Source organism: Levilactobacillus humaensis, assembly GCF_024345185.1.
Lineage (GTDB): Bacteria > Bacillota > Bacilli > Lactobacillales > Lactobacillaceae > Levilactobacillus > Levilactobacillus humaensis.
The window spans coordinates 57,672-115,342 of record NZ_BROB01000002.1 but is presented as its reverse complement, the minus strand read 5'-3'; the positions used below and the strand labels follow the sequence as shown (position 1 = coordinate 115,342).

Annotated in this window: 54 protein-coding genes, 1 tRNA gene and 1 riboswitch (2 of these 56 cut by a window edge); of the genes, 43 read left to right on the top strand and 12 right to left on the bottom strand. The window is 50.9% G+C overall.

Annotated elements, in window-relative coordinates:
* Nucleotides 1-467: the 3' end of a glycoside hydrolase family 65 protein gene (locus OCU14_RS01100; protein WP_261809404.1), read on the top strand. It extends 1,738 nt beyond the left edge of the window; 467 of the gene's 2,205 nt are visible here — the last part of the coding sequence; its start codon lies off the left edge, out of view; the stop codon is at nucleotides 465-467.
* 58 nt (nucleotides 468-525) lie between these two features.
* Here OCU14_RS01100 and OCU14_RS01095 read toward each other — a convergent pair whose 3' ends face one another.
* Together OCU14_RS01095 and OCU14_RS01090 are read right to left on the bottom strand one after the other, a co-directional pair.
* A complete protein-coding gene (locus OCU14_RS01095; RefSeq protein ID WP_261809417.1) occupies nucleotides 526-840 on the bottom strand; it encodes a DMT family transporter in 315 nt (104 codons plus the stop codon).
* A 1-nt stretch (nucleotide 841) separates the two neighbouring features.
* Nucleotides 842-1,168 carry a DMT family transporter gene (locus OCU14_RS01090; RefSeq protein ID WP_261809403.1) on the bottom strand — a complete coding sequence of 109 codons (327 nt, stop codon included), beginning with the start codon at nucleotides 1,166-1,168 and terminating at the stop codon, nucleotides 842-844.
* A gap of 54 nt (nucleotides 1,169-1,222) precedes the next feature.
* A riboswitch (guanidine-I (ykkC/yxkD leader) is annotated at nucleotides 1,223-1,320 on the bottom strand.
* Nucleotides 1,321-1,637: 317 nt separating this feature from the next.
* On the opposite strand from OCU14_RS01090, the gene scrK reads away from it, so the two are divergent.
* The 4 genes from scrK to OCU14_RS01070 all read left to right on the top strand — a co-directional run bounded on the left by scrK (nucleotide 1,638) and on the right by OCU14_RS01070 (nucleotide 4,890).
* Nucleotides 1,638-2,513 (top strand): fructokinase ScrK, encoded by an 876-nt coding sequence (scrK, locus tag OCU14_RS01085; RefSeq protein WP_261809402.1) that lies wholly within the window; start codon nucleotides 1,638-1,640, stop codon nucleotides 2,511-2,513.
* 28 nt (nucleotides 2,514-2,541) lie between these two features.
* Entirely contained in the window at nucleotides 2,542-3,543 is a 1,002-nt protein-coding gene (locus OCU14_RS01080) for a zinc-dependent alcohol dehydrogenase family protein (protein ID WP_261809401.1), read from the top strand.
* Between the two features lie 93 nt (nucleotides 3,544-3,636).
* The gene (locus OCU14_RS01075; RefSeq protein ID WP_261809416.1) at nucleotides 3,637-4,335 is read left to right on the top strand and encodes a DUF6198 family protein; all 699 of its coding nucleotides are present in this window, start codon (nucleotides 3,637-3,639) and stop codon (nucleotides 4,333-4,335) included.
* A 162-nt stretch (nucleotides 4,336-4,497) separates the two neighbouring features.
* Nucleotides 4,498-4,890 (top strand): VOC family protein, encoded by a 393-nt coding sequence (locus tag OCU14_RS01070; protein ID WP_057877735.1) that lies wholly within the window; start codon nucleotides 4,498-4,500, stop codon nucleotides 4,888-4,890.
* A gap of 133 nt (nucleotides 4,891-5,023) precedes the next feature.
* On the opposite strand, the gene OCU14_RS01065 is transcribed toward OCU14_RS01070, so the two are convergent.
* Entirely contained in the window at nucleotides 5,024-6,013 is a 990-nt protein-coding gene (locus tag OCU14_RS01065; protein ID WP_261809400.1) for a LacI family DNA-binding transcriptional regulator, read from the bottom strand.
* 232 nt (nucleotides 6,014-6,245) lie between these two features.
* Between OCU14_RS01065 and OCU14_RS01060 the strand changes: the two genes are divergently transcribed.
* The 11 genes from OCU14_RS01060 to OCU14_RS01010 all read left to right on the top strand — a co-directional run bounded on the left by OCU14_RS01060 (nucleotide 6,246) and on the right by OCU14_RS01010 (nucleotide 16,139).
* Nucleotides 6,246-6,317, top strand: a tRNA-Gln gene (locus OCU14_RS01060).
* Between the two features lie 153 nt (nucleotides 6,318-6,470).
* A complete protein-coding gene (locus OCU14_RS01055; RefSeq protein WP_261809399.1) occupies nucleotides 6,471-7,559 on the top strand; it encodes a PfkB family carbohydrate kinase in 1,089 nt (362 codons plus the stop codon).
* A 406-nt stretch (nucleotides 7,560-7,965) separates the two neighbouring features.
* Entirely contained in the window at nucleotides 7,966-8,922 is a 957-nt protein-coding gene (locus OCU14_RS01050) for a PfkB family carbohydrate kinase (protein WP_261809398.1), read from the top strand.
* Between the two features lie 16 nt (nucleotides 8,923-8,938).
* Nucleotides 8,939-9,631 carry a phosphoribosylanthranilate isomerase gene (locus OCU14_RS01045; protein ID WP_261809397.1) on the top strand — a complete coding sequence of 231 codons (693 nt, stop codon included), beginning with the start codon at nucleotides 8,939-8,941 and terminating at the stop codon, nucleotides 9,629-9,631.
* A gap of 30 nt (nucleotides 9,632-9,661) precedes the next feature.
* Nucleotides 9,662-10,291, top strand: a complete 630-nt coding sequence (locus tag OCU14_RS01040) for a YczE/YyaS/YitT family protein (protein WP_057877740.1) — start codon at nucleotides 9,662-9,664, stop codon at nucleotides 10,289-10,291.
* A 5-nt stretch (nucleotides 10,292-10,296) separates the two neighbouring features.
* Nucleotides 10,297-11,466 (top strand): iron-containing alcohol dehydrogenase, encoded by a 1,170-nt coding sequence (locus OCU14_RS01035; protein WP_309296911.1) that lies wholly within the window; start codon nucleotides 10,297-10,299, stop codon nucleotides 11,464-11,466.
* Nucleotides 11,467-11,486: 20 nt separating this feature from the next.
* Nucleotides 11,487-12,671: a NupC/NupG family nucleoside CNT transporter gene (locus tag OCU14_RS01030; protein ID WP_261809396.1), complete on the top strand. Its 1,185-nt coding sequence runs from the start codon at nucleotides 11,487-11,489 to the stop codon at nucleotides 12,669-12,671.
* Nucleotides 12,672-12,687: 16 nt separating this feature from the next.
* Entirely contained in the window at nucleotides 12,688-13,080 is a 393-nt protein-coding gene (locus OCU14_RS01025) for a hypothetical protein (protein ID WP_261809395.1), read from the top strand.
* A 26-nt stretch (nucleotides 13,081-13,106) separates the two neighbouring features.
* Nucleotides 13,107-14,045 carry a pyrimidine-specific ribonucleoside hydrolase RihA gene (rihA, locus tag OCU14_RS01020; protein ID WP_261809394.1) on the top strand — a complete coding sequence of 313 codons (939 nt, stop codon included), beginning with the start codon at nucleotides 13,107-13,109 and terminating at the stop codon, nucleotides 14,043-14,045.
* Between the two features lie 654 nt (nucleotides 14,046-14,699).
* Nucleotides 14,700-15,431, top strand: coding sequence for a MerR family transcriptional regulator (locus tag OCU14_RS01015; protein ID WP_261809393.1), 732 nt, complete (start codon nucleotides 14,700-14,702; stop codon nucleotides 15,429-15,431).
* A gap of 153 nt (nucleotides 15,432-15,584) precedes the next feature.
* Nucleotides 15,585-16,139, top strand: coding sequence for a zinc metalloprotease (locus tag OCU14_RS01010; protein ID WP_261809392.1), 555 nt, complete (start codon nucleotides 15,585-15,587; stop codon nucleotides 16,137-16,139).
* A gap of 77 nt (nucleotides 16,140-16,216) precedes the next feature.
* On the opposite strand, the gene OCU14_RS01005 is transcribed toward OCU14_RS01010, so the two are convergent.
* From OCU14_RS01005 to OCU14_RS00995, 3 genes are all read right to left on the bottom strand, one after another.
* Nucleotides 16,217-17,290, bottom strand: coding sequence for a S66 family peptidase (locus tag OCU14_RS01005; RefSeq protein WP_261809391.1), 1,074 nt, complete (start codon nucleotides 17,288-17,290; stop codon nucleotides 16,217-16,219).
* 136 nt (nucleotides 17,291-17,426) lie between these two features.
* Nucleotides 17,427-18,389 carry a C39 family peptidase gene (locus tag OCU14_RS01000; protein WP_261809390.1) on the bottom strand — a complete coding sequence of 321 codons (963 nt, stop codon included), beginning with the start codon at nucleotides 18,387-18,389 and terminating at the stop codon, nucleotides 17,427-17,429.
* A gap of 297 nt (nucleotides 18,390-18,686) precedes the next feature.
* Nucleotides 18,687-19,241 carry a cysteine hydrolase family protein gene (locus tag OCU14_RS00995; protein ID WP_261809389.1) on the bottom strand — a complete coding sequence of 185 codons (555 nt, stop codon included), beginning with the start codon at nucleotides 19,239-19,241 and terminating at the stop codon, nucleotides 18,687-18,689.
* A gap of 257 nt (nucleotides 19,242-19,498) precedes the next feature.
* Here OCU14_RS00995 and OCU14_RS00990 point away from each other — a divergent pair, with 257 nt between their 5' ends.
* The 11 genes from OCU14_RS00990 to OCU14_RS00940 all read left to right on the top strand — a co-directional run bounded on the left by OCU14_RS00990 (nucleotide 19,499) and on the right by OCU14_RS00940 (nucleotide 31,802).
* The gene (locus tag OCU14_RS00990) at nucleotides 19,499-19,816 is read left to right on the top strand and encodes a PadR family transcriptional regulator (RefSeq protein ID WP_261809388.1); all 318 of its coding nucleotides are present in this window, start codon (nucleotides 19,499-19,501) and stop codon (nucleotides 19,814-19,816) included.
* Nucleotides 19,809-20,450, top strand: a complete 642-nt coding sequence (locus tag OCU14_RS00985; protein WP_261809387.1) for a DUF1700 domain-containing protein — start codon at nucleotides 19,809-19,811, stop codon at nucleotides 20,448-20,450. Before OCU14_RS00990 ends, OCU14_RS00985 begins: the two co-directional genes overlap by 8 nt.
* Complete coding sequence (locus OCU14_RS00980; RefSeq protein ID WP_261809386.1) at nucleotides 20,447-21,421, top strand: DUF4097 family beta strand repeat-containing protein; 975 nt, start codon at nucleotides 20,447-20,449, stop codon at nucleotides 21,419-21,421. The genes OCU14_RS00985 and OCU14_RS00980 overlap by 4 nt, the downstream gene beginning before the upstream one ends.
* Before the next feature lie 207 nt (nucleotides 21,422-21,628).
* The gene (locus tag OCU14_RS00975) at nucleotides 21,629-22,762 is read left to right on the top strand and encodes a hypothetical protein (protein WP_261809385.1); all 1,134 of its coding nucleotides are present in this window, start codon (nucleotides 21,629-21,631) and stop codon (nucleotides 22,760-22,762) included.
* 239 nt (nucleotides 22,763-23,001) lie between these two features.
* A complete protein-coding gene (locus OCU14_RS00970) occupies nucleotides 23,002-23,997 on the top strand; it encodes a tRNA dihydrouridine synthase (protein WP_261809384.1) in 996 nt (331 codons plus the stop codon).
* 555 nt (nucleotides 23,998-24,552) lie between these two features.
* Nucleotides 24,553-25,071: a GNAT family N-acetyltransferase gene (locus tag OCU14_RS00965; protein WP_261809383.1), complete on the top strand. Its 519-nt coding sequence runs from the start codon at nucleotides 24,553-24,555 to the stop codon at nucleotides 25,069-25,071.
* Between the two features lie 513 nt (nucleotides 25,072-25,584).
* The gene (locus tag OCU14_RS00960) at nucleotides 25,585-26,949 is read left to right on the top strand and encodes an amino acid permease (protein ID WP_261809382.1); all 1,365 of its coding nucleotides are present in this window, start codon (nucleotides 25,585-25,587) and stop codon (nucleotides 26,947-26,949) included.
* Nucleotides 26,950-26,964: 15 nt separating this feature from the next.
* Nucleotides 26,965-27,627, top strand: coding sequence for a hypothetical protein (locus OCU14_RS00955; protein ID WP_261809381.1), 663 nt, complete (start codon nucleotides 26,965-26,967; stop codon nucleotides 27,625-27,627).
* A 238-nt stretch (nucleotides 27,628-27,865) separates the two neighbouring features.
* A complete protein-coding gene (locus OCU14_RS00950) occupies nucleotides 27,866-28,510 on the top strand; it encodes a WxL domain-containing protein (RefSeq protein ID WP_261809380.1) in 645 nt (214 codons plus the stop codon).
* A gap of 88 nt (nucleotides 28,511-28,598) precedes the next feature.
* Nucleotides 28,599-29,636 (top strand): WxLIP family cell surface protein, encoded by a 1,038-nt coding sequence (locus tag OCU14_RS00945; RefSeq protein WP_261809379.1) that lies wholly within the window; start codon nucleotides 28,599-28,601, stop codon nucleotides 29,634-29,636.
* Between the two features lie 12 nt (nucleotides 29,637-29,648).
* Nucleotides 29,649-31,802 (top strand): WxL domain-containing protein, encoded by a 2,154-nt coding sequence (locus tag OCU14_RS00940; RefSeq protein ID WP_261809378.1) that lies wholly within the window; start codon nucleotides 29,649-29,651, stop codon nucleotides 31,800-31,802.
* An 893-nt stretch (nucleotides 31,803-32,695) separates the two neighbouring features.
* On the opposite strand, the gene OCU14_RS00935 is transcribed toward OCU14_RS00940, so the two are convergent.
* Nucleotides 32,696-33,931 carry an ArgE/DapE family deacylase gene (locus OCU14_RS00935; RefSeq protein WP_261809377.1) on the bottom strand — a complete coding sequence of 412 codons (1,236 nt, stop codon included), beginning with the start codon at nucleotides 33,929-33,931 and terminating at the stop codon, nucleotides 32,696-32,698.
* Nucleotides 33,932-34,107: 176 nt separating this feature from the next.
* Entirely contained in the window at nucleotides 34,108-34,917 is an 810-nt protein-coding gene (locus tag OCU14_RS00930; RefSeq protein WP_261809376.1) for a MerR family transcriptional regulator, read from the bottom strand.
* 100 nt (nucleotides 34,918-35,017) lie between these two features.
* On the opposite strand from OCU14_RS00930, the gene OCU14_RS00925 reads away from it, so the two are divergent.
* Complete coding sequence (locus OCU14_RS00925; RefSeq protein ID WP_261809375.1) at nucleotides 35,018-35,965, top strand: zinc-binding dehydrogenase; 948 nt, start codon at nucleotides 35,018-35,020, stop codon at nucleotides 35,963-35,965.
* Here OCU14_RS00925 and OCU14_RS00920 read toward each other — a convergent pair.
* The gene (locus tag OCU14_RS00920; protein ID WP_261809374.1) at nucleotides 35,962-36,390 is read right to left on the bottom strand and encodes an Lrp/AsnC family transcriptional regulator; all 429 of its coding nucleotides are present in this window, start codon (nucleotides 36,388-36,390) and stop codon (nucleotides 35,962-35,964) included. The two genes, OCU14_RS00925 and OCU14_RS00920, sit on opposite strands and share 4 nt — an antisense overlap.
* Before the next feature lie 247 nt (nucleotides 36,391-36,637).
* Here OCU14_RS00920 and OCU14_RS00915 point away from each other — a divergent pair, with 247 nt between their 5' ends.
* The 5 genes from OCU14_RS00915 to OCU14_RS00895 all read left to right on the top strand — a co-directional run bounded on the left by OCU14_RS00915 (nucleotide 36,638) and on the right by OCU14_RS00895 (nucleotide 42,342).
* Nucleotides 36,638-37,567 (top strand): ABC transporter ATP-binding protein, encoded by a 930-nt coding sequence (locus tag OCU14_RS00915; protein WP_261809373.1) that lies wholly within the window; start codon nucleotides 36,638-36,640, stop codon nucleotides 37,565-37,567.
* Nucleotides 37,568-39,088, top strand: a complete 1,521-nt coding sequence (locus tag OCU14_RS00910) for an ABC transporter permease/substrate-binding protein (RefSeq protein ID WP_261809372.1) — start codon at nucleotides 37,568-37,570, stop codon at nucleotides 39,086-39,088.
* A gap of 15 nt (nucleotides 39,089-39,103) precedes the next feature.
* Nucleotides 39,104-40,054: a zinc-binding dehydrogenase gene (locus OCU14_RS00905; protein ID WP_261809371.1), complete on the top strand. Its 951-nt coding sequence runs from the start codon at nucleotides 39,104-39,106 to the stop codon at nucleotides 40,052-40,054.
* A gap of 375 nt (nucleotides 40,055-40,429) precedes the next feature.
* Nucleotides 40,430-41,563 carry a vitamin B12 independent methionine synthase gene (locus OCU14_RS00900; protein ID WP_261809370.1) on the top strand — a complete coding sequence of 378 codons (1,134 nt, stop codon included), beginning with the start codon at nucleotides 40,430-40,432 and terminating at the stop codon, nucleotides 41,561-41,563.
* Nucleotides 41,564-41,658: 95 nt separating this feature from the next.
* Nucleotides 41,659-42,342 (top strand): glycerophosphodiester phosphodiesterase family protein, encoded by a 684-nt coding sequence (locus tag OCU14_RS00895; RefSeq protein ID WP_261809369.1) that lies wholly within the window; start codon nucleotides 41,659-41,661, stop codon nucleotides 42,340-42,342.
* Between the two features lie 199 nt (nucleotides 42,343-42,541).
* Here the strand turns inward: OCU14_RS00895 and OCU14_RS00890 are convergent, their stop codons facing one another.
* Nucleotides 42,542-43,099, bottom strand: coding sequence for an NADPH-dependent FMN reductase (locus tag OCU14_RS00890; RefSeq protein ID WP_261809368.1), 558 nt, complete (start codon nucleotides 43,097-43,099; stop codon nucleotides 42,542-42,544).
* A 77-nt stretch (nucleotides 43,100-43,176) separates the two neighbouring features.
* Here OCU14_RS00890 and OCU14_RS00885 point away from each other — a divergent pair, with 77 nt between their 5' ends.
* The 8 genes from OCU14_RS00885 to OCU14_RS00850 all read left to right on the top strand — a co-directional run bounded on the left by OCU14_RS00885 (nucleotide 43,177) and on the right by OCU14_RS00850 (nucleotide 51,349).
* A complete protein-coding gene (locus OCU14_RS00885) occupies nucleotides 43,177-43,644 on the top strand; it encodes a MarR family winged helix-turn-helix transcriptional regulator (RefSeq protein ID WP_261809367.1) in 468 nt (155 codons plus the stop codon).
* Nucleotides 43,645-43,765: 121 nt separating this feature from the next.
* Nucleotides 43,766-44,401, top strand: a complete 636-nt coding sequence (locus OCU14_RS00880) for a hypothetical protein (RefSeq protein ID WP_261809366.1) — start codon at nucleotides 43,766-43,768, stop codon at nucleotides 44,399-44,401.
* Between the two features lie 107 nt (nucleotides 44,402-44,508).
* Nucleotides 44,509-45,252: a hypothetical protein gene (locus OCU14_RS00875; protein ID WP_261809365.1), complete on the top strand. Its 744-nt coding sequence runs from the start codon at nucleotides 44,509-44,511 to the stop codon at nucleotides 45,250-45,252.
* 1,107 nt (nucleotides 45,253-46,359) lie between these two features.
* On the top strand, nucleotides 46,360-47,313 hold the full coding sequence (locus tag OCU14_RS00870; RefSeq protein WP_261809364.1) for a phosphate/phosphite/phosphonate ABC transporter substrate-binding protein: 954 nt from the start codon (nucleotides 46,360-46,362) through the stop codon (nucleotides 47,311-47,313).
* Between the two features lie 92 nt (nucleotides 47,314-47,405).
* A complete protein-coding gene (phnC, locus tag OCU14_RS00865; protein ID WP_261809363.1) occupies nucleotides 47,406-48,158 on the top strand; it encodes a phosphonate ABC transporter ATP-binding protein in 753 nt (250 codons plus the stop codon).
* Nucleotides 48,159-48,169: 11 nt separating this feature from the next.
* On the top strand, nucleotides 48,170-48,964 hold the full coding sequence (gene phnE, locus OCU14_RS00860; protein WP_261809362.1) for a phosphonate ABC transporter, permease protein PhnE: 795 nt from the start codon (nucleotides 48,170-48,172) through the stop codon (nucleotides 48,962-48,964).
* Nucleotides 48,965-48,971: 7 nt separating this feature from the next.
* A complete protein-coding gene (phnE, locus tag OCU14_RS00855) occupies nucleotides 48,972-49,793 on the top strand; it encodes a phosphonate ABC transporter, permease protein PhnE (RefSeq protein WP_261809414.1) in 822 nt (273 codons plus the stop codon).
* Nucleotides 49,793-51,349, top strand: coding sequence for a bifunctional metallophosphatase/5'-nucleotidase (locus tag OCU14_RS00850; RefSeq protein WP_261809361.1), 1,557 nt, complete (start codon nucleotides 49,793-49,795; stop codon nucleotides 51,347-51,349). The genes phnE (OCU14_RS00855) and OCU14_RS00850 overlap by 1 nt, the downstream gene beginning before the upstream one ends.
* A 416-nt stretch (nucleotides 51,350-51,765) precedes the next feature.
* Here OCU14_RS00850 and OCU14_RS00845 read toward each other — a convergent pair whose 3' ends face one another.
* A complete protein-coding gene (locus OCU14_RS00845; protein WP_261809360.1) occupies nucleotides 51,766-52,755 on the bottom strand; it encodes a zinc-binding dehydrogenase in 990 nt (329 codons plus the stop codon).
* Nucleotides 52,756-53,029: 274 nt separating this feature from the next.
* On the opposite strand from OCU14_RS00845, the gene OCU14_RS00840 reads away from it, so the two are divergent.
* Entirely contained in the window at nucleotides 53,030-55,777 is a 2,748-nt protein-coding gene (locus tag OCU14_RS00840) for an HAD-IC family P-type ATPase (RefSeq protein WP_261809359.1), read from the top strand.
* Between the two features lie 189 nt (nucleotides 55,778-55,966).
* On the opposite strand, the gene OCU14_RS00835 is transcribed toward OCU14_RS00840, so the two are convergent.
* Complete coding sequence (locus OCU14_RS00835; RefSeq protein ID WP_261809358.1) at nucleotides 55,967-56,305, bottom strand: ASCH domain-containing protein; 339 nt, start codon at nucleotides 56,303-56,305, stop codon at nucleotides 55,967-55,969.
* A 225-nt stretch (nucleotides 56,306-56,530) separates the two neighbouring features.
* Between OCU14_RS00835 and OCU14_RS00830 the strand changes: the two genes are divergently transcribed.
* Nucleotides 56,531-57,671 carry the 5' portion of a C69 family dipeptidase gene (locus tag OCU14_RS00830; RefSeq protein WP_261809357.1) on the top strand. Its footprint extends 281 nt past the window's final position, so only the first 1,141 of its 1,422 coding nucleotides appear in the window; its start codon is at nucleotides 56,531-56,533; the stop codon falls past the right edge of the window.

The following is a 57,671-nucleotide window of genomic DNA, read 5'->3' as shown; positions in this document are numbered from 1 at the left end:
TCTTCCCAGAGGATCTGACGACCGAGGAGTTGAAACGCGAATATCGATATTATGAAGGTGTCACGACCCACGATTCTTCTCTATCACGGTCGATCTTCAGTATTCTCGCGGCTCGGATGGATGACCGGGAGAAGGCCTACAACTACTTCATGGATACCGCCAGAATGGACCTAGTCAACCTGCAAGGAAACACGGCGGACGGCTTACATTTGGCGAACCTGGGTGGCAGTTGGCTGGCACTGGTGGCCGGCTTCTCTGGCTTCTATGTTCAGGACGAAGTGGTTCATTTCACCAATCATTTACCAAAGAACCTGAAACGACTGACCTACCGGATGAAGATTGCGGAGAGCGTCTTAGAGATCAATCTGACGGCGACAACAACCAATGTCACGGTCATCAGTGGTCCGATTCCGACATATGGTGTCAGTGTTAATGGCAAACTCATTTCATTAGAAAAAGTCAGTTAAATTAAAACACCCCTTACCCGGGGAACGGAGAGTCTCACGGGTAAGGGGTGTTTTTTGTTTAGCTAATGAGTTTGAGACCGATCACGGCAATTAGAATGACGGCGACCCACAGGAGCTTGCGCCAGTCCTTGGATTCGCCAAAGAAGAGCATCCCGGTGAGAACCCCACCCGCAGCCCCGATCCCGGTCCACACGGCGTAGGCCGTGCCCATTGGTAAAGTTTGTAGGGCGATATCTAGGGCGCCAAAGCTGAAGGTGAAGCCGACCACCATCAGGGTCCACAGCCACCAGGTGCGGCGGTGGATGGCCCAATTCATGAAGGTCACGCCAGACATCTCACAGAGACCGGCGAAGATTAACCAGATCCAAGCTATCTCAGTTCGCCTCCTTAGTTGTCACCGTTTGAAGCCCACCAATGCCGACTAAGAGCAAGACCACCAGGGCAACCTTGGCCACACTGACGGGTTCGTTAAAGGCGAGGATCCCCACCAATGTCGTTCCCAATGTACCGAGTCCGACGAAGACGGCGTAGGCCGTCCCGGCTGGTAGGACCTCGCCAGCCTTGATGAGAAAGTAGAAGCTCAGATAGACCGCGATGGCCGTCAGAACCCATTCCCACCAGGTGTCGGCATGCTTGAAGCCGACCACCCAACTGACTTCGAAGATGGCACCAATAATGACGCGAAACCAATGTTTATTCATGTTTTCCTCCTATAAACTCAGAAAAAGCCTGAGAAATTCTGTCGTGATGACAAAATCTCCCAGGCTTTTTCCCTTCCGTGTCCGTGGGACCACCCACGGGTTTTCTCTCGGACCAGGCCTACTGACGTAGCGGAACCCTAGAAAACAAAGTATGCGATTTGATTCGGTAAGGCTAGATTAGCACGAATTTTGGAGGGGGTCAACCGCGATCGTGGGGGATAAGGGGCCTGAAAACGCCTCATTTGTGACGGTAAAGTGACCTAATTCACGAAAAATGAAATCGATTGCATTTCGATGGCGACTTGTTTTACTGGACTTTTCTGAAAATGTTGACGCGTGAAAACGCCTTCTCAAGTCTGGACCCGATGCTATACTGAAAACGATTTAAAAATGACTAGGTCAGTCATTCAGTGCTTAGCAATTGGTGCCGCGGGTCACGGTCCCCGGCAAAAATATGGAGGTAGCTATTATGCAACTTGGAAGTATTGAAGCCGGTGGAACAAAGTTTGTTTGTGCAATTGGTAACGAAGATTACCGCACGAACAACCGGGTCATCATTCCCACCACGACACCGGAAGAAACCTTGAGTCAGTGTATCGCTTATTTCAAACAATATCCTGATTTAAAGGCGATTGCCATTTCATCATTTGGTCCGATTGAATTACGACGCAACTCACCTAAATACGGGTATGTCACGGATACCCCTAAGCCAGGTTGGTCGAACACGGACTTCTTGGGTCGCTTGAAACAAGACCTGGATGTGCCCATGTACTGGACAACTGATGTGAATGGGTCAGCTTACGGTGAATACGTGGTTTCCACGCTTTTCAACGAAAAGATTAATTCATTGGTTTACTTCACGATTGGGACTGGCGTGGGCGCCGGCGCCATCGTGGATGGCAAGTTTGTCGGGAGCATGGGTCACCCAGAGATGGGCCACGTTCGCGTCAAGCGCCACCCAGACGACTTGGACTTTGACGGCATTTGCCCCTTCCATGGGGACTGTCTCGAAGGCCTGGTCAGTGGACCAACGTTTGAAGCACGGACTGGAAAGCATGGTCATGAAGTGCCAATGACTGATCACGTGTGGGACATTATGGCCTACTACGTGGCACAGGCTGCCTTACAGGAAACTCTGATGATTCGTCCCGACAAGATTGTCTTTGGCGGTGGCGTGGTCAGTCCAGAATTCTTGGTTAAGGTACGCGCCGAATTCGCTAAGTTACTGAATAATTACGTTGACGTGGGCAAGCTCGAAGATTACATCGTGATGCCTTCCGTTAAGGATAATGGCTCAGCCACGCTCGGGGACTTTGCCCTCGCGCTCAAAGAATACAACAAATGAACAGCACAAAGAGAGGAAGACTTATCTGATGAAAGCTTTAGTATTAACCGGAACTAAAAAAATGGAAATTCAAGACTTACCAACGCCCGAAGTTAAACCTAACGAGGTTTTAGTAAACACTGCCTATGCTGGTATCTGTGGGACCGACCGTGCGCTATACGCCGGCCTTCCTGGTTCAGCCGATGCTGTGCCACCAATCGTTTTAGGCCATGAAAACTCAGGGATCGTTGCTGCCATTGGGAGCGAAGTGACCAACGTTAAAGTTGGCGACCGTGTGACCGTTGACCCTAACATTTACTGTGGCGAATGTGAATACTGCCGGACTGACCGTCCAGAACTCTGTGACAACTTATCCGCTGTTGGGGTTACCCGCGACGGTGGTTTGGAAAAGTCCTTCACCGCACCAGCATCCGTTGTTTATCCATTGCCTGACAGTGTCTCATTGAAGGCCGCTGCTACGACGGAACCAATTTCATGTGCAGTCCACGGGGTAAAATTATTGGACTTAACACCATACCAAAAAGCCTTGGTCATCGGAGACGGCTTCATGGGACAAATTTTCGTGCAATTATTACAAGCTTACGGTGTTCACCAAGTGGACTTTGCCGGCTTGAACGATAAGAAGTTAGCCTTTAACAAGGAAAAGTTTGGTGTGACCAACACGTACAACACGAAGCACGACAGCATTCCTGCCGACTACGACGTGGTTATCGAAGCTGTTGGTTTACCACAAACGCAAGAAGAAGCCGTTGAAGCAACCAAGAAGGGTGCCCAGGTCTTGATGTTCGGTGTTGGGAAGCCTAACCAAACCTTCTCCATGAACACTTACGAAGTTTACCAAAAGCAATTGAAGATTCAGGGTGCCTTCATCAACCCTTACGCCTTCGAAGATGCTATTGCGCTGTTAGCTAGCGGCCAATTGGATGTTGAATCCTTGATCAGCCATGAAGTTAGCTTGGAACAAGTGGAAGACGTCTTGAACGGTAAGGTTGACGGTGTCAGCAAGGCTGTTGTTAAGGTCAGTGACTAGTAAAGGATAGGGATAATTGTGAAAGTTGAACCGACAACTGATTTAAACGCTGGAGCGGCAACCTTGGATGCCTCTAATGGTCGGACGATCTCGATGGGTAAAGCCATTGCTTACTTCGCGTTATCACTGGTGATCAACTCTGCCGGAAACGTGCTGACGTTGGTGACGAGTGCTAAGATTCACCCGTCGTTCTTAGGAGCGGCGTACTGGTCCGCGGCGGAAGCTAACCTCGGGACCGCGTTCCACTGGAACCTGTTCTGGGCGTTTCTCATCATGGGTTTTCTGACTTCCGTGTTAAATGCCGTCCTGATTCGTCATTGGGATTGGAAACGGATTGCTGGGAACATGATCTTCATGGTGCCATTCTCCGCCTTGATTCAGGTGTTTGAGGATTTCTTCAACGGCAAGTATCCCGCCTTGTTTGCGGGGCTACCAGAAGCTCGGTCCATGGGGATGATTATTCTCTACATCTTCTTGAACTTCTTGGGAGTGGCCTTCATTGCGGTAGCCATCTCCATCTACCAACGGGTCAACCTGGTCTTACATCCAGCCGATGATTTGATGCAGATTCTCCGTTTCCGTTACTTCAAGGGGAACGCTGCCAAAGCGATGTGGGCGTCATACATTCCACCTACCATTATGGCTATTGTGGCCCTTGTAATTACGCGGTCATTTACGAACTTTGGATTAGGGACTGTCTTTGCCTTCTTGGCACAAGGTGGGATTACCGGGATTGCCGACAAGGTGATCTTCCCTAAGCTGAAGCATCAGGCTGTGGATGTCGGGAAGTAGAGTGGTGGCACGGGCGGTTAGTCAGTGAGCATTAACGTCGCTAAGCTGATAATCCCGGTCTATGGATTATTGGCTTAGCGGGGTTAAGCGGAGCTGACTGCCCGGGACAGCACGTTTCCGCCACATACGCAGTAACAGCAAGAAAAAAGGAGCAAAAAAACTATGTCAGTTAGTGACTTCATCACTGGAATCCAACACGTTGGGATTCCTTCAGCAGATTTAGACAAGACCATTGCGTTTTACGAATCCCTAGGTTTTGAACAAGCCGGCTTATTCCCTAATGGGGAAAACCGTTGTGCGTTCATGCGGCTGGGCAACCTGACCATCGAAACCTGGGAAGGCGATCCAACCAACCCAGAAGCCGGTGCGATTAACCACATCTCCTTAAACACGACCGACGTCGACCAAGCCTTCGCTGCTGCCAAGGCTCAAGGTTTGACGATGGTTAACGACGAAATTCAATCCATTCCATCTTTCTGGAAGAAGGGTATTCGGTTCTTTAACATCTTAGGACCTAATCATGAAACGATTGAATTCTGTCAGATTCTAGATTAAAGGCGTACGGCTGAAGGCGATTATGCGGAATCGACTACCTTCTGTCACACGTTTTGAGAAATTAAATCTAGTGAAAAACTCCCTGCCGTTACTGTGATAACGGTAGGGAGCTTTTTTGTGGTTGAATTTAAAATTAGCGTTGGGTTGCTCGTGGAATAATAGTGGCCGTGAGCCGCACTTCTTGCGGAATCTGATGGGGATTCTGAATTTTGGCGATCAGGTGGTTGACGGCAACTTCACCAAGTTTGGTGATGGGTTGTTGGGCGGTGACGATTGGTTTTTCCAAGAAGTCGAACCAATCGTTGTCGTCGAAACCGCCCAGCTGAAAGTCTGGCACATCAAGGGTATTCAAGCGGGTCAGGACGGCCCGCATGATGGTGTTGTCCGCCGCGAAGAGGCCGTCACACTTCTGGTTGACCAGGAGCTGACGCGTCATCTGGCCGACATTGCTGTTGTCGGTACGGGCGACTACCTCGATGGCAGGATCGACGGGGAGGCTGGCCGCGGCCAGCGCCTCATGATAGCCGCGAAGCCGCTCGTCGGCGGTGGCGGGAACGGCACTGTTAATGATCCCAATCCGTTGAGCCCCCTGATTGATGAGTTGGGACACCACGGCCTGAGTCCCTTGACCATTGTCGACGAGGACACGGTCGTATTCCGGCGCCGTGCCAGCCGGTGGCATGCGATCCACGAAGACAGCCGGTGTGTTGCCTAAGATGTCGGTGTAGTTGGTGGCTTCACCGGCGCTGGCAATCAGGAGGCCATCGACCTGTTTTTCCAGCATCAAGTTGAGCGCCTTGGTTTCCTTTTCCAGACTTTCATCGGTATTGACGATCAGAACGTCATAGCCGGATTTCGCGGCCTGGTCCTCAATGGCTCGGCTCAGATTCGTGAAGAAACCATTGAGAATATCGGGAATGATCATGCCCAGCGTGTGGGTCTGTTGGACGCGAATGCTGCGGGCCAGCCCATTGGGGTGGTACCCGAGATTACGGGCAATGTTTTGAATCTTTTGGCGGGTGTCGCGCTTCACCTGGGGGCTATCATTGAGGGCCCGCGAGACGGTAGCTTCGGAGACGCCGGCCTGTTTGGCAACATCTTTAATTGTAATCTTACCGGACATGTCAGTTCCTTCTTTTCTGAAATAGAATGGGTTACAAAAGGACCGTTGATCGGGCAGCTAAGCCCATAAATCTAAACAGTGGATAAACAGTATACCTGGTGATTGTATATTCAGCGTAGCGGTTAGGGGGGTAGTCGTCAACTAATTCTGCTTAGAAGTGAAAAAGGGGTTGCATTTTTAGGGGGAGAAATGCTAAAATTAATTCCTGTTGGGTCAGTGATGACCGAATTCTTGGGCTATAGCCAAGTGGTAAGGCAACAGGTTTTGATCCTGTCATGCGCTGGTTCGAACCCAGCTAGCCCAATCAGAGGTTTAACAGAGACTGCCAGTCGTTTTGTGACTGACAGTTTTTTTGTGTCATTTTTCAACGGAACCCGATCAAATGAGTTGGCAAGGCGGGGAGCGCTGGGGTATGGTTAACACAATAACAGTGAACGAAAGGAAAAGGTGATCAGCAGTGACAAGCCGCGAACAGCAGATTCTGGAGTGGATCAAGCAGAATCCCATGATTACGCAAAATGAGTTAGCAGAGTTGGCTGGCATCACCCGGTCCGGCGTGGCAGCTCATATCTCGAACCTGGTCAAGAAGGGTTACATCCAGGGAAAGGGGTACGTCATTACGCCACCGAAGTACGTCACGGTGGTCGGCGGAATTAATATGGATATCCTGGGGGTCTCTGGTACGACGGTAACCAACCAGAGTTCCTACTCCGGAAAAATCTACACCAAGCTGGGGGGCGTCGGCCGGAACGTGGCGGTCAACCTCAGCAAGCTGGGCGTTAAGCCCTACTTTATCGCGGCCTATGGTGACGATCGCAACGGCGAAATCTTTAAGGAAGACGCCTTGGCCAATCAAATTGATATCAGCCATGCCAAACAAATTACCAATGAACCCACGTCGATGTACCTCTTTGTCAATCAGCCCCAAGGGGACCGCATTGTCGGGATCGACGACATGGATATCAACGACTACATTACCCCCGACTACCTCATGGGACACGAGCAAACCCTCAACAATTCCGACCTGGTGATCATCGATTCTAATTTACCCAAGCGAAGCATCAAGTGGCTCTATAACCATGTGACGGTGCCGCTGTTTGCCAAGGCCGTGGGGATTAACAAGATGATGAATCTTTACGACGGCATTGATCGGCTGGATACGCTGGTCATCAATGCCTTGGAGGCCACCCTGCTGACGAAGATCACGATTAGTGACGAGGCCACGGCGCGCCAGGCCGCCACCGATCTGATTGGCCGGGGGGTCACCAATGTCTTTATCTACATTGATGAGGTTGGGATTCTTTACCAGAACGCGGATCAAGCGGTCTTCTTCCCCGATACCGAGCAGGATGCCCGCAACACGAATGGCGCTGGGGCGTCGGCTGTGGCCGCTTTAGCCTGGGCCCGGCTACATCACCAGGATTTTCTTCAAACGGCGAAGGCGGGCGTGGCAGCCACCTATATCACTACTGAGGCGGACGACGCGGTTAACGACAGAATGAGCGCAGTGATGCTCCAGCATCGGCAAAAAGCCCTCGACGACTAGGCTAACGCCCGTGGTGTTTGGGGACGCCAGCCTGTGGGAAACGGCTGAAGCCACAGGGCGGTCTTCTGCCCCCAAACACCAGGAGCTATGACTAGTCGGACCTGTTTGTAGTAAGTGTATTTACCATTATGGTGATCCATTAAATAGAACTTATAGCAAAGTGAGATCAAATTGCGAAAATTTGATCTCACTTTTTTTGCTTGTGAAAAAGTAAATTAGAAGGAGAGCCAATCACCAGATTAACAACGATTTTTATCATGAGATCAGGTGAGCAAACTAGCGTAAAATACTGCAACCGCTTACGATCCTATTGACAAAGGACTCTGGAGATTATATTCTGTAAGTGTCAAATGATTACTCAGATAAACATTTGTTTATAGTTCCAGCCCTGAAGGAGGCAATGGAAATGGATAGCCAGAATTTGAAACAGCAATCAGGCTACGTCGTCGTAGTTGGTGGTATGAACATGGACATCTTCGGGATGCCTAGTCAAAAGGTCATTCAGCGTGATTCCAACATTGGTAAGGTTGGGATGGCTGTCGGTGGTGTGGGTCAAAACATCGCCCAGAACTTGGCTCATTTGGAAGTCCCTACCCATCTCATTACGGTGTATGGTGATGACTACAATGGTCACTTACTAGCTAAGTCTTGTGAAGAAAACCATATCATGTTGGACCAGGCCGAATTGGTCAAAGGGTCCCGTTCTTCAACTTACATGTACATCACCGATGAAACGGGTGACATGCTGGTTGGTGTGAATGATATGGCTATCTGTGAACAGATTACGCCAGAATTTCTGGCTAAGCGCCTCGACTTCATTAACAACGCTGCTATCTGTCTGATTGATGCTAATATCTCGCAAGAAGCCATCGATTGGTTGGGAGACAACGTGACAGTGCCACTCTTTGGGGACACGGTTTCCGTTGTGAAGGCGCCACACTTTGCCCACATCTTGGGTAAGATGGACACCTTGAAGCCTAACGCTTTGGAAGCTTCACTGCTCAGTGGCGTTGAAATTACCGACACCGCTTCCGCAGAAAAGGCCGCTAAGGTTCTCTTGGACACTGGGATGAAGAACATTTACATCTCATTAGGTGCCGACGGAATCCTTTGTGCCAACCATGAAGAAATGGTCCACGTGCCAATCTTCAAGACCGACATCGTCAACGCCAATGGCGCTGGGGACTGTGGGATGGCTGCGATTACCTGGAGCCACTTCTTGGACCCTAACCGGTCATTGGAAGAAACGGGTAAGATTGCCCAAGCTGCATCGAGCATCGCCCTTGAAAGCACCAAGTCAGTGCCAGATATCACACCAGAATTAGTGAACCAGAAGCTAGCAACTTTAACAACTTCAAAATAAGAGGAGAGAGCAATTTATGATTAAGCAAATTTATTCTTTGATTCAGTATGACGAATCCGTTAAAACTATGGAAGCTGGGGCCGACAACATCGGACTCGTTCCTATGCAACATGGTGGTGTTCCTGCCCACCGTGTTCCCCTAGACCGTGTTGACAAGATCTTCGCCGAAGCTAAACGCCGTGGGGTAACCTCCGTTGCGATCATGCTGACGAACGACCCTGAAGAAATGTTACAACTTGCCGAACGCATCCAACCAGACATCTTGCACATTGCCGGTGACGGCTACGCCGCAGATGCTGAATTTGCTAAGCGTTTGAAGAAGGTTGCACCTCATACCGAACTCATGCAAGCCGTTCTGGTTGATGGCGAAGGTGCCATCGCGCGTGCCAAGGCTTTCGCACCATTCGTTGACTACATCCTGTTAGATTCTGGTTTAGCACCAGATACTGGGATCGGTGCCAGTGGTGTGACCCATGACTGGAACATTGACGCTAAGATCGTTAAGGAAGTTAACGTACCAGTTATCGAAGCCGGTGGTATGGGACCTGACAACGTTGCCGAAGCCATTGAAAAGATTCGCCCATACGGGGTCGACTCATTGACGAAGACCAGTATCAAGTACGAAGGCGGAAACATGGAAAAGGATATCCCAAAGGTCAAGGCATTCTGTGAAGCCGCAGATGCTGCCGCTAAGAAGTTAGGTCTTTAATCTTTGAATCGCATAGGAGGCGTTAGAGAGTTGTCATCGAAACGTTATACGCCCAAAACCGTTGCTCTAGCCTTCCTAGGAATATTTCTAGTATGTATTGGGGTTGCCTTTAACAATAATACCCAGTTAGGTAATGACCCTGTGGGCATTATTTACGACGGGTTACGGACAACCTTCCATCTTGAGCAAGCGCAATTAGGAACTGTTTCTAATTACCTGAATGTGGTGTTAATCGTGGCCCTGTTCTTTATCGGGCGGCACTACGCAAGCTGGGGCACCTTGATGTATCTGGTACCTTATGGCTTGTTCGTGTCAATCGGGTCGTACCTGTACCCCTTGATTTTCACCTCCACGACGTTGCTTGGTCGGTCCATTGGTGGGGTTGCAGGGATCTCCCTGTACTACCTGGGGATCAGCCTCTTCGTTGCCGCCGATATTGGGGTAGACCCCTTTAGCGGCTTCATGCTAACGCTCCGGGACTTTACCGGGTGGAGCATGCGACGCAGCAAGATTACCTTCGACGTGGGTCTCATTATCATTGGTATTTTATTAGGTGGTAAGTTCGGGATTATTACCATCTTGACCGCACTGACGACGGGTCCAACGATTCAAGCGTTGAGCTCAATCTTCAGAAAACGATTAATCCTAGAAAGAAGCTAGATAGAATGAGTTTGGATGTTAAATTACTACAACGCGTCAAAGTTATCGATACCGATAACCTGGCACAAACGGTTCTAGAAGTTTTACAAACCGAAAACTACCACCGGCCATTGTTCATCATGGACGGCTTCCTCGCCAAGGTTCAATTGGTTCAGGATACGCAAAAATTATTAAAGGACAACGGCATTGACGTCGCCGTCTTTGATAAAGTGGTTTCCGATCCACCTGCACAAACTATTCGCGACGGGGTTACGGCCTTCGAAGCAGCCAAGGCTGATAGTATTATCGCCATTGGTGGTGGGAGCTCAATCGACGTTGCCCGTGGGGTAAACATCGTGCGGACCAATGGTGGCGACATCATGGATTACACGGACCCTAAGAAGGAAATCAAGGTTTGCAAGGGCTTAATCGCCGTTCCAACGACTTCCGGTACTGGGAGTGAAATGTCCAATGCCCTCGTCGTAACTGATGTGAAGACGGAAAAGAAGTTGGCTATTCTCTCTGACAACGCGGTCAGTGAATACGCCATCTTGAACCCAGACCTGTTGTTATCGTTACCTACTAAGATGACGATTGCCACTGGTTTGGATGCCTTCTCTCACGCTGCTGAAGGCTACACGTCACGGCTCTCAAGCCCGATCACCGACGCGGTCTGTGAAAAGGTTATGTTCCTGTTAGCCAACTACCTGCCAACTGCTGTTAAGGACGGACAAAACCGCAAGGCACGTCAGGAAGTCATGGTTGCCGCAGCCTTAGCTGGCTGGATGTTGAACAATGCCGGAACCAACGCGGGCCACTCAATGGCGCACATCTTAGGTTCCAAGTACCACATTGTCCACGGGGAAGCCGTTGCCTACGCCTTACCCAGCGTCTTGACCGCTGTTAGTGACCTGATGCCTGAAAAGGTTGCCGAAATTGGCCAAATCCTCGGCTTGAACTACGCCGAAGACGAATCCATGGCTGACCGTACTTCTGCCGCAGTTAAGCAGTACCAACACTTCCGTGACGATGTCTTGGGCTTACACCCATTCAGTGATTACGGCATCTCTTCCGAACAAGTTGTCTCCAACGCCAAGGCTGTTGCCACCGAACAATTTGCAAGCAACATGCCTGGAGAAATGAACGAACAGGTTGCTGCTAAGCTGTTAGCTGGCTTCGGTAAGCGCCTCGACTAAAAGGAAAAAGGGTGAACATAATGAATTTTTTTTTCTTATTAACTGGTCTAGCATTAGTCTTCGGGATTGGTTGGCTGGTTAGTTCCGACCGTAAGCACATCAAATACAAACGAATGGGAATTCTGTTTGCTTTGCAAATTGTTATCTCGTTCCTTTGTTTACATACTTCCGGTGGGATTAAGACTTTAGCCGGTATCTCCGGCTTCTTCAGCTGGTTGATGGGTCAAGCCGCCGGTGGTGTTGACTTCGTCTTTGGTGGGTTAGCCATCAAGCCGGGTGCCTCCGTCTTCTTCCTCAACGTGCTGATGCCAATTGTCTTCATTTCCGCACTGGTTGGGATTCTGAACTACATCAAGGTCTTACCATTCATCATCAAGTGGACTGGTTGGATTTTGAACAAGGTTGCCGGCATGGGTGAACTTGAAAGTTACTTCGCCGTATCGACTGCTATCTTGGGTCAACCAGAAGTCTTCTTGACGGTTAAGGAACAAATCCCAAAGCTGAACGAACAACGTCTTTACACCATTTGTGCTTCAGCAATGAGTGCCGTTTCAGCCGCAATGCTGGCTTCATACATGAAGATGGTTCCCGGCAAGTTCGTCGTTGTTGCCGTCTTCTTGAACATCTTGTCCGCATTGATTGTTTCTTGCATTATCAACCCTTACGAAACTGAAGCCAACGATGAATTGGTTCAGATTTCCGAAAAGAAGCAAGAACCATTCTTCCAAGTTTTAGGAACTTACATCACCGATGGGTTCAACTTAGCTATCACTGTTGGTGCCATGTTAATCGGGTTCGTTGCCCTGGTTACGTTCTTAAACAGTAGCTTTACAGCTATTATCCACATTTCATTTACTGACTTAATTGGTTACGTCTTCTCACCAGTTGCCTTCTTAATGGGTGTTCCTTTACACGAATCCATGAAGGTTGGGAGTTTGATGGCAACCAAGTTGATTACCAACGAATTCGTTGCCATGGGTAACTTACATGCCATCGCCGGTGGGTTGAGTGCTAAGGCTAACGCTATCATCTCTGCTTACCTGGTATCCTTCGCCAACTTTGGGACGATCGGGATCGTTACGGGTTCTATCAAGTCCATCAGTGCCGAACAAGGTGGTTACGTTGCCAAGTTCTCCATGAAGTTGTTGTTAGGGGCCACCTTGGCTTCTGTCCTTACTGGGACGATCGTTGGTCTGTACTTCTAATTAGGAGGTTTGAATGGTGAAAACGAAACTCAAAAAATTATTACCGTTGATGCTGGGTTCTTGGTTCCTATTTGTTGCCACGAACCTGGGTGTGACAGTGCTGACGAGTAACGCGACCGCCATTCGCCCCATGATTAATACCGTGGCGTTTGCCCTCGTGCTCTACGTCTGGAGTGCGTTCAACGTGCTTCGTAATCGGCGCCACGCGGTCGGATTAATGGAATTTGTCATTATTGTTTATGCATTTGGATTCGTCAGTTCGTTGGTGACAGCCGTTTCCAACTTGGGTCAGGCAACTGGCCTGTTGAGCCTCGTCATTGTCGGCAGTCTCGTCGGCATCGGGGTCAACCTGCTATGGTTCAAGACCTGTAGTCAACTTAGCAAAGTAACGGTTAAATCAACCCACTAATTACTTTAGATAAGGAGCTATCTGACATGACAACAAAGATTATTATGGACTGTGACCCCGGTCACGATGACGCCCTCAACATGATGTTGGCGTTAGCAAATCCTGAGATTGACTTATTAGCGGTCACTTCTTCTGCCGGGAACCAAACCCCAGAGAAGACGCTGAACAACGCGATGCGTCTGTTGACGTTGATGCACCACCAAGAGATTCCAGTGGCCGGTGGGAACCGAACACCACTCATGAAGCCGTTGGAAACGGCTGGTAACGTGCATGGTAAGTCCGGATTGGACGGGGCCGAACTCGCCGAACCAGACTTCAAGGTTCAAGACATGACGGCTATCGAGTTGATTGCCAAGACCTTACGCGAAAGCGACGACAAGGTAACCTTAGTGGTTACCGGCCCAATGACCAACATTGCGTTGTTCTTACGGGTCTACCCAGAATTGAAGAGCAAGATCGAACGGATCGTCTTCATGGGTGGTGCCATGGGCTTAGGTAACTGGACCCCATCCGTAGAATTTAACATCTACGTGGACCCAGAAGCTGCTAAGATTGTCTTAAACGCTGGGATTCCGCTAACGATGGCGCCACTGAACGTGACCCACAAGGCCCAAATCCTGAAGCCAGAAATCGAATCGTTGGACGAAATCGACAACCCTGTTGCCCACGCCTTCCGCGGTTTGCTGAGCTTCTTCGAAGTCTATCACGAAAATCCAAAGTGGGGATTCAAGGGTGCGCCACTGCATGATCCATGTACCATTGCCTGGATGCTCCACCCAGAAATGTTCAAGAGTGAATTGATGAACGTTGACGTGGAAACTGAAGGTGAATTGGTCCGTGGTGAAACGGTTTGTGACTACTACGAACTCACTGGAAAGCCTAAGAACACCGAAGTTCTATTAGATATCGACCGTCCGGCCTTTATCCAACTGATTAAGGATTCTTTGAAGACTTTCAACAAGTAATCGAATTGAAAAAGCGCCATTCCTTAATTGGAATGGCGCTTTTTTTCGTTCTGCCGAGAAAAACAATGTATTGTAAAACTTGGGAATGGGTACGCAAGAAGAAGTTGCCCGCCTTCCGGGGGCCTGCTCAGGGGCTGGAACGCTGTGGACACGGATTTGAGCCACAGAGCAGTCTCAAATACCGGTCTTTCACTAACCCGAGCAGACCACTCGACTAAGTGGAATTTCACGGCTGAGCCCCTGAGCAGACCCCCTCCAGGCTGGAAGACTAGTCGTTGATTCGGTGGAAGTTGACTGGCAACAGGGGAGAAGACACAGCTGATCACATCGTTGAAAGTGGATTGTGGTCAGGTTGTAAGTGGAAGCGGTGGAAAACTGAAACTTAATAAGTTTAAAGTCTCATATTTTGGGTGTTGGTTGTTCTGAGAATAGCCGAAAGGCATAGAGAACGTCGATTGATTTGGCGGGATAGCCATTATCCCGCAACACCATTTTTAGCGGATAGTTCCCAGCCATCAGGTATAATGGAAGCAGTAATAACCCGGGAAATTGATTGGAAAAACGAATGATTTTAGGAAATTTAAAAAGATCAGGCAGACCCCTTGATTGTCACGCGACGTCATCAGGTATAACAAGGGTATAGGAGGTGAAACCATGTCAGATTATTCAACAGGAGAATTAGCCAAGTTGGGCCACGTTTCGGTGCGGACCCTCCAGTATTACGATCAGAAGGGACTCTTGCCCCCGACGGCTGTGACGGCTGGGGGTCGTCGACGGTACGCGGAGGCAGACTTGCAACGGCTCAAGTTAATTCGGCTACTCAAGGGGATGGACCTCTCGCTAGCGGCGATTCAAGAAATTCTGGATAGCGACCAGGCCAATCGTGTTCTAGCCGAAGCCCTAACTCAGCAAGAGCACCAACTACTGGCAGAACAGGCGGAGAACACAGAGAAATTGCGGACGCTTCGCCTGATTCAACGTAGTCTACCCGACTTTACCGACGTTCCGATTCAATCCATTACTGACATGGAACACATGATGGCAAACAAACAGGGATTAAGACGCGTGCATTTACGGATGTTGGGGTTCGGCGTCCCCCTCGGCGTTATCGAGTGGGGCACGTTTATCTACGCGCTCTTCACGGGTAACTGGTGGTTCTTTGCCGGTGGCATGGCGGTTGCGATCGCCGGGGCGAGTTGGATTAGCTGGGATTATTTCCGTTCGGTGAGTTATGTTTGCCCCAACTGCGGGACGGTCTTCAATCCTGCTTTCAAGGAGGTCTTCTTTGCCCGGCACAATATCCGCGCTAGAAAGGTAACGTGTCCGCACTGTGGGCAGAAGAACTTCTGTGTTGAAGTGTACCGCGAAAAGACTAAGGTTAATTAACCCAATAGCTCCGCTGGCCATCATGATCAGTGGGGCTTTTTTGGTGAAATGCGGGTTCAAGTTGATTGGACAAACCCAACAGTATTAGCCATTGTGGAAGACTAGAATAAACTTAGATAAAGTCACTAAATCTAAGCAAAGGGGTGTCAGTGTATGTTGACGAGTCATCAGAAATTACATAAAGTTATAATCCAGGCGATTGCCGTTTTAGGCGTGGGCTTGGGTTTGTTGCGTGTTGGCACGGTCACGGCAAATGCGTCGAGCAAGGGTTATTATGGGTGTCTTCAATCACGCAAGATTACTTACCATATAGATTCCAAGTCTAAGCATTGGAAGGACAATTGGAATGGTGCCATCAAAGCCTGGAACAAGCTTCATGTTGTTAAGCTAAGGAGTATTAAAAAGGCTTCCAAGGCTGACATTCGATTAACAACGGTGAAGAGCCTTAAGGGAAACTATGAGATGATGGGCTATACTAATGGTCCTGGTGGCTACTTTGGTATCTTTTCAAGTAAGGTGAAATTGAACCGTAAAGCGATGGTCAATTACACGGAACAAGACAAAGAGCGAACAGCTTTGATGGGTGTTGGCTATGCTATTGGTTTGAACTATTCAGATGATAAAACAAGTGCCCTCTCAGGGCTTGCTGACAAGCCTTCGACCAAAGACAAGGCTAATCTGAAGAAGGCCTATAAGCATGTTAAGTAATTCGACATATTAACAAGTAAGAGCCGCCAAGACTGGAAAAAATCCAGTTTTGGCGGCTCTTTATGGTCTCTATGTTTTTAAGCAAAATAAGGTTCTAGAATAGTGAGTTTCCGCCGATCAAGATCCACTTGGGCCAATGCTTCATAAGGCAAGGCAGTTCGTGGGTACGCGTGACCAAAGTTTAAGTTGGCCATGATCGGTGTGTGGAATCGACGTGTTGCGGCCAATAATTCATGGCAATAGGCATCGTAATAGACCTCATCTTGCGGTTTGCCCATGAGGATTGCGGCGACGTTTCCCAAAATTCCAACTTCAGTGAGGTTAGCTAACATGGCGGCGTAGGCGTCCGGGGTTGGTTGTTCCTCACTGGTTTCGAGGAAGAGAATTTTGCCGCGACATTCATCTGGCGTGGGTAAGAGGTGATAACGAGCGGCTATCGCGGGTTCATCCGGGTAGCGGGTGTCCGTGAGGAGGCTATTCAAGCTGTCAATACAGCCACCTAACAGGCGACCAGTGAGACGACCCTGACCACGAAGAACCTGATAACCGCGGCGTTCGGGATGACTGATCCGAGGGGTGCCCACGGCGGCTTGGGAGAAGTCGGTGCGCTCCTCATACCAGAAGGGACTACTGGTGATCGCGGTCGTCTGAGGGTTTTCAAAGTAGCGCGCGAGAGTCCGTCGGGTATAGGGCAACAGGTTTGGTCCCAGTTCAGCCAAGTCGTTGAGCAGGTTGGGGCCATAGTAGGTTGTGAGTCCCAGCCGCCGTAGCATCAGGTGATTGACGGTTGTGTCCGAGAAGCCGGTGAAGAGCTTCGGATGTTGGCGCACGGCGGCCACAAATTCGGGATCGTCGAATAAGTAGGGTGCCAGCCGATAGGTGTCGATGCCCCCGATGGCGCAGATGATCCCCTTGATCTTCGGGGTAGTGAAGGCCGTCTTGAGATCGGCGGCACGGGCTTCCGGATGAGCGCCCAAGTAAGCCTGGCCCTTGAGGGCATTGGGCATCGTGACAGGGTTTAAGCCCAGTTCACGGAGTCGGCGTTGACCCAACGCCAGTTCGTGGGCGGCAAAGGGTTCTCCCAGGACGCCGCTGGAGAGGCTGACAATGGCGACGGAATCGCCGGTATGTAAGGGTTGTGGTTTGATCATAGGCATTCCTCCAAATTATTAAATTGTTATTAGTCTACACTCTTTGGACTGAAAGACAAGTCGTGAAAGGCCAAGTCACTAGGGTAATTAAAAGCGCACTCCCAATAGATGAGAGTGCGCTCGTGTTTGTGTATTTCTAGTAACTCAGTGCCCGGTAAGCATCGTGTTTCCGGTGCGTGTGCAAACTGGCTTGCGACATACTGGTTCGCTTGTTCGTCCAGGGATCATTGTAGTAGGCACGTGTCTTGCTGTACCCAGTTAACGTGATCGCGTGGTTGCTGAAACCGTCGACGTGGTTAACCCAGAGGACCACGGGATGGCCTTTGTCGATCTGCTTTTTCAGCTTGTTGAAGGAAGCCCCGGTCATGTTCTTGGCAGAACCGGTGTGGTGTTTGACGAGCTTCATCAGACCCTTAGGGTAGATCCACCAACCATACTTAGAGTAAGGATTGCCGACGAAGCCCTTGTTAGGATTCGAACTACGAGGTGCTTCTTTGGCGATCGACATCTTGGTGACCTTGGCCCCGGCGTATTGGAGCATCATGGTTGTTGCCGTGAATTCACAGCCGGTTGGGAGCTGTGGTCGTTGCGCGATCAGGGGAACATTCAGGTAACGGTAGGTCTTGACGGTCCCGTTCCGGTGAATCCAGCCGACCTTTTTCTTATAGGTAAACTTGAGCCAGATCCCGTTGGCCATGGTTTCCTCGCGGGTGATGTGCACCGTCTTATTGGCAAACGAACTCGCCATGGTATAAGGCTTCATGTTCTTGGCGGAAGACTTGGCACCACCGGTCCGGTAGACGGAATGGTCGTAAGGCTTGTTTGGACCAATCTTGGTGTAGTAGTTCACCTTTTTTACCTTGGAAACTGGTCGGTAAACGACTGGCTTTGGTTTCGGTTTGGGCTTCGGTGTTGGCTTTTCGCTTTCACTGGAAGCAGATGAAGAACTACTGCTAGCAGCCGCAGAGGAAGAACTGTTCGTGACTGTTGATGATGAATTGGCATCACTAGTCGCGCTGGCGTGAGCGGTTGCGGGTTGAACGGTACTGATTAAGAGACCACAGCTAAGTGCTAGGAGGGCCATTGGAAGTCGTTTCATGTGGAATACCACCCTTATGTATGATTAATTTATGAAGTCATTGCTAAGTAGGCTAACAATTGGTTAGACTCAAAGTTTATTATACGCCCGGTGGGTAGGATGGCGAAAGGGGTTTCGAGAGTTTTAAAAAGCTGTGACACGGGTCACAGCCTTTTGTGTGTTGTAGTTTATGGTGTCGAAACGTGTAGAAACAGGCAACTGGCTCCGCTTAACCCCGATAAAACACGAATCCAGGCCCGGGATTCCTGCTTTATCGACGTTAATGCTCGCCGGCTAACCGCCTTTTGTCACACTCTCTCATCTAATTTCCGCTCCAAGCGCTGTCTTAAAGTGTTCCAAGGCCCAGGCGTGGCCAGTGGGGTTGAAGCTGGCGACGGCGTTCTCGTGGATGATTAAGTGGTAGCCCAGGTTGTAGGCCGCGATGGCCGTGTGGAGGACGCAGATGTCGGTACAGACGCCTGCTAGATGCAGGGTGTCCACGTGGCGTTCGCGTAAGCGCAGGTCGAGATCGGTTCCTGCAAAGGCACTGTAGCGGGTCTTGTCGAACTGCCAGACGGTTTCGGCGTCTTGGTGGGCATCGAACCACTCCTTGGTCTGACCGAAGAGTTCACGGCCCCAGGTGCCCCGTACATTGTGGGGTGGGAAGAGCTTGGTTTCCGGATGATAGGGGTCATTTGGCGTATGGACGTCAGTGGGGAAGAGCACCCAGTCGCCGGCCTTGAAATGGGTCTCGGCCAATTCTGCTATCGGGTGATCCAGGACCTGCCCCGGTTCACCACAGGTTAAAGCCCCCTTATCGGCAACAAAATCGTTCGTGTAATCGATGATTAGTAAGGCTTGTGTTCCGGCCATAACATCGTCTCCTTTGGCATTTCGTTTTAGTATGCAAGGTTGAGAAATGGAAGTCAACGACTTGTCTCATAACTTCTTTAATAGAAAAGTGATTCTTATTAATGCCGAGAAAACGCAGACTAACGGGTTATGGTTATAGCTGGCAAGCCGTTAATTATAATTTGGGACCAAATAGTCGTTGACAATGAGAAATGAAATTCATATACTGTAGATGAATTGATATTATATCACGTATAATATTGTGAGGAGGAAAGCTAATGGCCATTCAAGTACCGACCGAGCTACTCGACGGCAGTGTGTTGGGCTTGTTAACCCAGCAGGATCATTACGGGTACACGCTAACGCAGGAAGTCCGCCAGCTCTTGCCGATTTCAGAATCCACGTTGTATCCCGTGTTGCGCCGGCTGAAGAAAAATGGCTGGCTAGAGACCTATGACGAACCCTATCAGGGCCGCAACCGTCGTTACTATCGTTTAACGGCAAGTGGACGCGATCGTTTGGTAGAGATTCAGGCGGATTGGCAAGACTTCAATCAAGCCATTTCACAGTTATTGGAGGGGAAGACAGATGACTGATTACATACGCGCAGTCGAAAAATTATTAGGGCAATTGACCACGGCAGAGCAACAGGAAGTCGTGGAATACTATAAGGAATACCTATTGGACGCAGGAATTGAGTCGTATCAGGGGGCCGTGGATGAATTGGGATCCCCACGGTCCTTAGCCCGTAAGGTATTGGCCGACTATTCGATTCGAATGAACGAAAAGGACAAGGCCGATGCTGATACACCGCAGTCGCGGTCCATGGTTCAGGCGACTAAGAGTAATGTGCGGACGGTGTGGCTAATTATCTTAGCCATGTTATCGGCACCGGTGACGATTCCTATTCTGTTACTGGTTGTGGCCCTATTCATTGCCTTTGCGGCGGTGCTATTTGGCCTGATTGTGGCGGTCTTGGCGGTCTTTCTCAGCATCGTGGCTCTGGGAGTCGTTGGCCTAGTTGTCGGGATCATTATGCTATTTCAAGCGCCGTGGACGGGGATCTTTTACCTCGGCGTGGGCCTATTCTTCCTGGGAGCCAGTCTGTTAGGCTGGTTAGTCCTTAAATGGGTTAGCAGTTGGGTTATTGGGGGATTGTCGTGGCTCGCTAAGAAGATTTATCAGCGATTTATTCCGCGGAGCCGCGCAGAACGGGGGCATAAGCTATGAAAAAGAGTTTAAAAATCAGTCTGATCTTAATGGTCTTGGGGGCCATTTTACTCGGTATCGGCTGGAAAAATCACGGGGACAAATCTGTTGTCTGGAATCATTCAAGTCGTGGATTGAAGACGTTGGAACACGCTAAGACGTCGACTAATCCGGGAAACTATCAGCGGATTACAATCGACAGTCCGGCTTCGGTCACGGTTAAGTCCGGCGATACCAGTCGAGTCACGGTGAGCTACGTGAACCATGCACAGTCCACTCCAAAAGTGAAAGTAGCCAAGGGGACGTTGGCTATTACAGATGGCGGATCATCGAACATTTCTAGCGTCACGATCTTTGGGGAAGACCACACCTTCGATAAGGGCGGCGTCTTGGTGACGGTTCCGCGGGGGAAGCAACTGAAAGACATTACGGTCAAACAGGGGAGTGGATCGATTTCACTTCGTGGACTGACTGCCGATAACGTTAAGGTGGCCAATACCGACGATGTCAGCATGATGGACCTGCGCGTTAAAAATGACGTCAGTGTTGACTCCAGTAATGGGGATGTCTGGGCTTCCCAGCTGCGGGCCAAACAGTTGTCGGTCGTGACGACCGATGGAGATACGGGGATATCTAGCAGTCATTTGACGGGCAATGACAATCGCCTGGATTCCGGTAGTGGGGATATTCGTTTGAGTGAAACGACGCTCGGCGGCGGCCGGATTTCCACGGATGATGGGGATGTTCATTTACAGGACAATCATCTGAAGGGCCAATTGAAAGCCGAGACCGGGGATGGCGATATTCACGCCACAATGCCAACTTCTGTGAAGGTCACCAATGCCGATGATGATATGGGCGATATTACTATCTGGGGCCGATCACGACGTAGCGGGTTCCGCCTCGCACCTAAGGCCGCGACACAGTACGTACTCCATGCGGATGATGGTGACATTACCGTGGGTAAGCAAGGGTCAGCATCAGCCGATTAGCTTAATGGATAGGCCCCTAGGTAACGGGTTCTCGAATTTGTGAGGACCGTTACCCAGGGGCTTTTTTCGTTGGTTATGTGCACGTCACTAACAGACTAAATATATATTGTAGGGTTCATCATTAGCGGTATAATGGATATTTGAGGGGGCCGCTCGGACTACCGCTAGCGGCCAGCGTAGAATTCAATTGATTAGGGGAGAGTCAGAATGAAAGACAGTCGAGTCATGTGGAAAGTTTTAGCAATGGTTGTGGTTACCGCGGTATTTGCGGTGATTGGGATGACGCCTCGTTCGGTTCAAGGGGCGGTACGCACCAAGTATGCCTTGGGAAACTACGAGGCCAAGAAGATTAAACTTATTAAGAATAAAAATTACTTTGTTTCCCGGCCGAGTGTCTATGCCACTTCGTCGACCTATCGAAGCGAGGGCACATTTCAAACCAAGCCCGACGTCTATCATACCGTTCGGGGCAAGCGCGCGACGCTGAAGACCAGTCTATACTTGCCGGTCACCGTGCACCATTCTGGTGACTGGGCCGATCCTCAGAGCGTCGTTATCACGCCGGATGGCAAGACGGCTTACATCGCCTATCTGAAGTCGAGTGGGGGGACTCGCGGCTGGATCGTCAAGTATGATCTCAGCAAGATCCACCGGCTTCTCGGCGGTGAAACGTCAAATATGGACCTGCTGCGGCGGGCGTCGAATGCCCATTCCAAGGGGCGCGCAACCAGTCAACAGCGGAAGCTCCTCGCCGGCGTTCACGAGGGTCCTACCTTTGACATCGGTCATTGCCAATCACTTGCCTACAATCCGAAGAACAAGCAACTCTGGTTCACTAAGACGACGGGTAAGGCGGGTCAATATGGAGATGCCGTCAAGGTCTCATTGAAGACGTTGAAGCCAACGAATACGGTGGCCTACCGGTTGGTCAACAAGCACGGTGTGCGGATCGCAGTTAATAGCAATCTGACCTTTGATAGCCAAGGCCGGGCCTACTTTAGTAGCTACAGTGGGAAGCATGCCGTCCGGATTTATCAGGGAACGATGTCGACCAAGGGTGTGCACTTCAACCTATTGATGCAGAGTCTGGCTAATCGTCCAGGGCAAACGCATCAGGCCATTGCCTACAATCCACACAACGATCGCCTCTACCTGGTCAGTGATGACTCACTGTCTTCGGTACCCGTTAAGAAGCTTTTGAAGCGTCAGGTTAAGCCCAAGGATGTTCAGGCGTCCGTCTTCGCTAGCCATCGGGAATTCGAGGGCCTCTCCTTTGCCAAGAATGGTCAAGGTTACTTGGCTATGAACCGTGGGGCAGAACTTTTGAAATTGTCATTTTAAAGAACGGAGAGTGTGACAGAAGGCGGTTAGCTGGCGCACGTTTCGGCCATATAAATTTGGAGATACACAAGGGTCTGGGACTTCTCCCGGGCCTTATTTTTGTGTTTTCGAGGGGCGTCGTCAAGCTGAATCCGCTTGGACACAATCTTTTTCGCTGGTTTCAAATGTAAAACGTGGTAAAATGTAAGGATTGCGTTACCCGGGATTTAACAAATTAGTTAATAGAGGAGATTTTTATCGTGTCTGAATCAGCTTACTGGCAGAACATTGCGGACCATGCAAAGGCGGAGAACCGGCCCTTCTTTAGCTTGGCACCCATGGAAGCCGTTACCAACGCTATCTTCCGCCGGGTCGTGGCGCGTGCCGCCGCACCTGACGTCTTTTTCACAGAATTTACCAATGCGATCAGTGTGACGCACCCCAAGGCCAAGTTTACGGTTCAGGGACGGCTCTACGTGGCCCCAGAAGAGGCGCACATGCCCGTGGCCCAATTGTGGGGGCATGAACCGGAGGCCTTCTCACGAGCCGCTGAGGCCGTTAAGGGCATGGGTTATGAAGCCATCGATCTTAACATGGGTTGTCCGGATTCAACGGTCATCAAGAATCATGGTGGGAGTGACCTGATTCGTAATTTTGATACCGCAGCGGACGTGATTGCGGCGGCCAAGACAGCCGGCTTACCGGTCAGCGTGAAGACTCGGTTGGGCTACAGTCGTTTGGACGAATGGCATGACTGGTTGACCTTCCTGCTACAACAGGATATTCCGTTACTCACGATTCACCTGCGGACGAAGAAGGAAATGAGCCGGGTGCCAGCGCACTTTGAACTGATTGATGATATCTTGAAACTTCGCGATGAGGTTGCGCCAGATACTTTAATTCAGCTCAATGGGGATATTGAAAACTATCAACAAGGGGTTGAACTTGCCCAGGAACACCCTGGCGTCGATGGGATCATGATCGGTCGGGGAATCTTCACAAGTCCCTTCGCCTTTGAAAAAGAACCAAAGGAACATGACATCAAGGAATTATTAGGCCTGTTGAACTATCAGCTGGACCTATATGATGACTTTGAGAAACGTTTCGACACGTCACGTTTCCCTTCGCTCAAGCGGTTCTTCAAGATCTACGTTCGCAACCAGCGCAATGCCGCTAGTCTACGAAACGCCATGATGGAGGCCCACACGACGGATGAGGTGCGGAAATTGTTAGCCGAATCGGAATTTACCAAGTAAGAGTGTGAAAAAAGGCGCCTAGCCGGTGAGCATTAACGTCGATAGGCTGATATTCCTGGTCTTTGGAATATGAGCCTATCGGGGTTAAGCGGAGCCGGCTGCCTTTTTCCACACGTTTCGACAATAGAAGCAATAAAGAAGAGGATCTACGACCAGATATGGCCGCAGATCCTCTTCTGAGTTGTCGTGAATCAACGAGCGAAAGTGGTCATTATTATTCAACGATAAGCGCTGGATAAATAGCGAATTGATGTAAGCGAGTTCAATTATAAATCGCTGAGAGTTGCGTCTTTTTGCTAGGGGATCCCACCGAAAAAGGCTATAATGTTCTGAAGTCTGATAATAACCTTCGCCGGTACCTGACGGTAAGGTTATTGCGTTTAACCCGTGTTTTGAGTTGGTGAACCGTACTCGTGAGCTGTTGTGATTAGCAGCACCTCATGGGGTGGACGCCGACCAATTTGCGATGAATCGTCTGACAATCGGTTTGTCGCACCCAGCGAAAGTAACGCGCTGGACTAATTCTAACTAGAAATTTTATTGAGGTGATTATCCATGTATTTACGTAAAGCAAAACCCGAAGAACTGGACTTAATCTGCGACATCATCGAGGACGGCAAAAAGCAATTAGCCGATGCCGGTATTGACCAATGGCAGAATGAATATCCTAACCGCGACGTGATTGCCAGTGACATCGACAACGGCCGGGCCGTCATCTACAACAGTGACGACCACGAAACGTTGGGTGTGGCGGCTGTGATTGAAGCGCCAGACAATTCCTACGATACTTTGGAAGGCGAATGGTTGTCCGATACGACTAAATACGTGACGGTTCACCGGGTTGCCATTTTCTCCCATCACCAGGGGAAGGGCTACGCCTCACAATTGTTCCGGGATCTCTTCGACTACATTGCCGAAAATCATCCAGATGCCAACAGCATCCGGATCGATACGCACAAGGATAATGCGAAGATGCAACACTTAATCGAAAAGTTTGGTTTCCAACGTGTCGGCCGGATCGTGGGCGTTTATCACCCAACCGACGAATGCTACGTTTACGAGAAGCAAGTTTAATTTTTCAGGAGGTCCCTCTAGCACCGGTCTTGACCGATTGTGGGGGCCTTTTTTTATGCACCGAGTTTGAATAAACGCCGGTGGTGCGGCATAATGATGAATAGATCTATTTTAGCCTATTGCCAATTTCATCAGAACCAGGTAGCATACCTTCATGGGTTTTTATTTGGTTCTTGCGAAGCTATTTGTAAAAATTGGCTAACTTTGATAAAAAAACCGCAACAGTCTGAACACGATATCTGTTGAAGCAAGATAAGCTAGGCAAGTATTGATCGACTAAACTTAGCCGTAGGTGGACGGGACTTCACCCTGTGTCGGTGGTGTTAGGCTGGCTGACCTGTGCCGGCCTTACAGCACGGGCCGCCTTTAAGACCCACGGTTTTTGTGGGGCTTAAAGGCGAGTTCGAAGACCGCCCTTTGGCTTCGGACGTGTCCCATAGGGTGAAGTCCTGTCCACCGAAGGTGGAAACTTAAAGAACGAAAGAAAAGAACGAGTAGAAAGAAGGAATTAGATTGCAACGGAAACTGAGTGCCCGTCAAATGCAGATGATTGCGTTAGGCGGAACGATCGGCGTGGGATTATTCATGGGGTCTGGTTCCACCATCAAGTGGACGGGGCCGTCAGTTTTAATCGCCTACGTCATCTCGGGAGTCTTCCTGTATTTAATCATGCGAGCCCTGGGAGAAATGCTATACGTCCATCCCACAACAGGTTCCTTTGCGACCTTCGCTTCGGAATACATGCACCCGGTCTTTGGTTTCTTGACCGCGTGGAGTAATATCTTCCAATTCATTGTCGTGGGTATGAGTGAAATGATCGCCCTGGGTGGTTATTTCCGTTTCTGGTGGCCAAATTTGCCAGACTGGATTCCTGGCCTCGTCGCGATTACCTTCCTGTGCATTGCCAACCTGATCTCCGTAAGAATGTTTGGGGAATTGGAATTCTGGTTTGCCTTGATCAAGGTCGTCACAATTATCCTGATGATTATTGCCGGCTTGGGTGTGATCCTCTTTGGTTTCGGCAATGGCGGCCATGCGGTCGGGATCAGCAATCTCTGGACGCACGGGGGCTTCTTTACCGGTGGGGCCAAGGGCTTTATCTACGCGTTAGCCATCGTGCTGGCGTCGTATCAAGGCATCGAATTAATCGGGGTCACAGCCGGTGAGGCGGAGAACCCGCAACACACGTTGGTCAATGCGATTCGCTCGACTGTGGCGCGGATTCTGATTTTCTACGTGGGGGCTATCTTCGTGATTGTCAGCATCTACCCTTGGGATGAGCTGAATCAATTGGGGTCACCATTCGTTGAAACCTTTGCCAAGATTGGGATTACCGCAGCGGCATCGATCATTAACTTCGTTGTGATTACGGCGGCCCTCTCTGGGTCTAACTCCGGAATCTACAGTGCCAGTCGGATGGCCTTCACGTTAGCCGAGAAGGGGCAACTGCCTCGGAAGGCAACGCTGTTGAACCGCCATGGGGTGCCATTCTATTCCGTCGTGGCCATCTCCGTGGGTATCGGGATTGGGATCGTGTTAAATGTGGTCCTGCCAATGTACTTCAAGGATGCCAGTCAAATTTTCGTCATGGTTTACAGTTCAAGTGTGTTACCTGGGATGGTGCCGTGGTTCGTGATCCTGATTAGTGAGATCGAATTCCGGAAGCAAAACCAGGAACACATGGCCGAACACCCCTTCAAGATGCCGTTTGCGCCGTGGTCCAACTACATTACGTTGGTCTTCCTGAGCATTACGTTAATCTTCATGTTCTTGAATCCAGAGACGCGGGTGTCCATCCTAGTTGGGGTCGTCTTCCTGGCGATTATGACGTTCATTTACTTTAGAAAATACCAACCACGGGAAGCCGCTAAACGTTAAGAAGGGAAGTCCGTCATGAGTCGTCCAGGTAAATTTGGGAAATCGAGTCGCACCAAACAACTCAAACAGCTTCGCCGGCGCAAACAGCAACAGGCCGGCAATGTCTTGGCTTGGGACCAGGTCGAAGACTTTCTGTTAGGCCGATACCACTTGGTCCAGGGGGTCAAGTTGCCGGCGATCGTGGACGCAACCGTGCAGCGATTCTTCAGCGAATGGCTAGAAACAGCCTTGGCGGCGGGACCCGAGCAGATTCAGTGGGATGTGGCCACGATGACAACCGCCACATTGAAACGAATCGGCAATCAGGTTCCCTGGCAGTTTTATGCCGTGCTCAGCGGGCAACTCAACCATTGGGAAAAATTCCTGTGGCGAGAAGTCCCCGTTGTCCCACTAGCGACGCGACGACAGTTAACTGGACGGCTAGAACCAGCAGACTTCACCAGAGTCCTGGCCCAGCAACTAGCGGTGAACTTATTAACCGTCAGTGCCGTGCCGGTTACGGCGAGTCAGCGTGATCAGCTAGTCACCAGTCTGGTCGCGGCCGATCGCCTGCAATGGACCGCTGTGGGGGCGCTCTTTACGCCGTTAGGGTTTCAGGTCAGCACCTCGGCCGATCAGGAAACCGGTCAGTGGTTAAATGATCTTCAAGCGCTAACCGTGTCCGACTTCCATAACTAATCGACTAGATACGAAAGACCAGCAAATAGCTGGTCTTTTTATTTGGAACCCGTTATTATCTTCTAGTGAATCAAGCGAAGGCAGTTGAGATGTTATCAACAGAAGCCGGCGCATCACAGGGCCGGCAGGAGTCACTTTGTGCGTTACACAAGGATGGTTGCCGTTTACCGGCCCATCATTTGACACCAAAACTGGTAATCGTGAGTTTTAAAAATGAGCAATCTAAGGAGTGAGTACCATGACTCGTAGATTAATGAAGACGGCACTAATGAGTGGTGCGGCATTGTTGGCCTTAGGCTTCGGGATTGTTCCCGTTGCCGCGGCGACAACCGACACCAGCAGTAGTGACAGTAGCAGTTCCAGCTCTAGTGTTGGCCCAACCAGTGAAAGCACCACCACGACAGCTGAATTTGACACCGATCCCAACGCCACGATCACGTTGAGTTCGGCACCTAACATCAGTTTCGGTAAGAATATTACCCCTAACGGCCCAACCAATGGAAATTACACGGCAGTTACGGTCGACAACCCAATTGGCGTTAGCAACCCTGGGTTAGGCAGTGGCTGGAGTGTTCAAGTCAAGAACAGTGCCTTTACCGATGCCACTGGGGATACCCTCAATGGGGCAGTACTGGACTTGGCAGCACCAACCGTTGCGGCGGCCAACACTGGCAACCCTTCCGGTAAGCCCGATGGCATGTCATTGAGCCTAAACGGAACCGATGCCAACGAGATTCTCTTGAGTGCACCCCTCAAAGGCGGCTTAGGGATCTGGGATGGGAGTTACAGTCCATCGGGTGTGACCTTGGCAGTACCAGCTGGGCAAATGGGCGGGACCTACACCTCGACCATGACTTGGCAGTTGAGTGACACGCCAGAATAGGAACGGTTAGTCGTTGTGTTCACGCGGTAGCGGGGCCTCAAGCGGCGTCACTACCGCGTTATTAGCTGATGGATTGGGGGAGTCGGCGATGAGACGAGGATTGAAGATCATGGTCATGATGAGTCTGGCGCTATTACTTGGGGTGGCACAAGTTGCCCCGGTGTTAGCGGACCAGGCCCCAACGAATAACGTCGGTTACACGGTTCGCGCGGTGCTCCCGTCAAATCAGGAGAACCGTCAGATTTCGTATTTCGATTTGCGGGTTAAGCCACAAGAATCACAGAAACTAGCCATTATGATCGAGAATACGAGTAACCGATCACAACGCTTTCGGGTTAGTGCCAACCAAGCGGTTACCAATCAAAATGGGGTCATTGACTATAGCCAGTTGTCCCCTAAATTAGATTCGTCCCTAAAGGTTGGGATCGCGGACATCTTTGCCCACGATCTGACTCAGAAGGTCACGGTTCCGGCCAATAGCCAGAAGCGCGTCACCCTGAGTTACACGATGCCGGCACAGAAGCTACGGGGCATCATTCTTGGCGGTGTGTACGTCCAGCAGCTGAATCCGGTTCAGACTAAGGCGTCGGGAAAGATCATGATCAACAATGCCTACACTTATGCCATCGGTTTGAGCCTCCAAGAGGGCGCGACCGTTAAACCTGATTTGAAGTTAAAACAGGTTGGCGCCTCGCAAATCAATGCCCGGAATTTCGTGACAGCGAACTTGCAGAACGACCAACCAGGGATTTTACAAGGCTTAACGGTCAACGCCCGCGTCACCCAAGCGGGACAGACGCAAACCTTGATTCAACAGAAGCAAACCAAGATGGGGATGGCCCCCAACAGTAACTTTAACTTTGGGATTCCGTGGGGTAACGAGAGCTTGAAACCAGGACAGTACACGCTGTACCTGACGGCTAACGCCAAGGGTCAGCAGTGGCAATTCGTGCGCAACTTTACCATCAGCGCCCCGGTTATCAAGCGACTCAATCGTCACGCGATTACCCCGGCCCCACAGCCAAATTACTGGTTGTACCTCGCCCTGGCACTTCTTATTGCTAGTCTCTTAGCCATCATTGGCTACCTCATGTATCGTAACCGGCACCCACGTCACGCAAAATAAGGAGAGATGAGTTTGCTCAAACAGTGGTTGAGCGCCGGCTTGATTCTACTAGCGGTCAGTCTCGGTACTAGGCTTAATGCCCATGCCGACAGTGACTATAACCAGGCGTTGAAGACAGCGCCTCAGGGAATTCTTCTGAACAAGACCATGCCTATCCTCAAGGTAGGCTCCGCTAGCAAGAGCTCTGCTACTGTAGTTGAGACAACGAATCCGGCCGCGCCAAATACGCAGGCGGCAGTTATCACCAATGGCCCCGGAAAGTTCGGGGCCATTTGGTCGACAAATGGGAATTACTTTGATTTGACAAAAGACGAGACCGTTTCATTCTGGGCCTACCTGGGTAACCGGGGGGCCGAGGCGGGTGAAGGCATGGCCTTCGTCTTGCAAAACGATCCTAAGGATGGCGGGGCCGCACCAAACTTTGGGCGCGGTGGCATCGTTGGCGAAACCCTGGGGGTCTGGGGTGTCGATACGGAAGCTCGACGGAAGAATCCACAGGATCTGGCTAAGACGGCGATTCAGAATAGTTGGGCGTTAGAATTTGATACCAACTATAACGGCCTGACGGGTCAACATGCCGCCGGCAAGGCCAATTCGTTTGATGCAAGTTTCCCCAAGGAACATTTGGCCTCGAATTATCCGGGTGACCCAGATACCTACTACCAGTACATTGATACGGGTGGCTGGGGCTGGATTTTCACCCAGAAGAATTATTACTATGCCATTGGACACAAGGGCCTCATCGCCAATGGCGCTAAGCCAGGATTTCTGTCGAACGGTCAGTGGCATCACGTGACGCTCCGTTGGAATGCGGCGGATCAGACGATGGCCTATGTCTTTGACGATGAAAATCCGCAGACGGGCGAACCGCTTCCGGGGATGAGTCGTAAAGTTCGGGTGGATGTTCAGAAGATTGATCCGAATCATACGGGCTTTGCGCGGTGGGGTATCACCGGGACCACCGGGAAACGTTGGGAAAACAACCTGATCGTGTTTGAAAATGCCCCGGGATTGGTCGACGCGCAAGCTAAGGCCAAGCTGACGGATCTGACGCGTAACCGGGTCGTTCCTGAAGGTGGTGAAGTCGTTTCTGGTGACCGTGTCCAACTGGATTACCAGCTGACCTATCGGAATGGACGGCAGACCTGGTCCAGTATTACGACGCTTCTGAACCTACCGGAGAAGATCGCGTTTGATAAGGTCGAGATTCGGTATTTCGGGAAGGAAAAGGAATGGACTCAGATGATTGACGCAACCGCCATCAAGAACGGCCAGTTAAAGGCAATCTTTGACTGGGAATTGGACGAGAATACGCCCGCCGCAACCATTCAATTACGGGGTAAGGTGGGGGCTGTCAATCGGACCACTAAGGTGGCGAGCCGGACCAGCATGGTGACGTCGAATGCCTTTGTCGGTTCGGCGCAGACCCCAGAGTTCAGTATCAACCCAAACGTCGATTTGAACCTCGATGTGACGAGTTCCCATGCGTTGACGGTGGAACCACACACGGATACGCAGGTTTTTGGTAAGGTGGCTGTGAGCACGAGTGCGTCAGCACAACCCATTGTTAAAGTTCGGGCCATGTTAAATCGACAGTTGTTGACGACGTTAACGCCGGAAAAAGACGGTACGTTTAACTTTCCGATCACGGCAGATAAGTTACGAGCTGGGGACAATGTCCTGAAGGTGACGGCGACTACCGCAAAAGGGGAATCCTCTAATACGGTAACCGTGAAGATCAAGGTGCAAGGAACCTTGAAATTTGATTTCATTTCCCCGAGAGAACAGTTCCAGGCCAGTCGACTCACGGGTCGGGACCAGGTGGTCCAGCGAAGTGGCAATTGGCAGGTTGTCGTACAGGATACTCGAGGGAATGACTCGCAGTGGACACTAATGGTTCACGCGGAACGTTTCCGATCGCGGACCGGTGTTCCCTTAATGGGTGGTCCAATCTACGTTCATGCCGACGGTCGAACCACAGATATTCGCGAGCGACCGACCCCGGTCGTGCGGCATACGACGAGTGAGGCGGATAAGGAAGGCAAGTACGCCGTCCACGAAGACTGGACCAAGAAGACCGGTGTGTTGTTACAGGTCGAAGCTGATTCAGCGGTCGGTAGCTACGGTGGCAGGATTACCTGGACGCTGGCGGATACACCAGGATAGAGTGTGACCCAAGGCGATTAGGTCCTGAGCATTAACGTCACTAGGTGCCGGTTTGGCAAAGCCAAACGGGTGCCTAGTGGGGTTAAGCGCAGGGACCTGCCTTGGGGCACACGTTTCCGAGGTCGCCAGTATCGGGATCACCTGGCGAGAGCCGATCCCATGAAGCATTAGCGTCGATCAGTGCCGGTTTGGCGAAGCCGAACGGGTGCTGATTGGGGCTAAGCGGAGGGGGCAGCCCGAGCGAACACGTTTCCAAAGTCGCCAGTATCGGGATCACCTGGCGAGAGCCGATCTCATGAAGCATTACCCCAGATCAGTGCCAGCTTGGCCCCAACCAAGGCGGTACTGATCTGGGGTAATGTGGAAGGTGTCGCTCACCCAAGCGATACCGGAAGCACCCAGAAAGGAATGCGGCTAGTCATAGTCGTAGCTAAACATCCTACCAACAGACGGTTTCTCCGCAATATGCCGCGGAGTTGCCGGGATCCGATAGCTGAAGTGGCGTCGAGACGAGAGTCTTGGCGCCACTTTTTTACGAAAAAATAGGGACACCACTCAATTTGAGTGGGACCCTATTAGAAAATTTGAGATTTTTTAGAACTAACTGTCAATCTAAAGTCATTGAAATGGACCAATTGAGAATAAACGCCAACTACGGTTAACTTGAATAACCGATCGTAGCCGGAGGAGGCCAGGGATGGAGCCGGCCGTGGCGGTGGTGTTAGACCGAGTGATTTTCTCGGCCTTACACCACGGGCGATCTTTAAGACCCGCGCTCCTGGCGGGGCTTAAAGTCGAGCGAGAAGCCCAAGGGGCTGAAGCGTCCCCACAGCAGGCGTAATCCCTGGCAGCCGCAGGCGGCCTTCTAGCTCTTCCTATTTCAAAAACGATTCCTACTTCAACAACCGGCTAATCAGTTTCTCATAGATAGTGATAAACCGGTGATACATGTCGAGATCAACGTATTCGTTCACTTGATGAGCCGTGATGTTTCCGGGGCCAAAGACGATGACATCAATGTCCGGATTGAAGGCCAGGAAGGAAGAAGCATCGGTACCACCGGGAACCCCAATCAATGGCAGTTTCTGATCGAGTGCGTTTTCCCCAATTTCCTTAGCTGCTTGAACGAGCTCGGTGTCTTCCATCGTGTGCATTGGCCGTAAGTCACTCAGAATGTCGAGCGACAGGTCTGCCCCTTGTTCATTCAGGTCCGCAATGATTTTCTTGATAGCGACCGTGATGTCAGCGTTTGGCAATTCCGGAATTGTCCGGATCTTAACGGAGAGGTCAGCACTGGCAGGCACGGTGTTAATTTGTTCCCCACCCTTGACCATCGTTACAACCGGCGTTACAGGTCCGAGAACCGGGTTGCGGTAATCCTTGATAGAATCAAAGTAGGCTTCTTCCTTCTGATAGAAGGCCATCAGTGGGGTAATCGCGTTTTTCCCGATTTCAGGCATGGAACTGTGAGCCGCAACCCCTTTGGAGTGAACGGTATAGGTCAGCGACCCCTTGTGCGCCAATTCGATAAAGTGTTGTTCACTAGTTTGGTTGGCGTCGGATAGCTGTTGCGCACTGGCCTGGTCGATCTGCAGCATGTATTGAATCTGCTTTTGCATTAGGAGTTGTTTAGCTGCCCCACTAGGTTCCCCGACGATTAAGGTGTCGAGGTCCTTTGCATAGCCCGCTTCACCAAGTTGCTTGGCGCCGTATTGACCGTATTCCTCACCAACCGTGGCCATGAAACGCAGCGTCCCGTGAAGTGGGACGTGTTGATCATGTAAATGAATCATGGCCCAGAAACCAGCGATCAGGCCGGACTTCATGTCAGAGGTTCCTCGCCCAATCATCAGATTATTTTGAATCGTGGCGGAGAGGGCATCAACCTTCCACTTAGCGGCGTCACCTAAGGCAACGACGTCGGCATGGCCATCGAACCCGACAACGGGGCCGTTACCGTCCCCAATTTCAGCGACCAGGCTTACTCGGCCGGGAGCATACTCAACTGTTTTACTGTCAATGTCATGTTTGGCTAATAGGGCTGCGATATAGTCCGCAACCTTTTTTTCGTCACCGTTAACGGTATTCATTTTAACAATATCGCTCAGTGCTTGAACAACTTCATCCATGTTCTTCCACCTCATTTTAAGTCTAGCCACCCGCATCTTCGAAGTGACGGGTATTCACTAACTTGATTACAGCACTTTTTGCAAGCGGAATCAAGAATCCTGGGGGCCATCGCGCAATCTTGGCTAGAAAAAAACGGCTCGCGGCAAAAACCGGAGTCGATAAGTAAAGTTTTCAATTATTGCAGTTGATACTGCAGGTTGACCAGCTGAGAGGCCCCTTTGCTGGTGAAGGTCTCATCGAGGTTCATCTGCCAGAGCTGATCGCCTACGTGGAGCTGGTTTTGGGCAATGTAGTCGGCCAGTTGGCGCAGGCCAATGCAGATGTTTTTCGTGTCATTCGTGGTGGTGATCGTCACGTAGTCGCCAGTGGGCTTGGTGAGCTGTGGCAGGACGTCGGTATCGGTACCCGCTGTGACCTTCTTGAGAATGCAGAAGGAAGCGGTGGGGTACAGGTTGGCGTTACTTCCAGGTAGGCGCGTCAGAAAGCCAGAGTCTTCTTTATTAACCAATTTGAGTTTACCCAAATTGGCATAGAATTCGGCGTAAATCTCGGCAATCTCCTCTTCGGTACAAGCAACCGACTGCCGGGACCGACAAAATGTGGTGGTCTCGGTAACCGTGGTGATCGCAGGTTGATTCTTGACGGGGGTTGCAGTCGCTATGGGCTGATTAAACCGGGTATTCAGCGTGCTCTTGAGGACGGCGAGATTGTCAAGCTGGGCGTTAATCTTGCCGAGCACGTGTTGGAGGTTGTCGTTTAACGAGCTGGGATCGGCGTTCTGGGTGAGGGCTTTGATCTCCGAAATCGAGAGGCCGAGGTGTCGTAGCTCGAGAATAAAGGTGAGGTCGTAGAGCTGATCGTAATCGTAGTAGCGGTAGCCGTTTTCAGCTACACGCTTGGGCTTGAAGAGATTCTTTTCATCGTAGAAAATGAGGGTTCGTCGCGTGGTGCCGGCGAGCGTGGCAAATTTTTGAATAGCTAACATGGGCATCTCCTAAATAAAAGCTTGACTGTGACGTTACGGTACACCTTACACTAGGGTCAGTAAATGAGCAACTAAAACGATAGAAATGGGGACTTAAATTATGCGAGCAGTTGTTATCGATCATCCAGGAGATGCCAGTGTGATGAATTTGGTGGAACGGCCAATTCAGAAGGCCACGGCTCACCAATCGGTGATGCGGATTCATGCTTTTGGCGTGCACCGTTACGAAGTGTTGACGCGTGCGGGTGGATCACCATCCGTTAAGTTCCCTCGGGTCATTGGTGTCGAAGCCGTGGGTGAAATCCACGAGGCTTCAGCTGAGGGACCATTTAAGGCCGGTCAGAAGGTCATGACGATGATGGGTGGCTTTGGCCGTGAAGTTGACGGCAGTTACCAGGAATACGCCTTAGTCGACGATTCTAACCTATTTACGGTCAACCATCCGGGAACGGATTGGGTCAAGCTGGCGCAATATCCTGAAAACTTCTATACGGCGATCGGGGCGCTGAAGTCCCTGCGGTTACAGGCTGGACAGTCGTTGCTAGTTCGTGGTGGGACCACAGCGGTTGGCTTAGCCGCAACCCAACTCGCCAAAGCCATGGGTCTGACGGTAACGGCCACGACCCGGCGGTCTCAGATGCTGGATGCCGTGGTTCAAAATGGGGCAGATGCCGCAATTTTAGATACGGATAACCAGCTGGTCACCGAAGAAAAATACGACGGGATCATTGATTTGGTGGGATCGGTCACGATGGATGATTCGATTGCCCACTTGAATCAAGGAGGGACGGTCTGTGTGATTGGTCTGCTAGCTGGCGAATGGGTCGCTAAGGAATTTTCACCATTTGTCCTGGGCGATAAGTACTTAACGTTCTTTGATTCCACGGTGGTTCGCCAGGATTTGGTGGATGAGATGTTCGATCTCATTAACGAGAATCACCTGGAGATCCCGATTGCCAAGGTCTTCAAGCTTGCGGATATTCGTGAAGCCCACGACTACGTGATGGCGAGCCGTGAACTCGGCCAAGTGATTATTGATAATGATTAGATTAATTCGTCAATGACATCGGTGACGGTATAGGTCGCAACCTGTCCCAACGCCAAAAGAAACTCGTTGAGCTCTGCTCGCGTGTGAAAGGCCCCCTCAATGAGGTAGGGCCTTTCTCCCGTGACTCGATAATGATGGCGAATGGCATTACGGTACTGGTGAATGAGGGCGTCGTAACCCGCGCGCTGAGTGGCGTTCTTGACGGCTGCCTGAATGAAGACCTGGCGATCAAAACCTAATTTTTCGGTATCGACCTCAATGGTGTAGCGCTTAATCACGCCGGCATCTTCGAGGCGGGCGATCCGCGCAGCCACGGCGGGGGCGGTGAGATGGACCCGCTCCGCGAGATGGTTGGCCTTGATTCGACAATTTTTAGTGAGTTCCTTTAGAATATTTAGGTCTGTTTGATCGCGCAACTGAAACACCTTACTTTATAAGTATTTTGGGGCAAAAGGCTTTACTTTTCATCTTAACAGTCGCGTTTAAAGACTGTAAAGTAGAGACCATTGCTTATCTAACTTGTAAGCCACTTTCTTAGGTATTTGGGTAAAGGTTAGTATAATTAGGAGTTATAGATATATCAGTGCGGACAGCGGAAGATTATCGCGTCCGCACTGATAGTGGTGTTGCCCGTCGAATTGGGCCGCACACGAGTAGGGTATGGAGGCTGACATGATAGAATTTAGAAATGTTACCAAGCAATATGCGCACAACCAAGCCCTGGATCGGTTGAACCTCACAATTCCCAGCCGGGACTTTTTTGTGTTGGTCGGTCCCAGTGGGAGTGGGAAGACCACGACGTTGAAGATGTTAAACCGGTTGATTGAACCCACCGATGGCGACATTTACTTCGATGATCGCCGCTTGATTGATTACGATTTAAAACAACTACGACGCCAAATGGGGTACGTTTTACAGAACATTGCACTTTTTCCGAACTTAAACATTCAAGATAACATTGCCATTCAAGCCGAATCGTTGGGCTGGCCCCGTAAGCGGCGGATCGAACGGGCGCGCGAGTTGTTGGCTCAGGTCGACTTGGATCCTGATCAATACGCCACACGGATGCCCAGCGAACTCTCCGGTGGGGAGCAACAACGGGTCGGGATTATTCGAGCCTTGGCGATTAAGCCCAAGGTGGTTCTGATGGATGAACCCTTCAGTGCCTTGGATCCCATTTCACGTAAACAACTTCAAGATCTGGTTCTGCGCTTGCATCAAGAACTCAAGATGACTTTTGTCTTTGTGACCCATGATATGCATGAAGCCTTGCGCTTAGGGCAACACATTGCGGTGATGCGGCTCGGCCACATCCAACAAGTAGGGACGGGTGAAGACATTATTCGGCACCCGGCCAATGATTTCGTTCGTGGCTTTTTCCAAGTGGAAACTGCGGCCCGGCCAGATGCGGTTTCTGATGTCGTGCTGGCTGGTTATGGAACGGCGACGAGCGACACACCGACCCTTGATGCGACGGCGACGGTAAATGAACTAGCGGCGGACCTGCGTCAAGGACCGGTGGTTGTGGCGACGCCTGATGGCAACCGCCAGTTACAGACCACCGATCTTTTAGATTTCTTAGCCACAAAGGAGGCGGATTAGGTGTCAGCCATTTTGCATATTCTCAAGACGCAGGGCGGCGACATCGTCCATGCGATCGGGCAACACATCGGGCTGTCCCTAATCTCGCTGCTGATTGCCGCGGTGATTGCGATTCCGTTGGCAATTCTTCTGATGAATCACAAGCGTGCGGCGGGGGTCATGCTCCAGATTACCAGTATTCTCCAGACGATTCCAAGCCTGGCTTTGTTAGGGATCCTGATTCCGATTGTGGGGATCGGGACGGTGCCGTCAGTCATCGCCCTCGTGATCTACGCGGTGATGCCGATCTTTCAAAATACGTATTCCGGATTGACTACGATCGATCCCAACTATGAGGAGGCTGCCACGGCGTTTGGGCTGTCGCGGCGAATGAAACTCTTTCGCATTGAATTGCCGTTAGCCATGCCGATGATTATCTCCGGTATTCGAATTGCGACGGTCTTGATCATTGGGACCGCCACACTGGCTGCCTTGATTGGTGCCGGTGGTTTGGGGACCTACATCCTGTTGGGAATTGAAACCAATAATAATCCACTCCTGATTATCGGGGCGGTGTTGTCGGCGATCTTGGCCCTGGTGTTTGGGGCGGCTATCGACTGGCTGGGTCGACTGTCCTTTAAGAAGGCCGGGATTGTTCTGGCCACAGTGGTTGTCCTGATCGGTGGATTTGCCGGTTATCGTAAGATTGCCAACCCAGAAACGGGGATCACCATTGCCGGGAAGATGGGGAGTGAACCCGAGATTCTGATCAATATGTACAAGGATCTTATTGAACACGACCATCCCCGAATGAAAGTGACCACCAAGGCCAACTTCGGGGGGACGTCCTTCCTGTTTAAGGCCCTCAAGTCGGGGTCCATCGACATTTATCCTGAATTTACGGGAACCGTCTTGGAGTCTCTGGTCAAGGGAGAAAAATCGGCCAGTCATGATCCCGCTAGGACCTATCAGGTCGCACAAAAGGCCCTGAAGTCGCAATACCGGATGGCTTATTTGAAGCCGATGAAGTATCAGAACGGCTATGATTTGGCCGTCACCAAGCAGTTTGCGAAGGCTAACAATTTAAAAACAATCTCTGATTTGATTGCGGTAGAGGGTAAAATTCATGCCGGGTTTGATCCTGATTTCTACCAATTGAAGGACGGTTATCCAGGATTAAGCAAAACATACGGTCTGAAATTTGCCAGTGCTAAGACGATGGAACCCTCGATTCGCTACAAGGCGATTGCAAATGGCAAGGTCAACCTGGTCGATGGCTATACCACCGATCCAGAAATTCAAGAATACCATCTGGTGGTCTTGAAGGATGACCGTAACTTTTTCCCACCTTATCAAGGGGCACCGCTGATGACTGAGAAATTGATCACCGAGCATCCTGAATTGAAGACCACCTTGAACAAGTTAGCCGGGAAGGTTACCACGACGGATATGCAGAAAATGAATTATCTCGTCACTGTGAAACATGAGAAGGCCGCAACTGTGGCCCGTCAGTATTTGAAGAGCCATGGGTACTTAAATTAGGGAGGAATAGTGTGCATGAAAGCAATCGTTGTGAGTCATCCGGGAGGACCGGAAGTGCTAACCTATACCGATGTGCCCAAGCCCAGTGTGAAGCCCGGCTGGACGCTGATGGCCGTGAAGGCTCGGGGCGTTAATCATTCCGAGGTCTTTACGCGAGATGGTGAGTCACCATCGGTTAAATTTCCACGAATCTTGGGAATCGAAGCGGTCGGTGAAGTCGTGACCACCACCGATACGAAGCGACTTCCGGTTGGCCAAACCGTGGTCACCTTCATGGGTGAAATGGGTCGTGCTTACGATGGCAGTTATGCAGAGTTTGCCTTAATCCCCAATGAACAACTCTTTCCGATAGCGACGGCGTTATCTTGGCAAGATCTGGCTGCCGTTCCGGAGACTTATTACACGGCATACGGTGCGCTGGAAGGACTACGCCTGCATGATGGCGAGACCTTGCTGGTTCGTGGCGGAACCAGTGGCGTTGGCGTGGCGGCTGCTAGATTGGCGCATGCCATGGCTGACGTGACCGTCACGGCCAGTACCCGTAACCTGGCCAAGCGTGATCAGTTGTTAGCGGCCGGTTTTGACGACGTGGTCTTGGATCGCGATGAACAACTGCCACAGGGGACCCGGTATGACAAGATCCTAGAATTGATTGGGGCCCTCACCGTTCCGGAATCGCTCCAACATTTGAATCCGGGGGGTATTGTGAGTGCAACGGGAGAATTGGGCGGCCAATGGGGATTAAATGACTTCGAACCAGTGTCCAAGATTCCTAGTAATACCTATTTGACGGCTTTCTATTCAGGCGATATTGATGAACAGCGGTTGCGCACCATGTTTGAACTGATCGATAGCCACCATCTCGATGTGCGTCCTGCCAAAGTCTTTCCACTGCAAGAGATGCGGGCAGCCCATGAATATTTGGGGAGCCAGCACAGCTTCGGGAAGGTTGTCGTGGTTTCCTAGGATTTAGGTTGACAGCGACTGACTGAAAGATTAAAATAACAGTTAATTTCTAATCAATTTATCATAAACAGCCAGGAGAAGAGTAGTGGCGGCGGTGTTGTGCAGTGAGCCCGGTCAGTGAAAACGGGTCGACACCTAGTCATGAAGATGAGCTCCCAAGTGCTATCCGGTGGTTCACGCCGCTGGATCGGTAGGAACCGTTAACTTTCCGGGTATCAACTGGTACCGTTGAGGCGTGATCTGTGAGGATGACGTAAACTAGGGTGGTAAAACGACGCGTTCGTCCCTTGAACTAAGGATTTAGTTCGGGGACGAACGCTTTTTTGTTACCCGCAAACGATTAGAAAGTCACCCAATCTTAAGGAGGACATTTAGATGACATTTAACCAAGTTAAAACACAATTTCCTTACCGCTACGACGTGGTGGGGAGTCTCTTACGACCGGCAACGCTCAAGGCGGCGCGGGCCCAATTTGCGGCGGGCACCCTGAGCGCTGAAGACTTAACCAAGATTCAACGGGCGGAGACCAAACGCGTCGTCCAACGCCAGGTTGAGCTGGGACTCAAGGCTGTGACCGATGGTGAATTCAATCGGAGTTGGTGGCATCTCGACTTTCTCTGGGGCCTTACGGGAGTGGGTCACTATGACTATCAGCAAAGTTATAAGTTCCACGGTAGTAAGACCCGGACCGACAATGCCGACCTGGTTGGGCGCATTGCCTGCAACCCTGATCATCCCTTCTTTGAGAGTTTTCGCTATCTCCAGAGCCTGGTGCCAGCGGGGGTGGTGGTCAAGCAGACCATCCCGTCCCCAACCATGTTGTTCCGGGACAATCGGAGTGATAACTGGCATCAATTCTATCCGACCTGGGATGCCTACCTGGATGATCTAGCCCAGGCCTACCATGACACGATCTTGCGGTTCTATGAACTGGGCTGTCGTTACATTCAGCTGGACGATACCACGTGGGCCTTTCTGATTAGCCGGTTGAACGCGACGCAAGAGGACGCCGTGGTACATCAGGAATACGTTGATCTGGCCGAGAACGCCGTTTACGTCATCAACCGTTTGTTAACGGATTTACCGGAAGATCTGACGGTCACCACCCACATTTGTCGGGGAAACTTCAAGTCAACCTACCTGTTCTCCGGGGGCTACGATGACGTGGCGGACTATCTGGGCCGCTTGCACTATGATGGCTTGTTCTTGGAATACGACAACGCGCGAGCCGGGAGCTTTGCGCCGCTCAAGAAAATTTGGCACAACGATCCTGATAAACGACTGGTATTGGGACTGATCACGTCGAAGTTTCCAGAATTGGAAGATCCAGCGGCTATCACGGCGCGGATTCACGAAGCGGCCGAACAGGTGCCACTGGCAAACCTGGCCTTGTCGACACAGTGTGGCTTTGCCTCGACCGAGGAAGGCAATCAGCTGACAGAGGACCAGCAATGGGCCAAACTCAAATTAGTTAAGCAGATCGCCGATAACGTCTGGCCGGAGTCCTAAATTTTACACAAAGCATAAGCAATCTTTACGTTTGCCGGGGTCATGAGGTGTTATCCTAAACAAGATAGCTAGACTGAGATAGGAGCGACTCGAACATGACAACGGTATTCGGTCACCGGGGCTACCCGGCGCGTTTTCCAGAAAATTCTTTAGCAGGCTTTCGTTATGCGGTTGACCATGGTATCGAAGGCATCGAGTTTGATGTTCATTTGACGAAGGATCAGGTGCCGGTCATTATGCATGATGAGCAGATCGACCGGACCACGGATGGGAGCGGGTTGATCGAGAGTTACACGTTTGCCCAACTCCGTCAGTTTCGGCTGGCGAACCAGGAACCGATCCCGTCACTAGCGGAATTTCTGACGCTGGTCACGAATCGTGATGTCCAACTCAACTTGGAGTTGAAGACCGATAAGATTCAGTATCCCAACATTGAACGGATTGTGATGGGGATGGTCCACGCGACTGCGCTCAATAAGCCGGTGATTTTCTCGTCATTTCATCTGCCAACGCTGAAGACTTGCCAAAAGCTGGCGCCCAATGAGATTTATTGTTGGCTGACCGACCGTCGGGTAGCCGATCCGGTGGCCCTGGTCACCCGTGAACACCTGAATGGCCTCCACTTGAGTCATTATCAGGCGGGGGTTCCCGTGACCGAGCGGATTTGGACCGTGGACAATCCCACGGTAGCTGCCGATCTGATGACTAAACACGTCGCCGGTATCTTCACCGATGATTTTGAAATGATGATGCAGGTGAAGCAACAGGTGGCCAATTAAATTGAAAAGAGTGTGACCAAAGGCGGTTAGTCAATGAGCATTAACGTCGATAGACGAATAATCCCGGTCCTGGATTATTTGTCTATCGGGGTTAAGCGGAGTTGACTGCCTTTTGTCGCACGTTTCGACGATAGATGTTCGGAGCGCAAAGAGGTTCTGAGACCAAAGTCTCAGAACCTCTTATTTTGTGTACGGTACGTTATTTCTGTGTGAGTCGGTGTAAAAATTCTGCGCCCATCTGTTGGGCGTTAAAGGTGTAAGGTGCTAGAGCCGTTGCCGGGTCTTTAAACTGGCCATGCTCGTCAATCTCGTCCTTCTTCAAGGTCAATTGGAGGTTAGTCGCCATTAGTTGGAACTTGAGTCCGCGTAGGACCAGGTTCATGCCCAGGGCCGCTTGGAAACCACCATGGCCGCCGTAGGAAACCATGCTGACGGGCTTGCCCCGCCATTCGGCATACAGGTAGTCTAAAGCATTCTTCAAGGGTGCGGGATAACCCCAGTTGTATTGGGGGAAGAGGAGAATGAAGCCGTCGTAACCTTGAATGAGTTGGCTCCAACGCTGTGTGTGTTCCTCGTGATAAATGCCAGTGGAAGGTTGTTCGACTTCGTCTAGTAATGGCAAATTGATTTTTGCCAGATCAATGAGGTCGACGTCTAGTCCGGGCTGAGCCACGGCTGTTTGTAGCCAAGTGGCGATGCTGGGGCTAATTCGAGTGGGACGGGTGGATCCGATGATGAGACCGATTTTTTTAGGCATGCTGATATCTCCTTTAGATTTAAAATAATAGGTGCACCGTGCACACATCTTAGCATTTATCTGGTATAATCACAAGTATGGATAATGAAATCTTTGAAGCGCTATTTGAAATCGTGACCTTCTTCAACCAGCCCCAACAGGACCGTCACCTGCTGCAGCAGGCCAACGTGCCGTTGGAACCGGCCGCCCTCCCAATTGTGGTGCGGGCCGGGCGTCAAGCAGACATTAGCATTGGCGAGCTGGCTGATCAGATCGGCCGCAATCACTCCTCAATCAGCCGGCAAGTGGACAAACTCGTCTCAGCCGGCTGGCTCCGTGAGGTCGATCGCCGCGATCAACGGGTCCGGTTGGTGGCACTCACTCAGCAAGGACAACGGGGACTCATGCAAATTAAGCTCGCACGGGAGGCAGCGTTACGAGAACGGTTAGCGAGCTATTCCAATACCGATCGGGCCGAACTGGTCCGGGTCCTGCAACAGTTGGCGGGAACGCTGACTGGTGAGACGGCCGACGACTATGATGAAGACGACGATGACTTGAAGTAAGCAAGTTAAGAATTTCAGAGAGCGGCCAGGACAGGTGTCCTGGCTTTTTTCGCCTCCGTTTAGATTGGTAAACGCGTATAATAGGGTGTAAATTGTTTTGGGAATTAAAGGGGATGGGTCGATGCGTCAAGAAATCAAGCGTGGATTAATCCTAATTGGATTTTACGTCTGCTGGGTATTGCGCACAGTGGGCTGGGCCTGGTTATCTGGCAATGACAGTGACGCTCTTGGGGCCACAGTGTTGAGTTTCATTGTTTTTGGGGTGGTGTTACTGCCTTGGCCCGCTATTGTTTACTTGGTTGGTCGCGGTATTCATCACCGGCAGTGGGTGCCCGTCGTGACCGCCGGTTGGTTAGCGGTGTTGACGGTGGCCTCTTCGGAAGCGCTGAGTGCGAAAGTGGCCCCATTTATTCCTCTGTTAACGATTCTGACGGGGTGGCAAGTGGCTGGTTTATTTGTTAAATCAACGACAAGATCCACGGCCTGGTGGGTGACGGGTGTGAGTATCGTGGTCACCGGGCTTTGCCTATTAACACCGGTCACAGCTGGTCGGCTGTTCGTGGCGGGATATGCCTCACCGGTTCAGGCATTCACCGCCAGCTCATCTTCCGATAGGGAGGGTCAGGTGACCTCGTATAACTTTAACGTGACCGAGGTTAGCTTGATTCCCACGCAAACGAACCCGAAGCTGAGTGTGGACGTTCATCGCTTGGGCTGGGTCTACTATCCTACCGAGGAACAGTGGTGGGTCGTTTAATGATGGTTAATATGTTAAACAACATTTGAAGTTTAAAATATTATGGATTATAATTTACTAGCTAAAATAAAAAGTGAAACGATATAGTGTTTCTGGAGGGTCTTCAATTGAAAAAAGGGATAGTAGTAGGTGTGATTGCATTGGCTGGTATGATGTTAACAGGTTGTGTATCAAGCCATTCAAGTAGTGGTGTAACTAATTCAGCCAACGTCGTGTCTCCAGTTAAAGCGGCACAAAGTTCGCAGAAAAGAATTTGGGTCGATGTTGAAAGTGATTGGTCCAATATTTCAGAAAACGATACTGCAGAGAATATTTATGTGACGCAAAATGGAAAAGTTAATTTTTATCAAATGTATGGTGCGCATCCGGGTGATATGCTTTCGCTAGATTCATGGCCGAAAATGTCGACAGCCAAGGTTGTGAAAATAGCCAAAAAAGGGGACGAGGAGTCGCTTACAAGTAGAGATGGCGATACCGAATCTCTACCTAAAAGCCAATATAAAGCCCCAGTACCTTCTGTGCTAAAAGGTCAGGTTCGTTCAGACAATGGTAAAATTACCGGCGAAAAAATGTCTTATTATGCTTATAGTATCAGTACTGAAACCGGTAAGTTAGAAAAAGATAAGTATGATGCGTTCCAAAACTATGAAAGTGTTGTCCCTGCAACTGTCATTGGCTATAAGACCATCCAAGGACAAAAATACGGCTATTTAACCACAAAAAAGGAATTTGATGATTCTGGCAAAATGCGTATGCGAACTTACCTCGTTACGAAATTAAAGAAGAACCAGAAGTTGCAATTTGATCAAACTGGAACACCAAATGTTTCAAAAGAAAAGTCTGGGAAGTAGTCTTAAGGCTTAGTCACCAAGGCAATCCTGATCTTAGTTAGCTTTGCTCTTGTGTGACGATAATTGCAGTAATCAACTTAATTGAGAGCGTAAAGAAGTCCCCCTGAATTGGCGAAGATCCAATTCAGGGGGACTTTAGTTTTAGGATGATTCGCGGCTTTTTATAAAAAATTAACCACCTTGAATTAGACTGGGATTTAGTCTGATTCAAGCCGGTTAACGATTATTTTGGGACAGCTACGATTGGGGCATTTTCCGGGTACCCTAATCACTGCTACCAAAAAAGCTTTAGTTTGTCGTCTGTTTGTTAAGCAATTGTTTACGACATCTTCATAATAACAAAGAAATCAAGGGTTTTGGGTGATTCTCGTGATTTGTAATATTACAAATTCGTGCAACACCCATTTAGGGGAACAACCGGTCGGTAATCGTCTCCACTCAGGGGGTTCATGAGTCAGGGTCACAGTGGTTTTTATCTGAATAAGTATTCTGAAAAATGAATATGGTTCTGGCGATGGGGAAATTTACCCCATCGCCTTTTTTACAGGATCTTAACCAGAGTTGTTGGCCGGTCCGATCGGTTTGGCGGGTCACCGGTCAAACTAAATGAGAAGAAATCCGGTAATTCTGAGAAATTAAGAGCGGCTCTCCTTCCGGGGTGATCGGCCAGTGAAAAGGGGATAATTTAGCCGGTTAATGGTTCCCTGACGGCCTAGCGACTAAGAGAATGATACCGTGTTTTCAGGATCCTGGCGCCGCCGAAAAATTGGATTGCCAATTGGACTGGTTGACCTGGTGGGTGTTTCCATAAGCCTCTAAGTTTCTTGCAGCTTTGAAAACGCGGAAGATGCCGGTAACCAGTGGTTTATCAAGGAAATTCGGCCATTTAAGGGTGGGGGCTAATCGTTGTGTGGCCCGGATTCTTTTATTAATAATTTTATATATCGTTCAGGTTTTACGGTTTACTTGCCGTTAATTAACGATTTCACTTCTAATAATTATTTTGATGACGAAGCATTTTCCGAAAAATGGTTGCAAAAGTTTGGATACTTGCTATCATTGGGAGTGGTTATTGAACACCAACTACATATCTGAGGAGTGAGCTTGATGCATCTGAGAAACAAGGTTAAATGGCTCTTAGTCATGACGGCATTACTGGCCTTACCAGTTACTTTGGTAGGGTGTGGCAAGTCGACCAGCTCGACCAGTTCTTCTAGTTCTAAGGGATTTACCCCCAAGAAGTTGACGGTAGAATTCGTGCCATCATCTAACGCGGGAACGATCGAGGCTAAAGCCAAGCCATTGGAAGGATTGCTGAAGAAGCAATTAGGGATTCCAGTGACGGTTAGTGTTTCTACCGACTACAACACCATCGTTGAGGCCATGGGGTCCAAGAAGGTGGATGTCGGCTTCTTACCGCCTGATGCATACGTGTTGGCGCACAAACAGTATGGTGACAAGGTCATCTTACAGGCCCAACGTTTCGGGATTAAGGAACCTAACGACCAAGCCACGAAGCAACTCGTGAGTTACTACCGGTCACAAATCTTGGTTCGCAAGGATAGCGGGATTAAGTCTATCAAGGATCTGAAGGGCAAGAAGATTGCCGTGCAAGACACGACGTCGACTGCCGGGTGGATTTACCCAGCCGTTGAAATGCTGGAACACGGCGTTAACGTCAACAAGGACGGCATCAAGACGGTTCAAGTGAAGGGTCATGACCAAGGGGTCTTATCCGTTTACAACAAGAACACGGACGCTGCCTTCGTCTTCCAAGGGGCACGTAAGTTAGTCATGAAGGACCAAAAGAATATCATGCAGGACGTTGTCCCAATCTACACGACGGGCAAGATTCCTAACGATACGATTACGGTTCGTGGGGACATGACGGACAAGTGGCAGAAGAAGATTGCGGCAGCCTTCAAGGAAATTGCCAAGACCAAGAAGGGTCATGACATCATTTCAAGTGTCTACTCTCACGAAGGTTACGCTGATTCCAAGGACAGCAACTTCGATATCATTCGGAAATACGACAAGCAAGCAGAAAAGCTCGACAAGTAAGCACGTCGACAATTAGGCAATAACGACAGAAAGTAGCGGGGGGCGGCACATAGCAAGCGCCTCTGCTACTTTTTTATAGGGGGATCAGAATAATGGATCAACAACCAATCATTTCTTTCAAGAACGTGAATAAAATTTATAACAACGGAACCGTGGGTTTGAAAGACATTAACTTTGATATTCCCCGCGGAGAATTCTTGGTGGTCGTCGGGTTGTCAGGAGCCGGGAAGAGTACGTTACTCCGCACCATTAACCGGATGCATGAGATTTCATCCGGCGAGATTACCATCGAAGACGAACCAATCAGCAGTTACAAAGGCCAATCATTGCGGTTGCTACGACGTAAGATCGGCATGATTTTCCAAGACTTCAATCTGATTAAGCGCTCGACGGTGCAACGCAACGTCTTGTCGGGACGGGTGAGCTACTACCCGACTTGGAAGAGTGTCTTGAACCTCTTCAGTGCCGCCGATAAGGACCGGGCTATTCGCGCCTTGGAACGGGTCAATTTGACCGAAAAGCTCTACACACGGGCTGACGAATTGTCCGGCGGTCAGCAACAACGGGTGGCCATTGCCCGAACGCTGATGCAAGATCCCAAGGTTATCCTGGCCGATGAACCGGTGGCCTCACTGGATCCACTGACCACCCAGACCGTGATGGATATCTTGAAGCGTTTGAATCAAGAAGACGGCATCACCGTTATTGTGAACTTGCACTCGGTGGCCTTGGCTCGGCAATACGCGGACCGCATCGTGGGCTTGCGCGCCGGTGCTGTGGTCTATGACAAAGAGATCGCCGACGTCACCGAGGCGGACCTGACGAAGATCTACCAGACAGCCTAGGAGGTGGCAAAATGACAACACCGGAAATTCCGCAACGTTCATGGAGCCAACGCTGGCACGTGAAGGGCGTGGGCTGGACGGCCCTCTTGGTAGCCTTGCTCGTGGGGTCTTCCAAGATGACGGGGGTCGACGTGGGGATGTTCTTTAGCAACTTCGACCAATTCACCAATCTCTTGGTTCGGATGTCTCAGCCAGCTTGGTCCTACGTGCCAATCATCATCCAACCCCTCTATGAAACCATTCAAATGGCAATTCTGGGGACGACCATTGGGACCGTCTTCGCCGTACCATTCGCGGTTTTGGCGGCCAGCAACTTGGTCCACAATCAGTGGTTACGCGGCATCATTCGTCTGATTTTGGACTTGGTGCGAACGTTACCTGACCTATTGTTAGCGGCCATCTTCGTCGCTATCTTTGGGATTGGGTCGACCGCCGGGGTCATCACCTTGGCCATCTTCTCCTTTGGGATGATCTCCAAGCTCTTCTACGAGGTCATCGAAACCATCGATATGGGGCCGCTGGAAGCCATGGAATCCGTTGGTGCTAGCAAGGTTACCATCATTTGGTACGCCGTGCTCCCACAAATCATGAATCAATTCGTAAGTTACTTTCTCTACACGTTGGAAATCAACGTGCGGGCATCGACCGTCCTGGGGTACTTGGGTGCCGGGGGGATCGGGGTCTTCTTACAACGGTCACTGAGTGAATTCGACTATAACAAGACGGCCGTGATCATTCTGGCCATGCTGGTTGTGGTCATGGTGATCGACGGGGTCAGCAATCATTTAAGGAGGGTCTTACTCTAAGATGAATATGCAAACGACAATGACAAATAAACCAGAGAAGCCCGTCCACTTAAACCCTTGGCGGCGTTGGAGTTGGCTCATTTGGCTGATTCTGGTTGCCGGTGTTTATACCTGGGCAATTACCGGGCTCCATTTCACCGGGTTACAGGAATCCGCTGGGTCCGTCTCGAAGTCCATCGTCCACGGGTTGGTCAACCCGGACTGGGCCTACGTCTACAACGGTAGCGGCGAAGATTTGGTTTCACTGATTATCCAGACGCTAGCTATCGCGTTATTGGGGACTTTCGTGTCGGCCCTGATCAGTGTGCCCTTTGCCTTCTGGGCCGCTCGGGGTGAACACGAGTGGGGCCACCTGCGTTCTGGCAGTGGGAAGATTGTCCTGACCTTGATTCGAACTTTTCCAGAAATTGTGTTGGCTATCATGTTCATTAAGGCCGTGGGTCCGGGTTCTTACGCCGGGGTTCTGGCCGTCAGTATTCACTCCATTGGGATGCTGGGTAAACTGTTCAGTGAAGCCATCGAAAACATGGATCGGGGAGCTGAAGAAGCCATCGTGAGTGCCGGGGGCAATAGTCCCCAGGTCTTCATGCTGGCGACGATTCCCACGATCATGCCCGAATTCATTTCCTACACGCTCTATCGGTTTGAAATCGCCGTGCGGTCTGCCTCCATCTTGGGGATGGTGGGTGCCGGTGGTATCGGGACCCCAATGATCTTTGCCATTCAGACACGGGCTTGGTCTCGAGTTGGGATTATTCTGTTAGGGATCGTGGTCATGGTGCTCCTGATTGATACCTTGTCAGAACAGCTGAGAAAGAGGCTGATCTAATGACGCACCTCAAGATTTTATCGACCAGTGATGTTCATGGCTACGTGTATCCCACCGGGTACAGCACGCCTGACGACCAGCGGGCCTTCGGATTTTTGAAGGCCGCCACGGTCATTGACACGGTGCGGCAAGAAGCCGATCCAGATGATATTGTTCTCACGATTGAAAATGGGGACTGGATTCAGGGGTCGCCGTTTGCGACGTACATCGCCAAACACGACGATGCTCCCCACGATCTCTTTACGCAATTAAGTTCGGCCATGGCGTACGATGCTGGCGTGCTAGGCAATCACGAGTTCAACTACGGGTTGCCCTACTTACGGTCCTGTGAGGCCGCGCGCCAGTATCCGTTGCTTGGTGCGAATATCCAGGGGGGTCAACGGACGGGGATTGTCGATGCGCCGTACACCATTCTAGAACGGGGTGGCGTAAAGATTGCCATCCTGGGTCTGACTACCGCCTATATTCCCATGTGGGAGACGGCGGCACATATTGAGGGCCTGACGTTTGCGTCGGCGCTGACGACTGCGCAGCATTGGGTACCACGCCTACGTGAGTTGGCCGATGTGGTTGTCGTGGCCTATCATGGGGGTCTAGAGGCCGATCCACAGACAGGGGATCCGACGGAACGATTGACCGGAGAAAATGAGGGATACCAGCTCATGACGGCAGTTCCCGGAATCGATGCCTTGATCACGGGACATCAACATCGCGAGATTGCTGGCGTTTACCATGACGTTCCGGTTACCCAACCCGGTGAAAAGGGCGTTGCCGTGGGCTTGATCGACCTGGAACTTGACGCGCACCATCAGGTGGTTGCGCACCGCGCGGAGTTGTTGTCGACGGCCCAAGCAACTCCTAAGCTGGCCCTCCAGGCCCTAACGGCGGATACCGAAGCCGCCGTACAGACCTGGTTGGACCAGCCGATCGGACAAGTGACTGGTGCCAGTCTGGCCGTGACCGATTCGTTTGATGCGCGCCTCCACGGGCATCCGTATCTTCAGTTTGTCAACGAGGTTGCCATGGCGGCCAGTCAAACGGATATTGCCTTGACCAGTCTATTTAACGATGACGTGCGGGGGTTAGGGACCCACGTCACTATGCGCCAACTGTTAAATAGCTATGGTTATCCCAACACCTTGGTCGTCGAGCGTCTGACGGGATCAGCGCTCAAGGCGGCATTGGAACGGAGCGCCAGCTTCTTTACCTGCGAGGGGTCAACGGTGAAGGTCAATCCAGCTTTCATTTATCCGAAGCTACAACTCTATAATTACGATGTTTACAGCGGGATTGACTACACCTTCGATCTTCACCAGCCGATCGGGCACCGGGTGGTAGACCTCAGTTACCATGGCCAACCAGTTCAGCCTGATCAGGAGCTCCTGATCGCGGTGAACCAGTACCGTGGCAACGGGGGTGGCGACTACCCAATGTTTGCTGCCAACAAGATTGTTCGTGAAATTAACGTGGACATGGTGGCCCTCATTCTAGATTACTTTGAGCACCATCCCGTGGTTACGGGCAAACCGCAAACTAACTTCCAGGTTCGGGCATGAGACCCGCACCGGAAGAAAACAGCACCAGCTAGGTGGACTGAGGTCCAAGTAGCTGGTGCTGTTTTTAGTTAGGCCAGATGGCATTAAGATCAGTTTACGTCAATGAAGATCAAAAATTTTGGAAACAGTATGAGTTTGGTAAGTGATCGACGCATTTGATCAGAAGTGACTAGTGATGATTATTGGGAGCTAATCATAATGGATAAAAACAATCATAGCCGGAGGAGGTCAGGGATGGAGCCAGCCGTGGCGGTACTGTTAGACCGAGTGTTTTTCTCGGCCTTACAGTACGGGCGACTTTGGAGACTCGCGTTCTTGGCGGGGCTTCAAATCGAGCGAGAAGCCCAAAGGGCTGAAGCGTCCCCACAGCAGGCGTAATCCCTGGCAGCCGCAGGCGGCCTTTTTAGCGTTTCTAATTATTTAAGCGAACTATCCACATGAACCACCAATTTCCCCAGGTTTTCGTCATGCTTCAGATGCTTTAACCCAATGACAGCCTGGTTAAAGGACAGGGTGGCTCCAATTACCGGATCAAGCGTGCCGCTAGCCAGTTGTTTGCCAACTGCGGTCGCCATGACGGCCAGATCGTGGATACCCACGGGATCCGCGGAACGGTAGACGCCACCCAACCCGGAACGACTCAGGCTCAGGGCCCGGGCGTCGAAGTCGAAGTGGGCCGGCATCCCGTCGCCAATGGCGATAATTTGGCCGTTGTAGGCCATTCTGACGACATCTTCAGCTATGGTCTCACCTCCGAGCGTATTGAGGCTGACGTCGACACCACGGCCGTTGGTGGCAGCCAAGACAGCCTGGGTGACATCAGTTTGATGATAGTCAATGATGACGTCTGCCCCGACGCGTTCAACTAGAGCGCGCTTACGGTCAGAGGTGGTTGTGATCGTTTGGAGGCCAAGTTGGTGGGCAAATTGTAAGGCGGCCAGCCCGACGGCACCGCCCCCAGCGTGAATCAACACACTTTTAGCGGTGGTCAAGTTCGCCTTGCGGTGCAAGGCCTGGTAGGCTGTCAGGGTGCCGCATAGACTCGCAGCGGCCGCATCCAGACTGACGTTGACCGGCAGGTGGGCCACACTTTGACTCGTGGTGATCGTGTAGGTGGCCAGGCTCCCAGCTCGGCGGAGATCACCGTGATAGAAGACCCGATCACCCACAGTAAAGTCGGTGACGCCGCGACCAAGTCCCGCCACAATACCCGCAGCATCCATGCCGATGACGTGCGGGTCATTCCAGGTGCCATTCTCAATGACCTTGTAGTCGGCTGGGTTCAGACCTACCGCGCCCACCTGGATGAGCAGTTCACCAGGTCCCGGAGTGGGGGTGGCAATTTCTAATTGCCGGACATCGTCAAGGTCGTGAGGACCGTGTCCCATAATTGTCCATGCTTGCATCGCAATCAGTCCTATTCTTTAGAGTTAGTTCTATCTTAGGGGAAGCACGCCGAAAGGGAAAGCCATTCATTTGGTTAGCACCCCTATTGGTTACGTCTATATGTTAAATTTAGATTGCATTACCCGCTAATTGGGTGCAATTGTTTAAAAACCTTGGTAGAATTAATTAACTTAACATTAAAACTGGAGGTGGACGTCTTGCACGACCGTTTGATTGCACTCCCAATTCCTGACCGCTAAATTTATTTCATCTAAGAAAGGATGACCCCATTACATGGCACAAGAAACAGAAGCAACTGTCACCACGACCACCGAAACTGAAACCACCGACCCTGGACCCAGTCAGGAGTCGCTTTGGCAAAAATCAACATCAGATCTGTTAACCGAATTCGCTACCGATAGGGATGCCGGGCTCACGACCGACGAGGCGCAGCAAAGACTGCGTGCGGACGGGCCTAACGAGTTGACCGCTAAGAAACAATCGAACCTCTTACGTTTCTTGAAACAGTTCAACAACAGTATCATCTATATCCTGGCGGGTGCCGCCTTGCTCACCTTCTTCATGCACCACTACTCCGACTCAATCGTTATCGGACTGGTGATTATCGCGAACGCCTTTATCGGTTACTTCCAAGAAAAATCGGCGGATAACGCCCTCGATAAAATTAAGGCCCTGCTGGTCTCCGAGGCCGTCGTCTTTCGCGATGGTCAGAAGATCACGCTACCTTCCCGTGAATTGGTGAAGGGAGATATCGTCCAGCTGGAGGCAGGGGATACCGTGCCTGCCGACCTGCGGCTGATCGATGCAGATAACCTGAAGATTCAGGAATCTGCGCTAACTGGGGAAACCGACTCGGTCAACAAGGGCGAGGATCCCTTACCCGACGCTAATCTAGCGCTGGCCGAACGGTCGAACCAGGCCTTCGCCTCGACGGCCGTGACCAGTGGGTCCGGCCGAGGTATTGTGACGGTGACGGGTGCCGACACCGAGATCGGTCATATCCAACAGAACGTGGCCGAAGTTAAGCAACAACAAACACCTCTAATGCAGAACCTCAATGGCTTGGGGCTTGGTCTGTCGATTGCCATCTTGGTGGCGGCAGTCTTGCTCTTTATCCTGGGGATGATTACCCACGTTTACAGCCTACCAACCTTGTTGATTGCCGTGATTACGATGGTGGTGGGCTCGATGCCCGAAGGTCTGCCGGCTAGTACGTCGGTGGTCCTGGCCATGGGAACGCAGGCGATGACCAAGCAGAATGTGATTGTGAAGACGTTACCCGCCGTGGAAACTCTTGGGGCCGTCGACATTGTTAACACCGACAAGACCGGGACGTTGACGAAAAATGAAATGACCGTGACGGATGTGCTGACCGCCGCTGACACCTACACCGTTTCCGGTGTCGGGTACGACGCGACCGGCCAGGTTGAAAATGACGAAGGCCAGACGGTGGCCTGGCGTGACGATACCGACCTCGAGTGGTTGGTTCAGATTGCCGGCCAGACCTCCGACGCCCAGTTCCATGAGGAAGATGGGCAGTGGGTTCTGACCGGAGAGCCAACCGATGGGGCCTTGACCGCGCTGTACCACAAGCTAGTCGGCACCGATCCCGCACCCCAGGAGATTGACTCATTGCCATTCGATTCGGCCATTCGTTATTCTGCACGACTGGTAGACCACCGTGACCAACGGTATTTGCTGGTTAAGGGGGCGCCACAAACCCTGATGCGTTTGATGACTGATCAAGGCCAGACCGTCGATCAAGACGCCTGGCAAGCGCGGATTTCTCAGTTGACGCAACAGGGGAAACGGGTTGTCGCCTTAGGGTATCAACCTGTGGCAGCCGACGCCGATGAAGTGGATGACCTGCCTATCGGGCAGAACTTCCATCTGGCCGGGATGGCGGGGATCATTGATCCCCCACGTCCTGGGGTGGCGGATGCCGTTAAGCAACTCCGCTATGCCGGAATCAAGGTTAAGATGATCACGGGGGATGACCCCGAGACCGCGGCCGCAATTGCCCAGCAGTTGAACCTGTCCGAAAAGGCGAAGGCCATTACCGGACCTGAGTTGGCACAATTGAGTGACGACGAATTGGCCGCTAAGATTGACCAGTACACGGTGTTTGCCCGGACCACCCCCGCCGATAAATTACGGATCGTGAAGGCGCAGCAACAGCGGGGTCATGTGGTTTCCATGACCGGTGACGGGGTCAACGATGCGCCTGCCTTGAAGCAAGCCGATATTGGGGTCGCCATGGGGATTCGGGGAACCGACGTCGCCAAGGACTCCGCCGATATGGTGCTGGCCGATGATGACTTCACCTCGATCCTGGGGGCCGTCCGTGAGGGTCGCCACGTCTTCGATAACATTCGTAAAACGATTCGATTCCTCTTGCCAACTAGTTTTGCCGAAGGGCTAATCGTGGTCCTCAGTATCCTGATGGATCAAGAGCTGCCACTGTTCCCAACACAACTGTTGTGGATTAACATGGTGTCCGCCTTGACGATCCAGTTCGCCTTTATCTTCGAGCCTGCCGAGAGTGGGATCATGAAGCGGGGGCCCCGAGATGTCACCCGCGGGATTTTATCGAAGCTTGATATGTTTGAGGTGGCCTACGTCTCCCTCCTGATTTCAGGGCTGGGGATGTTTGCCTACGACCTCCTGACGTCCCAAGGATTGTCGGCCGTCATCGGCAGTACCATGACGTTAAACGTCATCATCTTCGGGAAGGTCTTCTACCTCTTCAACTTGCAAAATGATCACCCGGTTCTGTCGAAGTACTTCTTCCGCAACAAGATGAGCTTCGTGATTGTGGCCATTCTGTTGGTTCTACAGGCCGGCATTATTTACTGGCCAGCCATGCAGAGTGTCTTCCACACCACGTCGGTTAACTTCCACTATGGTTGGGGAATCCCAATCATGGCGGGGGCAGTCGTCCTCATCGTGACGGAAATTGCCAAGGCAATTCGCCATCGGTTGGATAATAGTATTGTTCAGAGAGAACAACGAAATATTTAAGAGTGTGACAGCGGGCGGTAGTCGGTGAGCATTAAGCCTGATAACCACCTAATCCCGCACTTGGATTAGGTGGTTATCAGGCTTAAGCGGAGCCAGCTGCCCGCTGTCACACGTTTCGACCATATAAATTCAAAGAAGAGAGGGACCGTGGCAATCACCACAGTCCCTCTCTTTTTGCGTGCAAGCCAGTCAAAATTCAATCGCCATCACACCCCACCGGCGTTCCTGTTCCGGCGTATAAATCGTATAGGTTGCCTGTACCATCTGGTCCACACTGTCCATCGGCTGACTTCCCACGCTAACTGGAGAATAGGCTTGATAGAGGGCCGCAAAGGTTGGGAATAACCGATAGCCACGGACTTGTTTTTCCAGAACCCGTCTGGCATCGGCGAGATTAACGAAGCGAATCACATCGCCGACCCGAATGGCCTGGCGTTTGGGATCATGGAGGCGAATTTCAATGGTTTTGGTGCCGGCTGCCATAAGGTCGAATTGGTCGGCCGCGAGTTTCATTTGCGTCGTGGTCATGCGGTTTTACCTCCTTGAATTGGGGTTAATTTTAGAATTAGATTCAGTATAGATACATCGGGATTCCAGTGCAACTGCTGTTAGGTCACCGATCATTCTAAACGTAGCCGCTAAGTATTCAGGACTATCACGATCGGCACCGGCAACATTTGTGACTATTTTACAAAATACGCTGGCTCTTAGCACCCGATAATCCTATACTTAAAGCAAAGGAGGCGGAGCACTGTGAAGAAAAAGAGTTCCGATTGTACCGAGATTTTAGTGGGGAAAGCCGCTAGTATGGATGGCTCCACGATTGTTGCGCGTAATGAGGATGGGTATGGGCCAGTCAACCCAATCAAATTTGTGGTGCATCCAGCCACGGATCAGACGCAGGCAACGTTTACGTCGGCTGTAACCGATGTGACGGTACCCTTACCCGACCATGCCTATCGGTATACGGGAACTCCGCAAGCTGATCAAAGCGACGGCCAGTATGAAGAAGCCGGCATTAATGAACTAAATGTCGGGATGAGTGCGACCGAAACGACGGCGACGAATGCCCGGGTCTTGGGCTACGATCCCTTAGTTAACGATGGGATCAATGAAGAAGCAATGGTGACCTTGGTTCTGCCGTACATCAAGACGGCCAAGGAAGGGGCCCAACGTTTGGGCGCCTTACTGGAAAAGTATGGGACCGGTGAAAGTAACAGCATCGCCTTCAACGATCACGACGAAATCTGGTATTTGGAAACGGCCGGTGGGCATCATTGGGCAGCCATGCGGCTTCCCGAAGATACCTATGCCATCGCGCCTAACCAGACGTTGATGCAAGAGGTTGATCTGACCGATACCGACAACTTCCTGGTCGCCACTGACCTGGTTGATTTTGTCGAAAAGAACCACCTGAATCCAACGCCAGGAAGCTTTAACTTCCGCGAAATCTTTGGAACCCATGGTGAGGATGACGCGTACTACAACACGCCACGGACTTGGTATGGGCAAACGCTCTTTAATCCAGAGATTACCGACCAAGAACCCACCGATCAAGACATGCCATTTACGCGGAAGCCAGCGAAGAAGATTGCCATCGAAGACGTGCAATTTTTCCTGTCTTCTCACTATAACGGCACGCCATACGATCCATTTGGCACCTACGCCTCTGGTTCCGCTAATGATCAACGGAAGTACCGGCCAATCGCCATGGACCGGAATCAATGTTCCTCAATCCTACAGATTAGAAATGACGTCGATGCCGATCACGCGGCAATTCAATGGATTGCCATGGGCTTCTTTGCCTATGCGCCTTATGTGCCATTCTTTACCAACATCAATGACACCCCAGTGGATTACCAGAACACGACGACTTCGGTCGACGTCAACAACG

Excerpts from the sequence above, each read along its gene's own strand:
- OCU14_RS01090 (WP_261809403.1), bottom strand. The coding sequence starts at position 1,168 with ATGAATAAACATTGGTTTCGCGTCATTATTGGTGCCATCTTCGAAGTC.
- scrK (WP_261809402.1), top strand. The coding sequence starts at position 1,638 with ATGCAACTTGGAAGTATTGAAGCCGGTGGAACAAAGTTTGTTTGTGCA.
- OCU14_RS01080 (WP_261809401.1), top strand. The coding sequence starts at position 2,542 with ATGAAAGCTTTAGTATTAACCGGAACTAAAAAAATGGAAATTCAAGAC.
- OCU14_RS01075 (WP_261809416.1), top strand. The coding sequence starts at position 3,637 with ATGGGTAAAGCCATTGCTTACTTCGCGTTATCACTGGTGATCAACTCT.
- OCU14_RS01070 (WP_057877735.1), top strand. The coding sequence starts at position 4,498 with ATGTCAGTTAGTGACTTCATCACTGGAATCCAACACGTTGGGATTCCT.
- OCU14_RS01065 (WP_261809400.1), bottom strand. The coding sequence starts at position 6,013 with ATGTCCGGTAAGATTACAATTAAAGATGTTGCCAAACAGGCCGGCGTC.
- OCU14_RS01050 (WP_261809398.1), top strand. The coding sequence starts at position 7,966 with ATGGATAGCCAGAATTTGAAACAGCAATCAGGCTACGTCGTCGTAGTT.
- OCU14_RS01045 (WP_261809397.1), top strand. The coding sequence starts at position 8,939 with ATGATTAAGCAAATTTATTCTTTGATTCAGTATGACGAATCCGTTAAA.
- OCU14_RS01035 (WP_309296911.1), top strand. The coding sequence starts at position 10,297 with ATGAGTTTGGATGTTAAATTACTACAACGCGTCAAAGTTATCGATACC.
- OCU14_RS01030 (WP_261809396.1), top strand. The coding sequence starts at position 11,487 with ATGAATTTTTTTTTCTTATTAACTGGTCTAGCATTAGTCTTCGGGATT.
- rihA (WP_261809394.1), top strand. The coding sequence starts at position 13,107 with ATGACAACAAAGATTATTATGGACTGTGACCCCGGTCACGATGACGCC.
- OCU14_RS01015 (WP_261809393.1), top strand. The coding sequence starts at position 14,700 with ATGTCAGATTATTCAACAGGAGAATTAGCCAAGTTGGGCCACGTTTCG.
- OCU14_RS01010 (WP_261809392.1), top strand. The coding sequence starts at position 15,585 with ATGTTGACGAGTCATCAGAAATTACATAAAGTTATAATCCAGGCGATT.
- OCU14_RS01005 (WP_261809391.1), bottom strand. The coding sequence starts at position 17,290 with ATGATCAAACCACAACCCTTACATACCGGCGATTCCGTCGCCATTGTC.
- OCU14_RS01000 (WP_261809390.1), bottom strand. The coding sequence starts at position 18,389 with ATGAAACGACTTCCAATGGCCCTCCTAGCACTTAGCTGTGGTCTCTTA.
- OCU14_RS00995 (WP_261809389.1), bottom strand. The coding sequence starts at position 19,241 with ATGGCCGGAACACAAGCCTTACTAATCATCGATTACACGAACGATTTT.
- OCU14_RS00990 (WP_261809388.1), top strand. The coding sequence starts at position 19,499 with ATGGCCATTCAAGTACCGACCGAGCTACTCGACGGCAGTGTGTTGGGC.
- OCU14_RS00985 (WP_261809387.1), top strand. The coding sequence starts at position 19,809 with ATGACTGATTACATACGCGCAGTCGAAAAATTATTAGGGCAATTGACC.
- OCU14_RS00980 (WP_261809386.1), top strand. The coding sequence starts at position 20,447 with ATGAAAAAGAGTTTAAAAATCAGTCTGATCTTAATGGTCTTGGGGGCC.
- OCU14_RS00975 (WP_261809385.1), top strand. The coding sequence starts at position 21,629 with ATGAAAGACAGTCGAGTCATGTGGAAAGTTTTAGCAATGGTTGTGGTT.
- OCU14_RS00965 (WP_261809383.1), top strand. The coding sequence starts at position 24,553 with ATGTATTTACGTAAAGCAAAACCCGAAGAACTGGACTTAATCTGCGAC.
- OCU14_RS00955 (WP_261809381.1), top strand. The coding sequence starts at position 26,965 with ATGAGTCGTCCAGGTAAATTTGGGAAATCGAGTCGCACCAAACAACTC.
- OCU14_RS00950 (WP_261809380.1), top strand. The coding sequence starts at position 27,866 with ATGACTCGTAGATTAATGAAGACGGCACTAATGAGTGGTGCGGCATTG.
- OCU14_RS00945 (WP_261809379.1), top strand. The coding sequence starts at position 28,599 with ATGAGACGAGGATTGAAGATCATGGTCATGATGAGTCTGGCGCTATTA.
- OCU14_RS00935 (WP_261809377.1), bottom strand. The coding sequence starts at position 33,931 with ATGGATGAAGTTGTTCAAGCACTGAGCGATATTGTTAAAATGAATACC.
- OCU14_RS00930 (WP_261809376.1), bottom strand. The coding sequence starts at position 34,917 with ATGTTAGCTATTCAAAAATTTGCCACGCTCGCCGGCACCACGCGACGA.
- OCU14_RS00925 (WP_261809375.1), top strand. The coding sequence starts at position 35,018 with ATGCGAGCAGTTGTTATCGATCATCCAGGAGATGCCAGTGTGATGAAT.
- OCU14_RS00915 (WP_261809373.1), top strand. The coding sequence starts at position 36,638 with ATGATAGAATTTAGAAATGTTACCAAGCAATATGCGCACAACCAAGCC.
- OCU14_RS00905 (WP_261809371.1), top strand. The coding sequence starts at position 39,104 with ATGAAAGCAATCGTTGTGAGTCATCCGGGAGGACCGGAAGTGCTAACC.
- OCU14_RS00900 (WP_261809370.1), top strand. The coding sequence starts at position 40,430 with ATGACATTTAACCAAGTTAAAACACAATTTCCTTACCGCTACGACGTG.
- OCU14_RS00895 (WP_261809369.1), top strand. The coding sequence starts at position 41,659 with ATGACAACGGTATTCGGTCACCGGGGCTACCCGGCGCGTTTTCCAGAA.
- OCU14_RS00890 (WP_261809368.1), bottom strand. The coding sequence starts at position 43,099 with ATGCCTAAAAAAATCGGTCTCATCATCGGATCCACCCGTCCCACTCGA.
- OCU14_RS00885 (WP_261809367.1), top strand. The coding sequence starts at position 43,177 with ATGGATAATGAAATCTTTGAAGCGCTATTTGAAATCGTGACCTTCTTC.
- OCU14_RS00880 (WP_261809366.1), top strand. The coding sequence starts at position 43,766 with ATGCGTCAAGAAATCAAGCGTGGATTAATCCTAATTGGATTTTACGTC.
- OCU14_RS00870 (WP_261809364.1), top strand. The coding sequence starts at position 46,360 with ATGCATCTGAGAAACAAGGTTAAATGGCTCTTAGTCATGACGGCATTA.
- phnC (WP_261809363.1), top strand. The coding sequence starts at position 47,406 with ATGGATCAACAACCAATCATTTCTTTCAAGAACGTGAATAAAATTTAT.
- phnE (WP_261809362.1), top strand. The coding sequence starts at position 48,170 with ATGACAACACCGGAAATTCCGCAACGTTCATGGAGCCAACGCTGGCAC.
- phnE (WP_261809414.1), top strand. The coding sequence starts at position 48,972 with ATGCAAACGACAATGACAAATAAACCAGAGAAGCCCGTCCACTTAAAC.
- OCU14_RS00850 (WP_261809361.1), top strand. The coding sequence starts at position 49,793 with ATGACGCACCTCAAGATTTTATCGACCAGTGATGTTCATGGCTACGTG.
- OCU14_RS00845 (WP_261809360.1), bottom strand. The coding sequence starts at position 52,755 with ATGCAAGCATGGACAATTATGGGACACGGTCCTCACGACCTTGACGAT.
- OCU14_RS00840 (WP_261809359.1), top strand. The coding sequence starts at position 53,030 with ATGGCACAAGAAACAGAAGCAACTGTCACCACGACCACCGAAACTGAA.
- OCU14_RS00835 (WP_261809358.1), bottom strand. The coding sequence starts at position 56,305 with ATGACCACGACGCAAATGAAACTCGCGGCCGACCAATTCGACCTTATG.